General features: G+C 67.0%; 56 protein-coding genes and 2 pseudogenes (2 of these 58 running past the window's edge). 28 read left to right on the top strand and 30 right to left on the bottom strand.

Annotation, left to right across the window (positions count from 1 at the left end):
• Positions 1 to 1,121, bottom strand: the 5' portion of a protein-coding gene (locus DTA22_RS17385; RefSeq protein WP_037231190.1) for a 2-hydroxyacyl-CoA dehydratase subunit D. Its footprint begins 220 nt before the window's first position; only the first 1,121 of its 1,341 coding nucleotides appear in the window; it begins with the start codon at positions 1,119 to 1,121; its stop codon lies beyond the left edge, outside the window.
• A gap of 28 nt (positions 1,122 to 1,149) precedes the next feature.
• Positions 1,150 to 2,322 (bottom strand): 2-hydroxyacyl-CoA dehydratase subunit D, encoded by a 1,173-nt coding sequence (locus tag DTA22_RS17380; RefSeq protein WP_037231193.1) that lies wholly within the window; start codon positions 2,320 to 2,322, stop codon positions 1,150 to 1,152.
• 157 nt (positions 2,323 to 2,479) lie between these two features.
• On the opposite strand from DTA22_RS17380, the gene DTA22_RS17375 reads away from it, so the two are divergent.
• Together DTA22_RS17375 and DTA22_RS17370 are read left to right on the top strand one after the other, a co-directional pair.
• Positions 2,480 to 3,586, top strand: coding sequence for a CaiB/BaiF CoA transferase family protein (locus DTA22_RS17375; RefSeq protein WP_037231196.1), 1,107 nt, complete (start codon positions 2,480 to 2,482; stop codon positions 3,584 to 3,586).
• A 48-nt stretch (positions 3,587 to 3,634) separates the two neighbouring features.
• The gene (locus DTA22_RS17370; protein WP_112300246.1) at positions 3,635 to 4,504 is read left to right on the top strand and encodes a PaaX family transcriptional regulator; all 870 of its coding nucleotides are present in this window, start codon (positions 3,635 to 3,637) and stop codon (positions 4,502 to 4,504) included.
• Between the two features lie 65 nt (positions 4,505 to 4,569).
• Here the strand turns inward: DTA22_RS17370 and DTA22_RS17365 are convergent, their stop codons facing one another.
• From DTA22_RS17365 to DTA22_RS17350, 4 genes are read right to left on the bottom strand one after another with little or no spacing between them, the layout of a single operon-like run.
• A complete protein-coding gene (locus tag DTA22_RS17365) occupies positions 4,570 to 6,006 on the bottom strand; it encodes an aldehyde dehydrogenase (protein WP_112300245.1) in 1,437 nt (478 codons plus the stop codon).
• Positions 6,007 to 6,041: 35 nt separating this feature from the next.
• Positions 6,042 to 7,148, bottom strand: a complete 1,107-nt coding sequence (locus DTA22_RS17360) for an NAD(P)-dependent alcohol dehydrogenase (RefSeq protein ID WP_112300393.1) — start codon at positions 7,146 to 7,148, stop codon at positions 6,042 to 6,044.
• A 58-nt stretch (positions 7,149 to 7,206) separates the two neighbouring features.
• The gene (locus DTA22_RS17355; RefSeq protein WP_112300244.1) at positions 7,207 to 8,436 is read right to left on the bottom strand and encodes an NAD(P)/FAD-dependent oxidoreductase; all 1,230 of its coding nucleotides are present in this window, start codon (positions 8,434 to 8,436) and stop codon (positions 7,207 to 7,209) included.
• 2 nt (positions 8,437 to 8,438) lie between these two features.
• Positions 8,439 to 9,761 carry a cytochrome P450 gene (locus DTA22_RS17350; protein ID WP_112300243.1) on the bottom strand — a complete coding sequence of 441 codons (1,323 nt, stop codon included), beginning with the start codon at positions 9,759 to 9,761 and terminating at the stop codon, positions 8,439 to 8,441.
• Between the two features lie 325 nt (positions 9,762 to 10,086).
• On the opposite strand from DTA22_RS17350, the gene DTA22_RS17345 reads away from it, so the two are divergent.
• On the top strand, positions 10,087 to 10,407 hold the full coding sequence (locus DTA22_RS17345; RefSeq protein ID WP_112300242.1) for a 2Fe-2S iron-sulfur cluster-binding protein: 321 nt from the start codon (positions 10,087 to 10,089) through the stop codon (positions 10,405 to 10,407).
• Positions 10,408 to 10,422: 15 nt separating this feature from the next.
• Here the strand turns inward: DTA22_RS17345 and DTA22_RS17340 are convergent, their stop codons facing one another.
• Together DTA22_RS17340 and DTA22_RS17335 are read right to left on the bottom strand one after the other, a co-directional pair.
• Complete coding sequence (locus DTA22_RS17340) at positions 10,423 to 11,361, bottom strand: response regulator transcription factor (RefSeq protein WP_112300241.1); 939 nt, start codon at positions 11,359 to 11,361, stop codon at positions 10,423 to 10,425.
• On the bottom strand, positions 11,354 to 12,472 hold the full coding sequence (locus tag DTA22_RS17335) for a LuxR C-terminal-related transcriptional regulator (RefSeq protein WP_112300240.1): 1,119 nt from the start codon (positions 12,470 to 12,472) through the stop codon (positions 11,354 to 11,356). Before DTA22_RS17335 ends, DTA22_RS17340 begins: the two co-directional genes overlap by 8 nt.
• Positions 12,473 to 12,722: 250 nt before the next feature.
• On the opposite strand from DTA22_RS17335, the gene DTA22_RS17330 reads away from it, so the two are divergent.
• Both DTA22_RS17330 and DTA22_RS17325 read left to right on the top strand, forming a co-directional pair.
• Positions 12,723 to 13,502: an enoyl-CoA hydratase/isomerase family protein gene (locus tag DTA22_RS17330; RefSeq protein WP_037231213.1), complete on the top strand. Its 780-nt coding sequence runs from the start codon at positions 12,723 to 12,725 to the stop codon at positions 13,500 to 13,502.
• Positions 13,503 to 13,610: 108 nt separating this feature from the next.
• On the top strand, positions 13,611 to 15,296 hold the full coding sequence (locus tag DTA22_RS17325) for an AMP-binding protein (protein ID WP_112300239.1): 1,686 nt from the start codon (positions 13,611 to 13,613) through the stop codon (positions 15,294 to 15,296).
• Positions 15,297 to 15,360: 64 nt separating this feature from the next.
• Here the strand turns inward: DTA22_RS17325 and DTA22_RS17320 are convergent, their stop codons facing one another.
• Positions 15,361 to 15,777 (bottom strand): MaoC family dehydratase, encoded by a 417-nt coding sequence (locus tag DTA22_RS17320; RefSeq protein WP_112300238.1) that lies wholly within the window; start codon positions 15,775 to 15,777, stop codon positions 15,361 to 15,363.
• Entirely contained in the window at positions 15,774 to 16,226 is a 453-nt protein-coding gene (locus tag DTA22_RS17315) for an FAS1-like dehydratase domain-containing protein (RefSeq protein WP_112300237.1), read from the bottom strand. The genes DTA22_RS17320 and DTA22_RS17315 overlap by 4 nt, the downstream gene beginning before the upstream one ends.
• Before the next feature lie 62 nt (positions 16,227 to 16,288).
• On the opposite strand from DTA22_RS17315, the gene DTA22_RS17310 reads away from it, so the two are divergent.
• Together DTA22_RS17310 and DTA22_RS17305 are read left to right on the top strand one after the other, a co-directional pair.
• Positions 16,289 to 17,464 (top strand): acyl-CoA dehydrogenase family protein, encoded by a 1,176-nt coding sequence (locus tag DTA22_RS17310; protein ID WP_112300236.1) that lies wholly within the window; start codon positions 16,289 to 16,291, stop codon positions 17,462 to 17,464.
• Positions 17,465 to 17,466: 2 nt separating this feature from the next.
• Positions 17,467 to 19,413, top strand: coding sequence for an AMP-binding protein (locus tag DTA22_RS17305; protein WP_112300235.1), 1,947 nt, complete (start codon positions 17,467 to 17,469; stop codon positions 19,411 to 19,413).
• Between the two features lie 67 nt (positions 19,414 to 19,480).
• On the opposite strand, the gene DTA22_RS17300 is transcribed toward DTA22_RS17305, so the two are convergent.
• On the bottom strand, positions 19,481 to 20,242 hold the full coding sequence (locus DTA22_RS17300) for a FadR/GntR family transcriptional regulator (protein ID WP_012691748.1): 762 nt from the start codon (positions 20,240 to 20,242) through the stop codon (positions 19,481 to 19,483).
• 117 nt (positions 20,243 to 20,359) lie between these two features.
• Here DTA22_RS17300 and DTA22_RS17295 point away from each other — a divergent pair, with 117 nt between their 5' ends.
• From DTA22_RS17295 to DTA22_RS36065, 17 genes and pseudogenes are all read left to right on the top strand, one after another.
• Positions 20,360 to 21,439, top strand: coding sequence for an acyl-CoA dehydrogenase family protein (locus DTA22_RS17295; RefSeq protein WP_112300234.1), 1,080 nt, complete (start codon positions 20,360 to 20,362; stop codon positions 21,437 to 21,439).
• 72 nt (positions 21,440 to 21,511) lie between these two features.
• Positions 21,512 to 22,678: an acyl-CoA dehydrogenase family protein gene (locus DTA22_RS17290; RefSeq protein ID WP_016882310.1), complete on the top strand. Its 1,167-nt coding sequence runs from the start codon at positions 21,512 to 21,514 to the stop codon at positions 22,676 to 22,678.
• Positions 22,678 to 23,427: an SDR family NAD(P)-dependent oxidoreductase gene (locus DTA22_RS17285; protein ID WP_112300233.1), complete on the top strand. Its 750-nt coding sequence runs from the start codon at positions 22,678 to 22,680 to the stop codon at positions 23,425 to 23,427. The genes DTA22_RS17290 and DTA22_RS17285 overlap by 1 nt, the downstream gene beginning before the upstream one ends.
• Positions 23,427 to 24,620, top strand: a complete 1,194-nt coding sequence (locus DTA22_RS17280) for a thiolase family protein (RefSeq protein ID WP_112300232.1) — start codon at positions 23,427 to 23,429, stop codon at positions 24,618 to 24,620. Before DTA22_RS17285 ends, DTA22_RS17280 begins: the two co-directional genes overlap by 1 nt.
• The gene (locus DTA22_RS17275; protein WP_112300231.1) at positions 24,620 to 25,858 is read left to right on the top strand and encodes an acetyl-CoA hydrolase/transferase family protein; all 1,239 of its coding nucleotides are present in this window, start codon (positions 24,620 to 24,622) and stop codon (positions 25,856 to 25,858) included. The genes DTA22_RS17280 and DTA22_RS17275 overlap by 1 nt, the downstream gene beginning before the upstream one ends.
• Before the next feature lie 19 nt (positions 25,859 to 25,877).
• Entirely contained in the window at positions 25,878 to 26,801 is a 924-nt protein-coding gene (locus DTA22_RS17270) for a hydroxymethylglutaryl-CoA lyase (protein ID WP_009475544.1), read from the top strand.
• Between the two features lie 45 nt (positions 26,802 to 26,846).
• On the top strand, positions 26,847 to 27,605 hold the full coding sequence (locus DTA22_RS17265; protein WP_112300230.1) for an SDR family NAD(P)-dependent oxidoreductase: 759 nt from the start codon (positions 26,847 to 26,849) through the stop codon (positions 27,603 to 27,605).
• Between the two features lie 105 nt (positions 27,606 to 27,710).
• Entirely contained in the window at positions 27,711 to 28,568 is an 858-nt protein-coding gene (gene menB / locus DTA22_RS17260; RefSeq protein ID WP_037231243.1) for a 1,4-dihydroxy-2-naphthoyl-CoA synthase, read from the top strand.
• 116 nt (positions 28,569 to 28,684) lie between these two features.
• Positions 28,685 to 29,470, top strand: a complete 786-nt coding sequence (locus tag DTA22_RS17255; RefSeq protein ID WP_112300229.1) for an enoyl-CoA hydratase-related protein — start codon at positions 28,685 to 28,687, stop codon at positions 29,468 to 29,470.
• 5 nt (positions 29,471 to 29,475) lie between these two features.
• Positions 29,476 to 30,447, top strand: a complete 972-nt coding sequence (locus DTA22_RS17250; RefSeq protein WP_112300228.1) for an EamA family transporter — start codon at positions 29,476 to 29,478, stop codon at positions 30,445 to 30,447.
• Complete coding sequence (locus tag DTA22_RS17245) at positions 30,448 to 31,638, top strand: CaiB/BaiF CoA transferase family protein (RefSeq protein WP_112300227.1); 1,191 nt, start codon at positions 30,448 to 30,450, stop codon at positions 31,636 to 31,638.
• Between the two features lie 78 nt (positions 31,639 to 31,716).
• Positions 31,717 to 32,526, top strand: coding sequence for an enoyl-CoA hydratase/isomerase family protein (locus tag DTA22_RS17240; RefSeq protein ID WP_112300226.1), 810 nt, complete (start codon positions 31,717 to 31,719; stop codon positions 32,524 to 32,526).
• A gap of 5 nt (positions 32,527 to 32,531) precedes the next feature.
• The gene (locus DTA22_RS17235; RefSeq protein ID WP_112300392.1) at positions 32,532 to 33,383 is read left to right on the top strand and encodes an enoyl-CoA hydratase/isomerase family protein; all 852 of its coding nucleotides are present in this window, start codon (positions 32,532 to 32,534) and stop codon (positions 33,381 to 33,383) included.
• Positions 33,384 to 33,419: 36 nt separating this feature from the next.
• Positions 33,420 to 34,454, top strand: a complete 1,035-nt coding sequence (locus tag DTA22_RS17230; protein WP_112300225.1) for a phosphotransferase family protein — start codon at positions 33,420 to 33,422, stop codon at positions 34,452 to 34,454.
• 3 nt (positions 34,455 to 34,457) lie between these two features.
• Positions 34,458 to 34,595, top strand: a pseudogene (locus DTA22_RS37170) (hypothetical protein); the annotation flags it as partial.
• Positions 34,596 to 34,815: 220 nt separating this feature from the next.
• Positions 34,816 to 34,893 (top strand): annotated as a pseudogene (locus tag DTA22_RS37165) (hypothetical protein); the annotation flags it as partial.
• Between the two features lie 106 nt (positions 34,894 to 34,999).
• A complete protein-coding gene (locus DTA22_RS36065) occupies positions 35,000 to 35,530 on the top strand; it encodes an AMP-binding enzyme (RefSeq protein ID WP_160118522.1) in 531 nt (176 codons plus the stop codon).
• A 19-nt stretch (positions 35,531 to 35,549) separates the two neighbouring features.
• On the opposite strand, the gene DTA22_RS17220 is transcribed toward DTA22_RS36065, so the two are convergent.
• From DTA22_RS17220 to DTA22_RS17200, 5 genes are all read right to left on the bottom strand, one after another.
• The gene (locus DTA22_RS17220) at positions 35,550 to 36,359 is read right to left on the bottom strand and encodes a PaaI family thioesterase (RefSeq protein WP_112300224.1); all 810 of its coding nucleotides are present in this window, start codon (positions 36,357 to 36,359) and stop codon (positions 35,550 to 35,552) included.
• Between the two features lie 78 nt (positions 36,360 to 36,437).
• A complete protein-coding gene (locus DTA22_RS17215) occupies positions 36,438 to 37,334 on the bottom strand; it encodes an SDR family oxidoreductase (RefSeq protein ID WP_112300223.1) in 897 nt (298 codons plus the stop codon).
• Between the two features lie 29 nt (positions 37,335 to 37,363).
• Entirely contained in the window at positions 37,364 to 38,500 is a 1,137-nt protein-coding gene (locus tag DTA22_RS17210) for an acyl-CoA dehydrogenase family protein (RefSeq protein ID WP_009475532.1), read from the bottom strand.
• Positions 38,501 to 38,588: 88 nt separating this feature from the next.
• Complete coding sequence (locus DTA22_RS17205; RefSeq protein WP_112300222.1) at positions 38,589 to 39,383, bottom strand: enoyl-CoA hydratase-related protein; 795 nt, start codon at positions 39,381 to 39,383, stop codon at positions 38,589 to 38,591.
• Between the two features lie 376 nt (positions 39,384 to 39,759).
• The gene (locus DTA22_RS17200; RefSeq protein ID WP_037231261.1) at positions 39,760 to 40,275 is read right to left on the bottom strand and encodes a thioesterase family protein; all 516 of its coding nucleotides are present in this window, start codon (positions 40,273 to 40,275) and stop codon (positions 39,760 to 39,762) included.
• Positions 40,276 to 40,320: 45 nt separating this feature from the next.
• Between DTA22_RS17200 and DTA22_RS17195 the strand changes: the two genes are divergently transcribed.
• On the top strand, positions 40,321 to 40,872 hold the full coding sequence (locus tag DTA22_RS17195) for a TetR/AcrR family transcriptional regulator (protein ID WP_112300221.1): 552 nt from the start codon (positions 40,321 to 40,323) through the stop codon (positions 40,870 to 40,872).
• Positions 40,873 to 40,923: 51 nt separating this feature from the next.
• Here DTA22_RS17195 and DTA22_RS17190 read toward each other — a convergent pair whose 3' ends face one another.
• The 3 genes from DTA22_RS17190 to DTA22_RS17180 all read right to left on the bottom strand — a co-directional run bounded on the left by DTA22_RS17190 (position 40,924) and on the right by DTA22_RS17180 (position 44,621).
• Positions 40,924 to 41,940, bottom strand: a complete 1,017-nt coding sequence (locus tag DTA22_RS17190; RefSeq protein WP_112300220.1) for a DUF7064 domain-containing protein — start codon at positions 41,938 to 41,940, stop codon at positions 40,924 to 40,926.
• Positions 41,937 to 43,229 carry an MFS transporter gene (locus DTA22_RS17185; RefSeq protein WP_112300219.1) on the bottom strand — a complete coding sequence of 431 codons (1,293 nt, stop codon included), beginning with the start codon at positions 43,227 to 43,229 and terminating at the stop codon, positions 41,937 to 41,939. The genes DTA22_RS17190 and DTA22_RS17185 overlap by 4 nt, the downstream gene beginning before the upstream one ends.
• 129 nt (positions 43,230 to 43,358) lie before the next feature.
• On the bottom strand, positions 43,359 to 44,621 hold the full coding sequence (locus DTA22_RS17180; RefSeq protein ID WP_112300218.1) for an acyl-CoA dehydrogenase family protein: 1,263 nt from the start codon (positions 44,619 to 44,621) through the stop codon (positions 43,359 to 43,361).
• Positions 44,622 to 44,772: 151 nt separating this feature from the next.
• Here DTA22_RS17180 and DTA22_RS17175 point away from each other — a divergent pair, with 151 nt between their 5' ends.
• Together DTA22_RS17175 and DTA22_RS17170 are read left to right on the top strand one after the other, a co-directional pair.
• Positions 44,773 to 45,225: a MaoC family dehydratase gene (locus DTA22_RS17175; protein ID WP_009475514.1), complete on the top strand. Its 453-nt coding sequence runs from the start codon at positions 44,773 to 44,775 to the stop codon at positions 45,223 to 45,225.
• Positions 45,226 to 45,245: 20 nt separating this feature from the next.
• A complete protein-coding gene (locus DTA22_RS17170; RefSeq protein ID WP_112300217.1) occupies positions 45,246 to 46,238 on the top strand; it encodes an NADPH:quinone oxidoreductase family protein in 993 nt (330 codons plus the stop codon).
• 10 nt (positions 46,239 to 46,248) lie between these two features.
• Here DTA22_RS17170 and DTA22_RS17165 read toward each other — a convergent pair whose 3' ends face one another.
• Positions 46,249 to 47,289 (bottom strand): phosphotransferase family protein, encoded by a 1,041-nt coding sequence (locus DTA22_RS17165; RefSeq protein ID WP_037231276.1) that lies wholly within the window; start codon positions 47,287 to 47,289, stop codon positions 46,249 to 46,251.
• A gap of 123 nt (positions 47,290 to 47,412) precedes the next feature.
• Between DTA22_RS17165 and DTA22_RS17160 the strand changes: the two genes are divergently transcribed.
• Complete coding sequence (locus DTA22_RS17160; RefSeq protein WP_037231279.1) at positions 47,413 to 48,198, top strand: SDR family NAD(P)-dependent oxidoreductase; 786 nt, start codon at positions 47,413 to 47,415, stop codon at positions 48,196 to 48,198.
• A gap of 16 nt (positions 48,199 to 48,214) precedes the next feature.
• Here the strand turns inward: DTA22_RS17160 and DTA22_RS17155 are convergent, their stop codons facing one another.
• The 10 genes from DTA22_RS17155 to DTA22_RS17110 form a co-directional block, all read right to left on the bottom strand.
• On the bottom strand, positions 48,215 to 48,925 hold the full coding sequence (locus tag DTA22_RS17155; RefSeq protein ID WP_037231281.1) for an SDR family oxidoreductase: 711 nt from the start codon (positions 48,923 to 48,925) through the stop codon (positions 48,215 to 48,217).
• A complete protein-coding gene (locus DTA22_RS17150) occupies positions 48,922 to 50,241 on the bottom strand; it encodes a PucR family transcriptional regulator (protein WP_037231282.1) in 1,320 nt (439 codons plus the stop codon). The genes DTA22_RS17155 and DTA22_RS17150 overlap by 4 nt, the downstream gene beginning before the upstream one ends.
• 5 nt (positions 50,242 to 50,246) lie before the next feature.
• The gene (locus tag DTA22_RS17145; protein ID WP_009475507.1) at positions 50,247 to 51,167 is read right to left on the bottom strand and encodes an LLM class flavin-dependent oxidoreductase; all 921 of its coding nucleotides are present in this window, start codon (positions 51,165 to 51,167) and stop codon (positions 50,247 to 50,249) included.
• A gap of 81 nt (positions 51,168 to 51,248) precedes the next feature.
• Positions 51,249 to 52,031 (bottom strand): SDR family NAD(P)-dependent oxidoreductase, encoded by a 783-nt coding sequence (locus DTA22_RS17140; protein WP_037231285.1) that lies wholly within the window; start codon positions 52,029 to 52,031, stop codon positions 51,249 to 51,251.
• Positions 52,032 to 52,076: 45 nt separating this feature from the next.
• Positions 52,077 to 52,412: a non-heme iron oxygenase ferredoxin subunit gene (locus tag DTA22_RS17135; protein WP_037231287.1), complete on the bottom strand. Its 336-nt coding sequence runs from the start codon at positions 52,410 to 52,412 to the stop codon at positions 52,077 to 52,079.
• Positions 52,413 to 52,442: 30 nt separating this feature from the next.
• Positions 52,443 to 52,946: an aromatic-ring-hydroxylating dioxygenase subunit beta gene (locus DTA22_RS17130; protein WP_112300216.1), complete on the bottom strand. Its 504-nt coding sequence runs from the start codon at positions 52,944 to 52,946 to the stop codon at positions 52,443 to 52,445.
• Between the two features lie 60 nt (positions 52,947 to 53,006).
• Complete coding sequence (locus tag DTA22_RS17125; RefSeq protein WP_112300215.1) at positions 53,007 to 54,320, bottom strand: aromatic ring-hydroxylating oxygenase subunit alpha; 1,314 nt, start codon at positions 54,318 to 54,320, stop codon at positions 53,007 to 53,009.
• Positions 54,317 to 54,604 carry a hypothetical protein gene (locus tag DTA22_RS17120; protein WP_112300214.1) on the bottom strand — a complete coding sequence of 96 codons (288 nt, stop codon included), beginning with the start codon at positions 54,602 to 54,604 and terminating at the stop codon, positions 54,317 to 54,319. The genes DTA22_RS17125 and DTA22_RS17120 overlap by 4 nt, the downstream gene beginning before the upstream one ends.
• Positions 54,605 to 54,615: 11 nt before the next feature.
• Complete coding sequence (locus DTA22_RS17115; RefSeq protein WP_112300213.1) at positions 54,616 to 55,812, bottom strand: NAD(P)/FAD-dependent oxidoreductase; 1,197 nt, start codon at positions 55,810 to 55,812, stop codon at positions 54,616 to 54,618.
• A 72-nt stretch (positions 55,813 to 55,884) separates the two neighbouring features.
• Positions 55,885 to 55,914, bottom strand: partial view of an MFS transporter gene (locus tag DTA22_RS17110; RefSeq protein ID WP_112300212.1) — the 3' end only. 1,215 nt of this gene lie beyond the right edge of the window; the window shows 30 of its 1,245 coding nt (coding positions 1,216–1,245); its start codon lies beyond the right edge, outside the window; its stop codon occupies positions 55,885 to 55,887.

Here is a 55,914-nt window from a genome sequence, read left to right as displayed (position 1 = left end):
GAGTACTCGTCCAGCCGCCGGAGCAACAATTCCTGCAGGTTTTTCAATCCGTGGTTCAGCGGGCAGAGCAGGTAGTGCTGGGCCATGCCGCGGAGGGGATTGTCCACATCGATGAGCTGCGGCTCCTGCCAGAACGACTCGTGGGTGTAGCGACCGGCGACGACGGCCACGTCGTACTCGGCGAACTTCCGGGTGAGGAATCCGAGCTTGTTCCAGTTCATGATGCCGTCGAAGTACACACGGTAGCGTTCGTCCGCGACTGCGCTGACCCCGTCGGCGACCCGTTGTTCGAGTTCGGCCTTCACCCCGGCGAAGTAGTCGACGAGCCCCTGGTTGCCGGGCAGGAAGTTGATCGGTGCGATGCTCGCGACCCAGTCCCAGTAGGTCGCCGGAGTGGGGGCCTGCGTGCAGAGCGCCATTCCCTCCAGGCGCAACTCGGACGCGCGTTTGATGTAGGACATGCTCTCGCTGAGCGCATCCCAGTCGAACGGTCGCCCGGTCTGGTGCTCGAGGAAGGCGATCAGCTCGCGCAACTGCCCCTCGACATACTTGCCGACCTCGTCCCACTCCTCGCCCCGCATGTAGCCGGCGTCGGGCTTGTTGCCCCACAGCATGGGAATGGACACGTTGAACAGCGGGAGCTTGCGATCGAAGACCCGGTACGTCATGGCATCCCACTGCTGGCCGGTGCTGCATCCGGCGTATCCGTTGACGAAGAAGTCCGGGGCCGGCAGCTTGCTTGCCAGTTCCTGCTGGTCGACCATGCCGACCACACCGGTCTCCCGTTCGGCGGCGGATTGGTGTGTCAGCACGGCGCAGCCCAGATGTGTTCGCGCGTAGGAACAGAGCTCACCGATATAGCCGTACTCGGCACCTGCTGCCTGGGCCGGTCCTTCGAGGTGCTGTGCGGCCAGGCGGGCGGCGAACGCTTCGCCGTGACACCACTCCAGGCCTGCGGCCTGGAACAACGGGTTCAGCGCGGCACCGTTGTACCAGACGACATGCTTCCCGCGTTCTTTGGCCGTGAAGATGTTCTCCCAGTAGTCGGCCACCATCTTGCCGCCGACCTTTGTACTCGACAATCGGCGGGACTTTTCCTTGCTGGTCTGGTCGATCGGCATTGCGAACTCCTCTGAGGGTGAGTCGAATTCAGGACGGGACGGGTGCGAGCTGACGGCGAATGCGTTCCACGAACGTCTCGATCTTGGTGCGGAGCGTCTCGACGGGGTTGCCTTCGTGCTCGGTCTCGAGCAGCAGGAGCGGTATTCCGTGCGCGTCGAGCGCCTTGCGCAACTCCGGGTAGTAGAGCATGTGGGGTTCGCAGAACTTCGCCATCAAGACGACGACGCCGTTGGAGCGGCTCTTCTCGAGTGAGTCGATCAGGTAGGTGTCCCAATCGACCTCGACGGTGACTCGTGTGGGGCACGGGGCGTTGTCGTTGCGGTCCAGGTACCACTCCGACAGCGCCGCCAATGGGTCGCCGTGCTCGGGCACGTCGGTCGAGATGTACCGGAATCCGGTGTACAGGTCATCGTCGACGACGATCACTCCGGATTCCTCGATCACATCGAGAACTTCGGGGCGAGGGGCGTGGCAGAAGTGACCGGAGAGATGCAACCGCACCAGATCGTCGGGCGCGTCGGCATGGGGATCGAGGCGATCGAGGAGGCGGCTCAGCGCGGCATTGTGTTCTTCGATGTCCATCACCATGCTCGACTTCACCAAGACCTGCATGTCGCTCGCGGTGATGCGCGCACGGCCGGCGCGCCGCAGGTCGTAGAGTTCCCGGAGCAGGCGCCGATTCGTATTGAACAGCCGAATACTCTGGGCGAGAGCCTCGTCCGTGATCGTGGCACCGACGACAGCTTCGATCTCGTGCTTCAATTCGTGCACTCGGCCTGCCACCCGCGGCTTGGTCCACGGATCGTCCATCGCGCTGGTGAATTGCGCGAAGTGCACCGGTTTCTCGGGTCGAGCCCAGCGGATCACGTCGACCGCGCCGAGGAGTTGCACACAGTGGTCGGCGGCGACGAAGCCGTCGAAGACGTCGAGTTCACCGACCGCGGCTTGGTCGGCGACACTACGTGTGTAGCCGCAGTAGAACTCGGCAAGCAGGTTGCGCCCCTCCGTGATCGGGGTGCGGCTCTCCTGCACGATCACCGGCAGCGCGCCTGCTGCGTGCACGATCTCGGACGGAAAGTTCATCGGAAAAGAACCGATCACTCGCTTACCGCGCTTCGCTTTCCACTCCCGGGCGTAGGAGACCGGGTCATCGGCGGTGGTTCGCAGCGACGACATGACGGTCGGATCCAGTTCGCTCACATCTAGCCTCTCGACTTCGTGGACGGTGACACCGCGACGACTGACGAACTGCGTCGCGGCGACCTGACTTGAGATATTACGTTATTGGATAGATAGTTTCCATACTTGTCAAACATCAGTCGTCGGCATAGCCGCGGCGTCCCCATCGGAGGTTCCTGTGAAACGTGTGCTGGATGGACTGAAGATCGTCGAACTCGCCGGGATCGGCCCGTCGCCTCACGCCGCGATGCTGCTCGCGGACCTCGGTGCCGAGGTGGTGCGAGTCGAGCGTCCCGGGGGTGTGACGCAGTTGCTGCCCGTGGACAAGGACGCGGGACTGCGGAATCGCCGCTCCGTGAGTGCGGACCTCAAGGTTGCCGGCGACCTCGCGAAGGTGCTGAAGCTGGTCGACAAGGCCGACGTCCTCATCGAGGGTTACCGACCGGGTGCGGCGGAGCGTCTCGGCATCGGTCCCGACGTGTGCCGCGAGCGGAACCCTCGGCTCGTGTACGCCAGGATCACCGGGTGGGGTCAGGACGGCCCGCTCGCGCCGTACGCCGGCCACGACATCAACTACCTCGCACTCAGCGGTGCGTTGAACGCCATCGGACGGGAGGGTGAACGGCCACTCGCACCGCTCAACCTGGTCGCTGACCTGGGCGGCGGTTCGATGCAGGCCGTCATGGGCATTCTCGGTGCCCTGTACGCGCGTGCGCAGACCGGGGTCGGAGATGTCGTCGACATCGCGATGGTCGACGGGGTGAGTGCGCTCATGACGATGTTCTGGACTCTTACCGAGAACGGGCTGTGGTCCGATCGGCGGGGCTCCAACGTCATCGACGGTGGAGCGCCCTTCTACGACACCTACGAGTGCGCCGACGGGCGGTATATCGCGGTCGGCGCGGTGGAACCGGTCTTCTATGCCCAGCTACTGGAGGGGCTGGGACTCGACCCGGCGGGTCTGCCGGATCAGTACGACGAGTCGGCCTGGCCGACGCTGCGGAAGAACTTCGCCGAGGTATTCGCCGCGCGGGGCCGGGACTCGTGGGTGCAGGTGTTCGCCCGGCTCGATGCCTGCGTGACACCGGTGCTGTCCCTCGACGAAGTGCCGGATCACCCGCACATGTCGGCGCGCAACACGATCGTGAGTGCATTCGGGCAACGCCAGCCCGCCGCGGCGCCACGGTTCGCGAGCGCGCACGACGCAACCTACGACGCGCCCCGAACGCCCGGCGCCGACACCGAGGCCGTCTTCCGTGACTGGGGTGTCGATGACGATCGATGACCGGCCCAGCAGGGGTGTCGTGGCACAGGGGCGACCCGATGCGCGACGATGACACTCATGTCTGACTCGAAACCGTCCGACTCGAAACAGGTGCCCGCACCCGACAGGGAGGTGGCGTCGACCGGCAGCGCGCGGTCCGTCCTCGTCACCGTGCTCGGCGACCTGGTCGAACCCTACGGGCAGCCGGTGCGGACGGCTGCGCTTCTCTACGTCCTCAAAGGACTCGGGTACGGGGAGCATGCCGCTCGGCAGGCTGTCGCGCGGACGGGTTCCGCGGGCCTGATCGCCGCCGACCGGAACGGTCGCGAGACGCTGTGGACGTTGACGGACAAGGCGCATCGGCTCTTCACCGAAGGTGAACTCCGGGTGTTCTCCACCGACGTGGACACCACGCAGTGGGACGGTCGGTGGCTCGTCGTGAATGTGCCGATTCCGGAGTCGCACCGCTCGACCCGCAAGAAGCTGTATGCCGCGCTGCGGTGGGCGGGTTTCGGGAATCCGGCGCCCGGCGTCTGGGTCACACCCCACGTCGATCGTGCCGCAGAGGCGGCGAGAACCATCGAGGCCCTCGGGTTGGCTCCCAACACGGTCTCGTTCGTCGGGGAGCTCGCCATCCCGGGGATTCCCGAGGGCGAACTCGTCCGCCGCTCATGGGATCTCGAAGCCGCCGAGGAGGAGTACGACCGACTCCTCGACCGGTTCGACGCCCGCACGTTCGAGCCGGGCGACGAGTTGCTGTTCGCACACCTGGAACTCGCGGACGCGTTGCGGCGCATGCCCTACATGGATCCCCGACTGCCCGAGGTACTGCTGCCCGACTGGCGCGGGCTGAAGGCCGCACGGCGGCTGCGGGACCTGCGTGCGGAGTGGACCCCCACCGCGCACGCGCACTGGCGTCACATCGCCGGTCTCGACTGACGTCGCTCCGTGGGGGTCACCCCGCACTGCGGCCGTACGAGGTGTCGTACGGCCGCACCCACCGGTTAGCGCACGTCGAGGTAGATGCTCTTGAGTTGCTGGTAGCTGGCGAGGCCCTCGGGTCCGAGTTCGCGTCCGAGGCCGCTGTCCTTGATGCCGCCGAAGGGTGCGGTGGGGTCGTTGGAGTAGCCGTTGATGCCGACGGTTCCGCTGGCGACGTTGCGGGCGAACGCGGCGCCGCGGTCGGGGTCGGCGGTCCAGATGGAGCCGCCGAGTCCGTAGTCGGAGTGGTTGGCGATCGCGATGGCTTCGGCCTCGTCGGTGTAGGGGATCACCGACAGGACGGGTCCGAAGATTTCCTCCTGGGCGATGGTGTGCCCGGTCTCCACGTCGGCGAAGACGGTGGGTTCGACGAACCAGCCGTGGTCGATGTTGTCGGGTCGGCGGCCGCCGGTGGTGACGCGGCCGCCGTCGGAGCGTCCCTTGTCGATGTAGCTTTCGACGCGGTGCCGTTGCCGGGCGGAGACGAGGGGACCCATCTGGGTGGTGTCGGACAGCGGGTCGCCGACCGACAGGCCCCTGGCGAGGTCGGTGATGGTGTCGACGATCTCGGTGTACCGCGAGCGGGGTGCGAGGACGCGGGTGCCGAGCCAGCAGATCTGGCCGTTGTTGAGGAGGGTTGCGGCGTAGAAGGATTCGAGGTTCGCGGCAAGGTCGGCGTCGTCGAGGATGACGGCGGCGGATTTGCCGCCGAGTTCGAGGGTGACGGGCCGGAGCAGTTCGCCGCAGGTGCGGGCGATGGCGCGGCCGGCCCCGGTGGAGCCGGTGAAGGACACCTTGTCGATGCCGGGGTGGGCGACGAGGTAGGCGCCGAGTTCGCGGCCGCCGGGGACGATGTTCAGCACACCGGCGGGCAGTCCCGCGGCGATGGCGGCCTCGGCCATGAGAAACGCGTCGAGCACGGTCTCGGGGGAGGGCTTGAGGACGACGGTGCACCCGGCGGCGAGGGCGGGGGCGAGTTTGAGGAACGTGATGGCCTGCGGCACGTTCCACGGGACGATGGCCCCGACGACGCCGATCGGGGAGCGGGTGACGAGGGTGGATCCGCCGAGCATGCCGGGCCGGATCTCGTCTTCCTGCTTCGCGGCCATCTCGGAGTAGTAGCGGAGCAAGACAGGTGGGAAGCCGCCCTCGAACTGCCGGGCGAGGGTGATGGGCATGCCGTTCTGGCTGCTCACGCGTGTCGAGGTCTCCTCGGCGCGGGCTTCGAGTTCGTCGGCGAAGCGGCCCAGCACCTCGGCGCGCTGTGCTGCGCTCCATGCCGCCCACTCGGCGAGTGCGGCGCGTGCGGCGTCGACGGCGTCGTCGATGTCCGTCTCGGCGCCCTCGGGGACCGAGCCGATCTGCTGTTCGGTGGTGGGGGAGATGACCGGGATGGTGGAGGCGCCGGACGGCTTGGCCCATCCGCCGCGGATGTAGAGATCGGTGTAGTCGATCGTCATCGGGTGTCCTTCTGGGGAGGTTCGGTGAGGGGGTGTCAGTCCTGCACGAGCACGGGTTTGAGGACCTCGCCGCGGTGCTGGGCGTCGATCGCGTCGTTGATCTTCGCGAACGGGAACGTGGTGACGAGTTTGTCGAGCGGGAACCGGCCGGCCTTGTACAGCTCGACGAGTTCTGGGATGAACTCGTCGGGGACGCTGTCGCCCTCGATGATTCCGGTGATCGTCAGACCCATGGCGAGGGAGTTGATGATGTTCAGCGGCACGGACGATTCGGGGTCGGCCGGTACACCGATCAGGCCGACCTTGCCGTGGAAGGTCATGGAGCCGACGAGCGATTCGATCACGGCAGGGACGCCGGAGGTGTCGATCGCGTAGTCCACGCCGGCGGGGATGATGGCGCGGACCTGCTCGGCGACCGGGCCGGCGGCGGGGTCGAGGGCGTGGGTGGCGCCGAGTTCGAGGGCGAGGTCACGACGAGACTGGTGGGGTTCGACGGCGATGATGGTGGTGCAGCCCTGGACGACGGCACCCATGACGGCGGCCAGGCCGACCGATCCGGCACCGGCGACGAGGATCGCAGATCCGGGCCGGCAGTTCAGGGAGCGCATCACGGCGCCGGCGCCGGTCTGGATGCCGCAGCCCAGCGGTGCGAGGAGTTCGGCGGGGATGTCGGTGGGCACTTTCACGACGTTGCGTTCGAACGCGAGGCTGTAGGTGGCGAACGAGGATTGCCCGAAGAACAGGCCGGTCAGGGATTCGCCGTCGGGGGTGGTGATCGGGCCGGTGCCGTCGTCGCGGACGCCGTCGTAGGCGAGGTGCATGAACTGGTGGCAGTAGGACGGTGCCCCGGTGGTGCACGAGGGACAGGTGCCGCAGCTGTTGAAGGTGATGGCGACGCGGTCGCCGGGGGCGACCTTGGTGACGCCGTCGCCGATTTCGCGGACGATGCCGCAGCCTTCGTGGCCGAGGACGGCGGGCAGTGCGGTGGGGAGGGCGCCGTCGCGGGCGGCGAGGTCGGTGTGGCAGATGCCGACGGCCTCGATCTCGACGAGTACCTCGCCGGTCTTCGGTCCGTCGATGGTGATCGGCTCGAGCGTGAACTCGGTGTGCGGTTCTCTCGCGACTGCTGCGAGTGCTTCCATCGTCATGTCTCCATGTCTTGTGCGGCCGGCCCGGTGGGGACGACCGGAATCGAAATGCTCAGAGGACGGCTTCCCGCAACGAGATGGCCGGATCGGCGAGAGCGGTGGGATCGACCTTGCTGCGATTGCCGATGAACTTCTTGCCTGCCATGAATTCGCTTGCGGCATTCACGGTCTCGACGGCCACCGGGACGCCGTCGCTGTCGAGGTGGAACAGGGCGAAGGACGAATCGGACGGGTTACCGCGCAGGACGGCCCTCGTGTCGGGGCCGACCATACCTGCCATCTTCATCTTCAGGTCGAACTGATCCGACCAGAACCACGGCACCTCGTGCGGCGACAGCGGCGTCCCCGTGATGACCGACGCCGCCTGCTTCGCCTGTTCGACTGCGCTGGGGATGCTTTCGAGTCGCACCATCTTCCCGAGCGTGTCGTGCAGGCGGTAGGTCACGTCGCCGATCGCGAGGACGTGTGGATCGCTGGTGCGTGCCGAACCGTCCACGACGATCCCGGTGAGGCACTCGATGCCCGATTCCCGTGCCAGTGTGTCGTTCGGGATCGCGCCGACGCCGACCAGTACGAGATCGCAGGGGATTTCGGTTCCGTCGCCGAGTTCGACACCCGCGACGCGACCGCTCTTCTCGGTGATTCCCCGGACCTCGGCACCGGTGAGGATGCGAGTGCCGCGGTTTCGGTGGAAGTCGGTGAGAGCGGCCGACAGTTCGGGGCTCGCGACCCGCGCCAGCACCCGGTCTTCCCGTTCGATCACCGTGACCTCGCATCCGCGGGCGCGGGCCGAGGCGGCGACCTCGAGTCCGACGTACCCACCACCGATGATGGCGAGAGTCGATCCGGTGTGCACGGCCTCCCGTAACTGCGTGGCGTCGGCGAGGGTACGCAGGCTGAGCACACCCTCGAGATCGCTCCCCGGCAGCGTCAGTGTCCGCGGCGCGGCGCCCGTCGCGAGAACGAGCGTCGTGTACTCGAGAATGTCACCGGACGCCGTCGTCGCGGTTCGCGCGTCCCGGTCGATCCGGACGACCGGATCACCGAGCAGCGTGTCGATCTCGTTGTCGGCGTAGAACGATTCCGGCTTGAGCCACTGGACGAACTCGTCGTCGGCGTACTTCTTCGACAGCGGCGGGCGGTGATAGGGCGGATGGGTTTCGTCCCCGCACAGGACGATCCGACCGTCGAACTTCTGCTGCCGCAGCATGCCGGCGAGAGTGCCGCCGGCATGCCCGGCGCCGACGATCACCACGGTGGGTGTGGCTTGTGACGTGACCATGATTACCGGGCGAACTCGATCTGGACGGGCATGTTCTTGAGCCCGCCGACGAAGTTGGTCTGAATCATCTTGGTGTCGTCGACCAACTCGACCGACTCGATGTGGGGAAGCAGTTCCTCGAACATGATCCGCAGTTCCAGCTTCGCCAGGTGCTGACCGATGCACATGTGCGGGCCGTACCCGAACGCGATGTGCTTGTTGGGCCTGCGGGTGATGTCGAACGTGTCGGGGTCCGGGATGACGTCCGCGTCGCGGTTGCCCGACTGGTACAGCAGCATGAAGCGGTCGCCCTTCTTGATCTCGCGACCGCGCAGCGTGTAGTCCTGCGTCGCCTGGCGCATGAAGTGCTTTACCGGGGACGCCCAGCGCAGCGATTCGTTGACGATGTGCGGCGCGAGCGCCGGGTCCGCCTTCGCCTTCGCGAGGAGTTCGGGGTTGCGGCCGAGTTCGAGAATGCCGCCTGCGAGGGTGCTCGAGGTGGTGTCGTGACCCGCGGTCGCGATGGCGATGAAGTAGCCGTAGGCCACCTCGTTCGGGTAGTACTCGCCGCTCTCGTCGCGTGCCACCGAGATGATCGTCGCGAGGTCGTCCTTCGGGTTGGCCCGCCGGTCCTGCAGCAGCCGCTCGAAATAGGCGTAGAAGTCCTGAATCGTGGCCACCCACTGCTTCGCGGCGGCGTCCGGGGTGAGCGGCTCGACGTCTTCACGCGCAGCGTCGGGATCGGCGGTGCCGAAGAATTCCTGCGTGAGGGCCATCATCCGGGGCTCGTCCGACTCCGGTACCCCGAACAGGCTCATGATGACGTGCAGGGGGTAGTGGAGGGCGAAGTCCTTGACGAAGTCGATCCGACCGTCCGTCTCCAGGAGCCTGCCGACAGCGGCCTTTGCCAGGTCGCGGATGACCGTTTCCCACTTCGCGAGGTTGGTCGGCCGGAACCAGTCCAGTGCGATGTCCTTGATCGCGGTGTGCTCCGGCGGGTCGAGGTAGGTGAGTGTTTCGAGGATGCGAAGGCTGCCGTTGTTGATGCTCTTGGTGAACTGGTCGCCGGCCTGGTTCGCCAGGATCGGGTTGACGGAGCCTTTGTCCTCGCCGCCCGCGCTGGTGAAGATGCCGGGCTGGCGTTCGATCTCCATGATGTCGGCGTGCTTGCTCACCAACCAGATGGGGTCGTAGCCCTCGACCTCGGCGCGGCCGAGGGGGTTGTTCTCTCGTAGCCAGCGGTAGGCCTCGAACAACGCGTCGTTGTCCCGGTGTCCCTCGGGTAGCACGATCTGACGGGCGACGGTGTCCGGAATCAGTTCCGTGACCTGCTCTGTAGTGCTCATCAATTCCCCTTCGTGGTGCAGTGAGTTCCGGCGCCGTCTGTCGCGGCGCCCTCGCCGACTGGAGTGACTTCAGCCTGTCAGCCACGAGGGTGAGGGGCATCACACCATTGATCGAAAGTTGTCCACCTAACGGGGTATGTGTGCTGGGTCACGTGGGCGGCGGCGGGCTCCTGCAGCGCAACTTCACCCCACCGGAGGGGGGTAATCCGTCGAAGTGGTGATGTGCCGGATCAGTGACCCGCGACACAATTGCCGGTACAGAGCGCGGCGGGATCCCCGGAACGGTCCGCGCAGATGTTCACCGATCAATCCGAAGGAGATCGCCATGCCCACCGTCGTATACCAGCTCCCCGACGGCTCGACGTCGTCCGTCGACGTCCCCGCCGGCCAGAGCGTGATGGACGGGTCGGTACGAAACAACCTTCCCGGCATCGTCGCCGAATGCGGCGGCAGCTGCTCGTGCGCCACGTGCCATGTGTACCTGGACGAGGACTCCGCACCCGCATTCGGGGAGCCGACGTTGGAGGAACAGGACCTTCTCGAGTTCCTCGACGGCGTCCAGCCGTGCTCTCGCCTCGCGTGCCAGCTCGTGCTGGCGCCGGACGTGGACACCGTCACGGTGACCGTGCCGTCCTCGGACGCCTGAAGCCATCCGGCCGCGTCACCGCGTGGAGGACTGATACTTCGCGATCAGTTCGGCGCGGTTGGTGGCGCCGAGTTTTCGGAGGATGCGTTTCACATGCGACTTGACCGTGTCGACCGTGATGACCAGTTCGGCGGCGATCGTGGAATTCGACGCCCCGGTGAGAATCAGCCGGACCACGTCCGCCTCGCGTTCGGTCAGCGGATCGAGCAGGCGCCGCACGGCGTCGTCGTGCTCGGCACCGGCCTGCGTGAGGTCGGCAGACCCTCGTGCGGTCACTGCGTCGAACTCGGTGTCGCTGCTCCACCGCTGGGCGCTTTCCCGGAGGAGGACATCCTGGCGTTCGCGACGGGATTCGAGCCCGACCCGCTCGAAGCATCCGCCGAGCACCTCTGCGAATACTGCCAGGGCGTGGCGTCGTGACCCATCCAACGGTGTTCCGACGTGGACGAGCGCAGCAGCAGTCCCGTCGACGACGACGGGCACGATGGTGAAACCGTTCGCGCCCAGCGTCTCTCGCAGCTCGGCGGGAATCTGGGAACCGACCGTGACCGTGTTCGTCTCGAGGGCACGTGCTTCGGGTGAACCTGCCGGGGGACCGAACCCGGCGGGCAGAGCGGGCGTCGTGTCGGGGTCGGCGCTGAACGCGGCGACGGGAATGATCCGGTCGCCGTCGAGGCGTGAGAGGACCACCTTGTCCGCGGAGCAGAGTTCGGCGGCGCGCTCACACGCTCGCCGCATGAGTTCCGCACTCGAGGCGGCGTCGTCGAGTGCGTGGACGGCGCGATCGATACCTTCCGCAATTGCAGCGATGTCGGCGGTGCGCGTCGCAGCGAGTGCGTTCCTGCGATCGAGGAGATCGACCAGACGCCTTCCGAGCTCGACGGCGTGCTCCGAAGTGGCCGTGCGCATTTCGGCGAGGGTGTCCGAGATGGCCCGATCGAGCTCGTCAGCCACCGTTCACCGTCTTGGCATGGGCGCACAGCGCCGCCACTTCGGCCCGCGTGGAGACGCCGAGTTTCTTGAAGATCCGCTGGACGTGGGACTTGACGGTGCCGTCGGAAATGCACAGCCGACGGGAAATGGTGGCGTTGGTCGCCCCCGTGGCCATCAACGTGAGCACCTCGCGTTCGCGCGCGGTCAGCGCATGCGCGCGCGGGATGGCCGGAGTCTGCGGAGAGTCGGTGGACGCGTCGGTCCGGGGAAGGTCGCAGGTGGCGACCTCCGGCATCGTCAGGGGCTGCTCGAGGTGCCGCAGTGCCTTGGTGAGCCGCTGTATCTCGGCGTCGACGTGCTCGTTGCGGGTGGAGATCTGCCGCCGCAGGTCGGCGCGTTCCTTCGATGAGGCGCAGGCGCCGGCCAGTACCGCGACGAGGTGGACGTCGGTGTCGGACAGGCTGTCGCTCTGGCGGTCGACGTGGATGATCGCCACCGCGCGGGCGTCGACGACGACCGGCACGGCGAGGTATCCGGCGGGCCGCGACAGATCGATCAGCGGGCGGTACGTGTGCCGGTAGGTGTCGACGGCGTCCACGGCATACGGTCGGCGCCGGCGGACCAGTTCGGCCTCGCGCGGTGCCTCGCGCAGCGCGATCTCGCGTCCGTCGATTGCCGTGGCGAGTTCGTGGAAGTCCCCCGTCAGTTCCGGGTTGACGGCTAACGCGATGGGAGACCAGGTGGAACCGCGGACCACGGAGAACATCGCCTTGCCGTATCCGAGGCTCGTGCACAGTTCCTGGGTCACGACGTCGGCGAGGCGATCCGCACCGGCATCGAGCGCACGGACGACCCGCTGCAGTGCCTCGAACTGGGCGGTGTGCACGCTCAGTCGGCGGGCGATGTCGTCGCGACTCGCGGCGTCGAGTTCTGTCACGAGTGCTGCGAGGCGCAGGGTGCGCTCGGGGGAGTCGACGCCCTCACGCAACTTCCGGGCCGCGAACGCACGAATCACCGTGAGGTCGGGTTCGCCGTCCGCCAGGCGGATCAGATTCGGCTCGTTGCCGAGAAGGTCCTGCAACTCTGCAACCGCCTGCTCGGCAAGCTCGGACGAACTCGTCGAAATGACCACTCACCACTCCTCGCGCCGTGGCCGCCGCACGGATGACGACGACACCGTCGTCCGTTCCTGTGACACAACGCACAGTATAGAGAAGGTGTCACCTGGGACGTTGCTGCACCGCCCGCGGCCTGACTCCAATGTATATGGTCAGTCCAAATACGTCACGTACTCCGCGAAAATGATCCGAGGAGGTTCTTGTCTCGGATGCGAACCCCGTACTAGGGTCGAATGGTACGACCAAAATGGAAGGACCGGCCTAATGGCGCACCCTGTGCGATACGACGTCGACGAGCACATCGCCGTTGTCACCCTCAATCGCCCCGAAACCCGCAACGCGCTGTCTGACGACCTGCTCGACGAGCTTCTTGCCGCCCTCGAACGCGCCCGGGACGACGGGGAGGTGCGGGTCGTCGTGCTCGCGTCGTCGCACGAGAAGATCTTCTCGGCGGGCGGCGACCTCAAGGCGTTCGCGAGCGAGACGCCCACGATCGTCAAATATGCCGGGCTGGATCGCTTCCCGCGGCTGTATCAACTCATCGGTGGCCTCGGGAAACCGGTGATCTGCGCGGCGGGTGGCGACGTGCTGGCCGGCGCGTTCGGGCTCGCGCTGGCGTGCGATTTCGTGCTCGCAAAGGAGTCGGTCCGGTTCGGGTGCCCGGAGATCAACGTCGGTGTCTTTCCCTTCATGATCTCCGCGCTCATCTACCGGAACGTCGGGCGACTCAAGGCGAACGAGCTGATGATGTACGGCGAGCTCATCACGGCCGCGGACGCGCTCGAGCTGGGTTTGGTGAACCGGGTGATCCCGGACGACGACTTCGAGGCGGAGGTCCGGGCGTGGGCCCGCCGGCTCGCGGGCAAGTCGCCGCTGTTGATGCGGCTCGGAAAGGAGGCGATCAACAACACTCGCGACATGTCCCTGCCGGACGCCCTCACGGCGCTGCAGTCGCAGCTCGCTCTCGCGTTCACGACCGACGACATCGTCGAGGGGGTCACCGCGTTCCGTGAAAAGCGTTCTCCCGTATGGAGCATGCGCTGATCGCCTGGGTCCGAACTCATTGCACTTTCGGTCTAACCATTATATTGTGAGGGCCAACACAGAGTCTTTTATTCCCTCTTCATATCTGCGCTCAGAGGAAGGCATCCCATGGCGTTCGCATCGGTCACCGATCGCTATTCGGACGAACAGATCCGAGAGTTCTATGCCACCGGGCAGTGGCACCGCGACACCTTCTTCGACATGCTCGAGGTCCAGGTTGCCGAGCGGGGCGACCGTGTCTTTCTGACCGACGACACCAGCGGCGGCATCACCTTCCGGCAGTTGCGGGACAGGGCACTGAGCCTTGCCGTAGGCCTGCGGCGTCACGGGATCGCCGTCGGCGACCGAGTGTCGGTGCAGGTTCCGAACTGGATCGAATTCGCGGTCATCGCCGTGGCGTTGTCGCGACTGGGCGCCGTCCTGGTTCCGATCATGCCGATCTACCGCCGCGACGACGTCGAGTACATCCTGGGTAATGCCGGTGTACGGCTGGCGATTACGCCGCAGAGTTTCAAGAAGTTCGACTACGCGGGCATGTACACCGATATCCTGGGTGCCGTCGAGTCGCTCGAGGATGTCGTCGTCGTCCGCGGGAGTGGCGAACTGCCGAACCGCGCGATGTCGTTCGAGTCGCTGTTCGCGGAGATCGGACCCGAGGAGGCGATCGCCGAACTCGGGCCCGGCGTCGGGCCGGACGAGCCGATGGTCATCGTCTACAGCAGCGGCACCACGTCCCGACCCAAGGGCTGCATCCACACGTTCAACACGATCGCCTGTGGATCCCGTCTGCTGGCCAAGGGATTCGCCTACACACCCGACGACGTGCAGTTCGGCCCCTCGCCGATCACGCACACCACCGGCCTGGTCACCAGCATCGTCCTTCCGCTCATGCACGGAGCGGCGTCGCATCTCATCGAGGTGTGGGAGCCGGTCCGCGGGATGGCGCAGATCAAGGAGCGCGGGTGCACGGTCGCGGTGAGTGCCACGACGTTCCTGCAGATGCTCATGGACGCCTACGACCCCGCCGTGCACGACATCAGCAGCATGCGGCTGTGGGTGGCGGCCGGTGCCCCGATTCCCGCCAGCTTCGTTACCAAGGCGGCCGAACTGTTCCCGAGCCTGCAGGTACTCAGCCTGTACGGCCGCTCGGAAAACGTCACCACCACCATGTGCACGGTGAATGACGAGCCCGAGCGGTCGCTCACCTCGGACGGGCGTCCGCTGCCGATGCAGTCGGTGAAGGTCGTCGACGAACTCGGTGACGAGGTTCCGCGCGGCGAGGAAGGCGACATCGCCTACAAGGGCGCCATGCACATGCTCGGGTATCTCCACAACGCGGAGGAGACGGCCAAGCTGTTCACGCCGGACGGGTATTCCCGCTCCGGGGATCTCGGCCGGATGGACGAGGACGGCTACGTGCGCGTCACCGGCCGGACCAAGGACATCGTGATCCGCGGCGGCATGAACATCAGTGTCCGTCAGGTCGAGGATCTCTTGGCGGCGCATCCCGCCGTGCGTGGTGTCGCCGCGGTCGCGATGCCGGACGAGCGTCTCGGGGAGGCGGTGTGTCTGTACCTCGTCGCCGCGCCCGGCTACGGCGACATCACCCTCGAGAAGATCAAGACCTACCTGCTCGAGCAGGGGGTGGCGATTCAGAAGGTTCCGGAGCGGTTGGAGATCGTCGAGGCGCTGCCGACGACGGCCACGGGCAAGATCCAGAAGAACGTGCTCCGTGCGCAGATCGCGGCGAAGATCGAGGCAGACCGGCAGCAGCGGGCACAGGCCGTCAGCTGATCGGAAAGGAAAGGAGGCGAAGCCGATCGGCTTCGCCCCCTTTCTCGTAGTTCGAGGTGAATGATCAGGTCGCGGCCACCACGACCGTCGCCGATCCGGTGACGACCGGGCCCTTGGTGCCGGAGGCGACGAGATCGAGGGTCGCCAGCGACTCACCATTCGCCTCGGTGATCGTCACGACCGTCCCGCCCACGGTCAGGGTGTCGCCGAGGAAGACCGGGGCGACGAACCGGACACCGAAGGAGCGCACATGCTCGACGCCGAACGTGTCGGACAGCCACCCGGCCAGGATCCCGGCCTGCATCTGCCCCATCGCGATCACCCCCGGGAAACCCGAGGTGGCGACGAAGTCGGGGTCGTGGTGCAGGGGATTGAAATCGCCACCCGCGCCGGCGAACCGGACGATGTCGGTCTGGCTGATCGGGCCCACCACCCGAGGGTCGGGGGCATCGCCGACGCGGACCTTGGCCGGTGTTCTCATCGCTGCTCTCCTCGTTCGATCAGGACTTCCTCGAGCCGCACCACGGGTTCACCGTCGGCGTCGACGTACTCGGTCTCCAGGGTCACGACGCGCATCGTCCCGCCCCGCTTGCCTTCTCGCTGTACGTCGTCGACGACGCGGCGGGTGCCGACCACGTGGTCGCCTGCGGTGAGCGGTCGCAGGTACGTCCACGTGACCGAACCGACCACCACCCGCGCGAGGGCCAGGCCCAGCGAGTCGACGAACGCGCGCTGGTCGCGCTGGTGTCCGGCGACGACGGTATGCGTGAGAGTCGCGGGCGCATCGCGGAAGCCGGCGTCGCGCGCGGCGGCCGGATCGGTGTGCACGGGGTCGGTCGTGGACGTCGCGCGCGTGAATTCGCGGATTTTGCCGCGTTCGACGTCGTATTCGACGCGGTCGACGACGCCGGCGGGGAGTGGGTCTGACATCCGGGCCTCCTTTTTGGACTGACCTATAGTATCATTGAGCCTAAATTCGTGAGGAGGGTGCAATGGAGCTCGCTGATTCCCCAGACGAGGCCACATTCCGTGCAGAGGTCCGGGAGTGGGCCGAAAATGTGGTCCCGACGCTGCCGTGGCCGGAACCGGTCGATCTGGTCGACAAGGTGCCGTTCTGGCAGCAATGGCAGCGACTGCTCTTCGACTCCGGCTACGGCGGGATGTCGTGGCCGCAGGAGTACGGCGGTCAGGCCGCCGACCCGATCCGCAAGGCCATCTTCACCGAGGAAATGGACCGCGTGGGTGCGCCGGAGCGGCTCAACACCATCGGCGAGGACTTCGCTGGCCCGACCATCATCGATTTCGGGACACCCGCGCAGAAGGAACGGTTCCTCCGGCCCATTCTGACCGGTGAGGAAATCTGGTGCCAGCTGTTCTCCGAGCCGGAGGCAGGATCGGACCTCGCCTCGCTGCGCACCAAGGCCACGAAGGTGGACGGGGGCTGGAAGGTCAACGGGCAGAAGATCTGGACCAGTCGCGCGCACATCGCGGCCCACGCGATCCTGCTTGCCCGCACCGGCGGCGGCCCGCGGCACAAGGGCATCACCTACTTCCTGGTGCCCATGGACAGTGAGGGCATCACGGTGCGCCCGCTCGCCCACATGCTCGGCGAAGCGGAATTCAACGAGGTGTTCCTCGACGACGTGTTCATTCCCGACGACCTCGTCGTCGGGGAGGTCGACGGCGGATGGAAGGTCGCGATGGGCACGCTCGCCTACGAGCGGGTGGCGATCGCGACGGGTCGCGTCAACACCAAGCGCGCCGTGGGCGACATCGTGTCGGACATCGCGGGGATGACCGACGACGCGGGCCGCCCGCTCGGCGAAGACCCGGTGATCCGGCAGAAGGTCGCCGACCTGTACGGCCGCGCCCTCGTGCACTACCTCATCGGCCAGCGCGTCATCACGCTCGCGGCCAACGACGGCCCGCCGGGGCCGGTCACGTCGATCGGCAAGCTGTTCTTCTGCCCGCTCGTCGAGGAACTCGCCGACTTCCGGCTGTCCCTCGAACCTGTCGGCGGGCAGTTCGCCCTCGACGACGACCAGCAGAAGACAGCGCGGTGGCAACGGCTCGCATATCAGGCCCGCGGCACCGCCATCGCCGGCGGATCCACCTTCATCCAGCGCAACATCGTCGCCGAGCGCATGCTCGACATGCCGAGGAGCTGACCGTGTCCGACTACACCTGGCATCCCACCGACGAGTACGTCGAGAACGCCAACGTCACCCGGCTCGCCCGCGCCCACGGGCTCTCGGGCCTGGGCGAACTCCGTGCCCGTTCCGTCGCCGACGTGCGGTGGTACTGGGACGCGGTGGTTCGCGATCTCGGCCTGCCGTTCCAGACCCCGTACCGCGAGGTGCTCGACACCTCCCGCGGAATCGAGCACCCGGACTGGTTCGTCGGGGGCAAGACGAACGTCGTCGACGCGTGTCTGGGGCGGTGGCTCACCGACCCGGCGGCCGCCGACCGGACCGCGGTCGCGCACGAGGCGGAGGACGGCACCGTCCGGAGCCTGTCGTATCGCGAGCTCGCGGCGGACGTCGAGCGGGCGGCCGCGGGACTTCGGGAGCTCGGCGTCGGCAGGGGGGACGCCGTAGCCCTGTTCCTGCCGATGATCCCCGAGGCGGTCGTGTCGGTGTACGCGGTCGCGCGGCTCGGCGCGGTGCTGGTTCCGCTGTTCTCCGGCTTCGCTCCCAGCGCGATCGCGTCCCGCATCCAGGACGCGGACGCGAAGGTGGTGATCGTCGCGGACGGAACGGTGCGGCGCCACAAGTCCGTCACGATGAAGCCGGCCCTCGACGAGGCTCTCGTCTCGTGCCCGACCGTGCAGTCGGTCGTCGTGGTCGAAAACATCGGCGTCGACGTAGAATCGACCGGCCGCGACATCTCCTGGGCGAAGCTGCTCGGCAACGGCGGCGACCCGGGCCCGGTGGAGGCGATGAACGCGAGTGAGCCGTTCGCGCTGGCGTACACGTCCGGGACGACCGGCAAGCCGAAGGGAGCCGTGCACACGCACGCCGGGTTCCTCGTGAAGACAGCCAGCGAGGTGGCGTACTCGTTCGACCTCACGCCCGGCGGGGTGTTCTGCTGGATCACCGACATGGGCTGGATCATGGGGCCGCTGTCGATCGTCGGCACCCACGCCAACGGCGGCACCCTCGTGCTGTACGAGGGTTCGCCGGACGTGCCGGACACCGACCGGCTGTGGCAGCTCGCGCAGCGGCACGGGGTGACCATGCTCGGCGTCTCGCCGACATTGATCCGTACCCTGCGCGGACGGGATTCGGATGTCGCGGCGCGGTACGACCTGTCGTCCGTGCACACGATCGGGTCGACCGGCGAGCCCTGGGATCCGGACTCGTACGACTGGCTGGCACAAGATGTGTTCGGGGGCCGCGTTCCGGTCATCAATTTCTCCGGCGGCACCGAGGTGGGCGGCTCGTTCCTGGCGCCGTACCCGGTGGAGCCGATCCACAGCTGCTCGCTGGGCGGTCCGTCGCTCGGGATGGACGTCGACGTCGTCGACGACGCGGGACGGTCGTTGCGCGGCGAACAGGGCGAACTCGTCTGCAGGCAGCCGTGGCCGTCGATGACGCGCGGGGTGTGGAAGGACGAGGAACGCTACCTGGAGGCGTACTGGTCGACGTTCCCCGGCATGTGGCGGCACGGCGACTACGCCCTCGTCGACGACGACGGCCAGTGGTACATCCGGGGCCGCTCGGACGACGTGATGAACGTGGCCGGCAAGCGCCTCGCCCCGGCGGAGGTCGAGGCGGTGCTCACCGCGCATCCGGCGGTCTCGGAGGCGGCGGCGGTCGGTGTCCCGGACCCGAAGAAGGGCGAGGCGGTGTGGGCGTTCTGGGTTCCCCGCGCGGACGCCCACACGGCGGACATCTCGGCCGAACTGGTCGCCGCCGTTGCCGCGGAACTCGGAAAACCGTTCGCGCCGAGCGTGGTTCACCGGGTGTCGCGGCTGCCGAAGACCCGGTCGGCGAAGATCCTGCGCCGGGCGGTGCGCGCCGCCGCCCTGGGGACCGACCCGGGTGACCTGTCCGGTGCCGAGAACCCGGAGGCGATCGACGAGATCCGCGCCGTGGTGGCGGGCGGCGACATGTGAGTAACGAAGAAGGGGCCCACACCGCACGGTGTGGGCCCCTTCTTCGGCGAAACGGAAAATGTGAAAGCTACTCGTCGAGTGGGATGTCGGTGCGCTTCTCGAAGTCCTTGATCGACTCGGCATACGAGTGGACGTGCCGGCTCATGCGACGCACGGCGGCGTCGGCGTCCTTGTCGCGGATGGCCTTGGTGACGGAGCGGTGCGCCTTGACGGTGATCTCGCGGACCTTGTCGTCGATGAAGCCTTCGTTTTCGGTGGCGGCGTAGATGGCCCGCGACAGCGAGATCATCAGACCCGACAGCAACTCGTTGTGGCTGGCGCTCGCGACGGCGACGTGCCAGTCGATGTTGGCCTGAAGGAAGTCGTCGAGGCTGTCGCCTGCACCGGCGATATCGTCGTTGGCGGCGTCGAGTCGCGCGAGATCCTCGTCGGTGCGATGGCGGGCGGCGAGTTGCGCGCAGAACGGCTCGATCGCCTCGCGGGTCTCGAGCAGAGCGGCGAGACGGATCTGGCGACCGCGGATGAGCAGGGCCACCGTGTCGGCCATGGATTGCTCACCCGGGCGCTGCACGAAGGCGCCCCCGGCCCGGCCCGCCTTGATACGCACCAGTCCCTGCACCTCGAGGATGCGCAGGGCCTCGCGGACCGTGGTGCGGCTCATCTTCGTCTGGACGACGAGTTCGCGTTCCGGTGGCAGCGGTGTGCCTTCGACGTAGTCCCCGCTGAGGATGCGCTCGCGCAGTTCGTTCGCGAGGACGTCCGACGCCTTCGGTACCTCCATCGGGGTCAACTGGATGGAGGAACGCCCGTTCCGGGTGGTGTTCGGCACGGCTGGTGGCATGGCTCCCCGCCCTCTCTGGTCTAACGGTCAGACCTAATATACCATTGGGTTCTCGCTGCATTCGTCTTGCAGCCTATTCTTCGTCTCATCGAGAGGACCAGTTCTATGCGCTGGGAACTGTCAGAAGAGCAGGAAATGTTCACCGAAGCCCTGGACGGCTGGCTCGGGCGGTTCGCCGCTCCGGCGAATGTCCGCAAGTGGGGTGAATCGGGAGATCCTGCCGAATTCGAGCAGAAATTCGTCGAGGAAGGCTGGTTCTCCGCCGGCCTCGGCGAAGACATCGGTGGTCAGGGCGGTGGTCTGCTCGAACTGGCGCTGACCGCAGAGGCATTGGCCCGGTACGCCGCACCGTCGAGCGCCTGGACCGCGTCCGTCCTCGCGGCGCCCCTGCTGCCCGCCGACGTCGCCGCCGACGTGCTGGCAGGGGGTGGTTTCGCGGCCGTGGCCGTCGACGCGACGCGTCCGTTCGGCCTCGCCGATTCGGTCCGCGCCGACGAGGGCGGCGCACTGACCGGCCGCGTCGCCACGGTGCTCGGCGCTGAACGGGCGAAACTGCTGGTTGTCCCGGCGACCGGCCCGGACGGCACCGCGGCCCTGTACCTTGCGCGCGTCGACGACCCGGGTGTCACGGTCGAACAGCACCGCTTCCTCGACCCGTCCCGCGCGGCCGCGGATGTCCGGTTCGAGGGCGTCACCGGGCGGCGTCTCGACATCGAGGCCGAGACCGCTCTCGAGGACGCCGGACTGCGGGCGGCCGTGCTCGTGGCCGCGGACTCGCTCGGGGCGATGGGCCGCATGCTGCATCTCGCCGTGGACTACAGCAAGCAGCGGCAGCAGTTCGGTGTCGCGATCGGGTCGTTCCAGGCCGTGAAGCACGCTGCGGCAGGCATTCTCGTGTCCGTCGAGGCGGGACGGTCCATTGCGTACTACGCCGCGGCGTCGGTCGATCTCGGTCTGGACGACCGTGCGATTCATGCTGCCGTCGCCAAGGCTCAGGTGCCCCGCAATGCGGTGCAGGCGGCCGACAGTGCTCTCGTGATGCACGGCGCGATCGGCTACACGTGGGAACACGATCTGCACCTCTACTACAAGCGCGCCAAGTTGAACGAGAAGTTGTTCGGCGGCCCGGGCGTGTGGAACGAGCGCGTCGCACGGGATTTGCCCCTGTTGCCGGCCGCTGGATGATCGGCCGTTGACTTTTTGGTCTGTCCTTTAGTAATTTAAGTCCAAACGGAACCAACGACGACGGGACGTGCTGTGGACTTTGATCTGACCGAGGATCAGGCGACGATCCGAGATGCGGTGCGAGAGCTCGCCGGCAAGTTCGACGAGCAGTACTGGGTGGAGAAGGACAGCGAACACGAGTTCCCCACCGAGTTCTACGACGCGTTCGCCAAGGGCGGCTGGCTCGGCATCACCACGCCGGAGGCGTACGGCGGGCACGGGATGGGCATCACCGAGGCCTCGATCCTGCTCGAGGAAGTGGCCGCCTCCGGCGCGGGCATGAACGGCGCGAGCTCGATGCACCTGTCGATCTTCGGGATGCACCCGGTGATCGTGCACGGCTCCGAGGAGCTCAAGCAGCGCACGCTCCCGCGGATCGTCGACGGCGACCTGCACGTCTGCTTCGGTGTCACCGAGCCCGGCGCCGGTTTGGACACCACCAAGATCACCACCTTCGCGCGGCGCGAGGGCGACAAGTACATCGTCAACGGCCGCAAGGTCTGGATCTCGAAGGCGATGGAGTCGGAGAAGATCCTTCTCCTCACCCGCACAACGAAGTTCGAGGACGCGAAGAAGAAGACGGACGGTCTGACGCTCTTCCTCACCGACCTGGACCGCTCGAAGGTCGACATCCGCCCGATCAAGAAGATGGGGCGCAACGCGGTCACGTCGAACGAGTTGTTCATCGACAACCTCGAGATTCCGGTCGAGGACCGGGTGGGTGAGGAAGGCAAGGGCTTCAAGTACATTCTCGACGGCCTCAACCCGGAGCGCATGCTCGTCGCGTCGGAGGCCCTCGGCATCGGCCGGGCCGCGTTGCGCCGGGGCGTCCAGTACGCCAACGAGCGTGAGGTGTTCGGCCGGCCCATCGGCATGAATCAGGGCCTGCAGTTCCCGCTCGCGGATTCGCTCGCCCGACTCGACGCCGCGGAACTCGTCCTGCGCAAGGCGACGTGGCTCTACGACAACGGAAAGCCCTGCGCCCGCGAGGCCAATATGGCCAAGTACCTCTGCGCCGACGCCGGTTTCCAGGCCGCCGACCGTGCCCTGCAGACCCACGGCGGCATGGGCTACTCGGAGGAGTACCACGTGGCCCGGTACTTCCGCGAAGCCCGCCTGACCAAGATCGCCCCGCTCAGCCAGGAGATGGTCCTCAACTACCTCGGCGAGCACGTCCTCGGCCTCCCCAGGAGCTACTGATGTTCGAACTCACCGGAAAGTCCGCACTCGTCACCGGTGCCGGCAGCGGCATCGGCGCCTCGGTGGCGCATGCCTACGCCCGCGCGGGTGCGGCCGTGCTCGTCACCGACGTCGACGGCGACGCCGCAGCCGCGGTGGCCGCGGAGATCACCGCGGCCGGCGGTTCGGCGAAGTCCGCGGCCCTCGACGTCCGCGACGGCGAGGCGGCCGCAGCGGCGGCGGAACAGGCCGCGTCGCTGAATGACGGCACGCTCAACATCCTGGTCAACAACGCCGGCGCCATCGCTCCCGCGATGTTCCCGAACCTCGAAGAGGACGACTTCCGCCGCATCGTCGACATCCACCTCGTCGGCAGCTTCGTGTGCAGCAAGGCCGTTCTTCCGTACCTGCCCACCGACGGCAGTGGGCGCATCATCAACGTGACGTCCGCGGCCGGCCTGGTGGGCACCATCGGGCAGGCCAACTACGGTGCCGCGAAGGCTGGCATCATCGGTCTCACGAAGTCGCTGGCGCGTGAGCTCGCCAAGAAGCAGGTGACGGTCAACGCGCTCGCCCCGCTCGCCGCCACCAAGATGACGGAGAACATCCGCAGCAACGAGAAGCTCGCCGCCAAGACACTCGCGCGGATCCCGTTGGGCCGCTGGGCGGAACCGGACGAAATTTCCGCGAGCTTCGTGTTCTTCGCATCCGACGGCGCTGCGTACATCACGGGCCAGGTACTGCCCGTCGACGGAGGAACGGTGATCTGATGGCCGACAAGCGCAACCCCTTCCAGCGTTCCGCGCGCGAGGTCGTCATCGCCGAAGCCGCCCGCACCCCGATGGGCAAGTCGCACCCCGACCGCGGCTGGTTCCGCGACACCCACCCCAACGACATGCTCGGCGCGGTGTACACCGACCTGATCCGCCGCAGCGGCCTCGACCCGGCCGTCGTCGAAGACCTCGTGATCGGCTGCACCGCACCGTTCGGCGAACAGTCCCGCAACATCGGCCGCAACGCCTGGCTGCAGGCGGGCTACCCGCCGGAGGTCCCGGCCGTCGTCCTGGACCGGCGCTGCGGATCCGCACAGACCGCGGTCGAGATGGGCGCCGCCCTCGTCGGTTCCGGCACCCACGACATCGTCCTCGCCGGCGGTGTCGAACACATGGGCCACGTGCCGATGAACTCACCGGCCAAGATCTCCGAACTGTACGGGGACCCGTGGCCGGAAGCACTGCGCGACCGGTACGACTTCGTGAACCAGGGCGAGAGCGCCGAACTCATCGCCGACCGGTGGGAGATCTCCCGGCAGGAGATGGACGAGTTCGCCGTCCGCTCTCACCGTCTGGCGAGCGAAGCCATCGAGGCGGGTCGTTTCGACGCGGAGATGATCCCCCTCGATCTCGCCGGCGAGACCCGCTCCAGCGACCAGACCGTCCGCCCCGGCACAAGCCTCGACAGCCTGGCCGGGCTGAAGACGGTGTTCCGGGAGAACGGCCGCATCACGGCGGGCAGTTCGTCGCCGATCTCGGACGGGGCGGCCGGTGTACTGCTCGCCTCCCGCGAGGCGGCCGATACCCACGGACTGCGGGCCCGGGCCCGGATCCTCGACCAGACCACGGTCGGAGTGGACCCGATCATCATGCTGACCGGGCCGATCCCGGCCACCCGGAAGTTGCTCGACCGCAACGGGATGAGCATGAACGACATCGATCTCTTCGAGGTCAACGAGGCGTTCAGCTCGGTCGTCCTGGCCTGGGAGCGGGAACTGAAGCCCGACATGGACCGGGTCAACGTCAACGGCGGTGCGATCGCGCTCGGTCACCCGGTCGGCGCGACCGGGGCCCGGCTCATCGCGACGATCGTCGCCGAGCTCGAGCGGCGCGACGCCGAAATCGGCCTGGTGACCATGTGCTGCGGCGGCGGCCTGGGAACGGCGACCCTGATCCAGCGGATCGACTGATGATCGACCTGACACCGCACATCCGGCCCGGCGACGGGATCTGGTGGAGCCAGACGAGCGCGGAACCCACCCCGCTCGTCCACGCGCTGCTCGACCAGGTCTCGTCGATCGGCCCGGTCCGCGCGTTCGTGGGACTCACCTGGGATCGGCGGTTGACGAGCGAACTGCCCGACGAGCTCTCCGTCGTCTCCTACGGCGGCCTCGGCGAGCTTCGGCGCCTCGCGCGGCTCGAGGTCGTGCCCTGCCATTACGGGGCGCTGCCGCGGCTCTTCGCCGAACGACGGCTGCCGTGCGACGTCGGTTTCGTGCAGGTGTCGCCGCCGGACTCCGCCGGGAACTGCTCGCTCGGCGTCGGTGTCGACTACATCGCCGACGCCCTCGACCACACACCGGTCCTCATCGCCGAGATCAACCGGCGGATGCCAGTCACGCTCGGCGCACCGCGAATTCCGCTGTCGCGGTTCGCGGCGGCGGTCGAGACGGACCGGCCGTTGCTCGAGGCGCCGGACCGCGCACCCGCGGCGGCGGAGTCCGCTATCGCGCGGAATGTCGCCGATCTCGTCGCGGACGGCGACACGATCCAGATCGGCGTCGGGACACTGCCGTCGGCCGTTCTCACCGCTCTCGAGGGGCACAAGGACCTCGGGCTGCATTCCGGCATGATCTCCGACGCGGCGCTCCGGCTGATCGACCGGGGCGTGCTGACCGGGGCGCGGAAGGAGATCGATCCGGGCCTGCACATCACGGGCGCCGCGCTCGGGACCGCGGCGCTGTACGACCGGCTGCCCGGCCTTCCGGTGGCGTTCCGCCCGGCGAGCTACACCCATGCACCGCAAGTGCTCTCGCAGCTTCGCTCCTTCGTGTCGATCAACTCGGCCATCGAGGTCGATTTGACCGGTCAGGTCGGTGCGGAAATGCGCAACACCACCTACGCGGGTGCCGTGGGGGGTCAGGTGGACTTCTCGCGGGCCGCGGCGATGACCGGCGGCCGCTCGATCATCGCGATGCGCGCGGATTCTCGCGGGGAGTCGACGATCAAGACCGCCCTGCAGTACGGCGCGGTCACCACCGCCCGCGCCGACGTCGACTTCGTGGTCACCGAGCACGGTGTCGCGGCACTGCGCGGATGTTCTCTCGGTGAACGCGCCCGCCGCATGATCGCGGTTGCGGCACCCGAACACCGCGCCACCTTGGAATTCGATCTCGAGGAATACGACCTTGCATCCGCAGCGGAGTGAGGGGAAAGGAGTCGACGCCATGACGCGTCCCCAGCGGGTCCAGATCCGGGAGGTCGGTCCCCGTGACGGCTTCCAGAACGAGCCGGAGCACATTCCGACCGACGACAAGGTGCGGTTGATCAATGCCCTGGGGCGGGCGGGGTTCACCCGGATCGAGGTGGCCAGTTTCGTGCGGCCCGACGTGATCCCGCAGCTCGCGGACGGGGTCGAGGTGCTGTCGCGCATCGACGTTCCGGACGAGACGAAGCTGATGGTGCTCGTCCCCAACAGCAAGGGGCTCGACAACGCACTGAAGGTGCGCGACAAGTTCCACGAGGTCGCGATCTTCGTCAGCGCGTCGGAGACCCACAACAAGAAGAACGTCAATCGCACCGTCGACGAGACGATGGCCGACAACGACGTCATGGCCAAGCGGATCGTCGCCGAGGGGCTCGACTGCGCCGCGGTGATCGCGACGTCGTTCGGATGCCCGTTCGAGGGCAAGGTCGACCTGACCCGCGTGCTGGATCTGGCGGAGCGCTTCGCCGAGGCCGGTGCCACCGAGATCGGTTTCGGCGACACCACGGGCATGTGCAACCCTGCGTATGCGTCGGAGTTCTTCGCCGCGGCACTCGACCGGCTGCCGGGTGTCGAGGTGACCGCCCACTTCCACAACACCCGCGGCCAGGGCCTCGCCAACGCCTACGCGGCGCTCGAAGCGGGCTGCGCGAGTTTCGAATCGAGCTTCGGTGAGCTGGGCGGCTGCCCGGTTCCGGCGGGCTCGACGGGCAACATCGCCACCGAGGACCTGGTGAGCATGTTCCACGAGATGGGCGTCGAGACGGGTCTCGACCTTCCCCGGGTCATCGAGGCGGCGCGCGAAGCCCAGACGGTGCTGGGCCGCAAGCTCACCAGTCACTCGATCGTCGCGGGTCCCATCGAATGGGCATCGAGCCTGCGCTGAAGTCGGCTTACCATCAATCCACGAAAGACACAGACGGAGAAGAACATGAGTAATCGAGTTGCATTCGTGACCGGCGGTGCGCAGGGCATCGGCAAGGGCATCTCCGACGCCCTCGGGGCCGCGGGCTTCCGCGTCGCGGTCGCCGACCTCAACCTGGAGGTCGCAGAGGAGACCGCCGCCGGCATCCGCGACGCCTGCGGCCAGGCGATCGCCGTCCCCGTCGACGTGACCGACACCGCGTCGGTGCAGGCCGCGGTGAAGCAGGTCGCCGAGCAGTTCGGCCCGGTCGAGATCGTCGTGAACAACGCAGGCTGGGACGACTTCATGCCGTTCCTGAAAACCGACGAGGCGTTCTGGGACCGGATCCTCGACATCAACTTCAAGGGCCAGCTGCGCGTGATCCAGGCGACCGTCCCGGGCATGGTCGAGCGCGGCTGGGGCCGTGTCATCAACATCGGTTCCGACGCCGGCCGCGTCGGCTCGTCCCTCGAGGCCGTCTACTCGGGCGCCAAGGGTGGCATCATCGCCTTCACCAAGACCCTCGCCCGTGAGGTCGCGACCAAGGGCGTCACCGCGAACACGGTGTGCCCCGGCCCGACCGACACGCCTGCGCTCCGCAAGTTCGCGGACAGCTCGGGCCAGGAGGCGGACAAGGTGATCGGCGGCATGACCCGCGCCGTGCCGATGAAGCGCCTCGGCAAGGCGGAGGACATCGGTGCCGCGGTGGCCTTCTTCGCGTCCGACGCGGCCGAATTCGTCACCGGTCAGACCTTGTCGGTCAGCGGCGGTCTGACGATGTCCTGACTCCAGGCTTTCCCGAACGCGCGGCTGGAGTCATCCGGCCGCGCGTTCGGTATTCGCAGGGGTCGGACGGTAACGATCGTTTACAGATGTGCCTATGATCGGGGCATGACGAACAACGGTGATACAACGGATTTCGTGTCCTGGGCCCCGGTGGGTGAGTTCGAGGACATCCGATACGAGCACAGCGGCGACGGGATCGCGAAGATCACGATCTGCCGGCCCGAGGTGCGCAACGCGTTCCGCCCGCAGACGCTGATGGAAATCTCCGAGGCGCTGGTCGACGCCCGTGAGGACTCCTCGGTCGGCGTCATCGTGCTGACGGGGGAGGGGCCCGACGCGTTCTGTTCGGGCGGCGATCAGCGGGTGCGCGGCGATACCGGCTACCTCACCGAGCCGGGGAAGGCGGGAAGTGTCGGCCGGTTCCACGTCACCGACCTGCAGATCCAGATCCGTCGCCTGCCGAAGCCGGTCGTGGCGATGGTCGCCGGCTACGCGATCGGCGGCGGACATATCCTGCACCTGGTCTGCGACCTGTCCATCGCCGCGGACAATGCCCGGTTCGGTCAGGTCGGCCCGAAGGTCGGATCGTTCGACGGCGGCTACGGCGCGGGTCTGCTCGCCGAACTGGTCGGGGTGAAGAAGGCCAAGGAGATCTGGTTCCTGTGCCGGCAGTACGACGCGCAGCAGGCGCGCGAGATGGGCTTGGTCAATACCGTTGTCCCCCTTGCCGACCTCGAACGGGAAACGGTGCAGTGGTGCCGCGAGATGCTCGAGCTCTCACCGTTCGCGCTCCGGCTTATGAAGGCGAGTTTCAATGCGGCCGAGGACGGGATGGCCGGCATTCAGCAGCTCGCCCACGATGCGAACCTGCTCTTCTACTCGACGGACGAGGCGAAGGAAGGCCGGGAGGCGTACAAGGCCAAGCGGCGCCCGGAGTTCGAGAAGTTTCCTCGTCGGCCCTGACCTTCCTTTTCGGTCCGACAATTAGTATGGTTGGTTCAATACCCCACGTGAGTGGCAATGCGTCCCCGGGCGCACATTGCCACTCACCTGGGACTGGACCGAGAAGGATGGTGTGCATGTCGGAAACCGCAACGCCCGCAGTCGCGTGGAGCGACGTCGACGCCGGCGTCATGACGATCACGTTGAAGCGACGGCCGGCGAACGCCCTCGGGCTGCCGATCATCGACGGCCTGAACGCCGCACTCGACGCAGCCGATGCCGACGGCTCGGTGAAGGTGATCGTCGTCCGCTCGGACATTCCGGGCTTCTTCGCGGCAGGCGCCGACATCAAGCACATGTCGTCCGTGGACGCCGAGTCCTTCACCGCATACGGTGATCGACTCCGTGGGGCACTCGACCGGCTCGCCTCGGCCGACCGCATCTCGATCGCCGCGGTGGACGGCCTCGCGCTGGGCGGTGGCCTCGAACTCGCCATGGCCTGCACCCTGCGGGTCGGCGGCGCGGACGCGAAGTTCGGGCTGCCCGAGGTGAAACTGGGTCTGATTCCCGGAGCCGGTGGAACGCAGCGACTTCCGCGTCTCGTGGGGCGCGGCCGCGCCCTGGACATCATGCTGACTGCCCGTCAGGTCCTCGCCCCCGAGGCGCACGCGATCGGTCTGATCGACCGACTCGTCGACGCGGGCACCGCCACGGACGCCGCGCTGGCCCTCGCGGCCGAGTTGTGCACGATGTCGTTGCCCGCGCAGCGCGCCGTCATCCGCACGGTCGACGCGTCGTTCGATACACCGCTCGAGGAGGGCTTCGCGTTCGAGGTCGCCCAGGAGCAGGATCTGTTCGAGAACGGAGAGGCGAAGGAGGGCATCACCGCCTTCCTCGAGAAGCGCGCTCCGCGCTTCTCCTGAGCGTCGTGTCGTCCGGGCGTGCCGGAAGGGGTGCGATCGCGCTCGCCCTCTTCCTCGTCTACGTGATCTGGGGGTCGATCTACCTCGCGATCCGCCTGGTGATCGAAGAGGTTCCGCCGCTCGGCTCGATGGGCGCACGGTTCGTGCTCGCCGCCGCGTTGATGGCCGCCTTCCTGGCCTGTCGCGGCGGCTGGCGGCGGCTGCGCCTCACCGGGCGGGAAACGGCGGGTGCCGCGTTCCTGGGTGTGCTGTTGCTTGCCTGCGGCAACGGCCTGACCTCGGTGGGCCAGCTGCACGGAGTGCCCTCCGGGGTGACGGCACTTCTCGTCGCGATGGTGCCGCTGTGGATCTGCATCTATCGCGCCCTGTCCGGCGACCGACCGCAGGTTCTGGAGCTGGCCGGCGTCGGTGTGGGGCTGATCGGTCTGGCAATCCTGGTGCTGCCGCACGGTGGTGACCGGTCCGGACTCCCGCTCGTGGGTGTGGCCGTCATCGTGCTGTCCAGTCTCTCGTGGTCGTTCGGGTCGTGGATCAAGCCGCGGATCTGGCTGCCCCACGACGTGTATGTCAGTGCGATGTATCAGCTTCTGGCGGCGGGCGCGGCGATGGCGTTCGCCTCGGTCGCGACGGGAGAACGCCTGGACGGTGCCATCGGACCCCGGGCATGGGGTGCGTTCGGCTACCTCGTGGTGTTCGGCTCGATCGTCGGGTTCACCGCATACGCGTGGCTACTGCACCACGCGCCACTGCCGCTGGTTGCCACCCATACGTATGTGAATCCGCTGGTGGCTGTGGCGCTCGGATCGGTCGTGCTGTCCGAGCCCGTCACTCCCGCGCTGGTGGTCGGGGGAGCGGTGGTTCTGCTGTCGGTCGTGCTGGTCGTCAGTGCATACGCTCGAAAGCGACCGTCCGGGGATTCCACCATGAACGGTTCCAAGGTATTATTATCGGACCAAAGAGCGACGGGAGGCGGGTAGATGGCGCAGGGCAGCGTGAAACGCTCGTTCACCGGACCGCTGTCGGGACTGAAGGTGGTGGAGATCGGTTCGATCGGCCCCGGGCCGTTCTGCGCCATGCTCCTTGCAGATCTCGGCGCCGACGTGATTCGCGTGGACCGTGCCGTCGGTGCCGGGTTGGTCGGCCCGAACGCCGACTTCCGCGCCGAACTGCTGCACCGGGGCCGTCGCTCACTCGCCGTCGACCTCAAACACCCGGAGGGTGCAGAGGTGGTGTTGTCGCTCGTCGAGGACGCCGACGTCCTGATCGAGGGCTTCCGTCCCGGAGTTGCCGAGCGACTGGGCATCGGACCGGACGACTGCGCCGCACGGAACCCCGGGCTGATCTACGGTCGTATGACCGGTTTCGGGCAGGACGGACCGCTCGCCCAGCATGTCGGACACGACATCAACTACGTAGCGCTCAGTGGCTCCCTGTCCATGATCGGACGCCAAGGCCAGCCGCCGACCCCGCCGCTCAGTCTGATCGGTGACTTCGGTGGCGGGGGAATGGTTCTCGCTCTGGGCGTCCTGTCGGCGCTGTTCGAGAGGCAGCGCTCGGGGCTCGGACAGGTGATTGACGCCGCGATGGTCGAGGGTGCCGCACTCCTCGCGACGCCGTTCTTCGGGTTCGCGCAGACCGGGGTGTGGAACGGTGAGCGCGGCACCAACCTCGTCGACGGCGGCGCGCCCTATTACGACGCCTACGAGACGGCGGACGGCAAGTGGCTGGCCGTCGGCGCGATGGAACCGCACTTCTACGCCGACCTCGTCGCGCTGCTGGACCTGCCCGACGACCTCCCGGACCAGAACGACCGATCGCAGTGGCCGCAGATGAAGAAGATCTTCGCCGACGCCGTGCGAGGTCGCACTCTCGCCGACTGGCTCGACGCCGCCGAGGGACTCACGCCCTGCATCGCGCCCGTCCTCGACGTCGCTGAGGCGCCGGCGCACCCGCACAACGTCGCGCGCGGCACGTTCGTCGAGGTCGACGGGCTCGTTCAGCCCGCGCCCGCGCCGCGATTCAGTCGCACGGCTGCCGCGGTGGACCGCCGTCCGCCGGCGCCGGGCGAACACACCACCGAAATCCTGACCGACTGGGGGATCGCCTCGGGCCGCGTCGCCGACTGGCTGCGCTCGGGTGCGGTGCGCGAGGCCGCCGCAGCGACCTGACCTGCCGGGCGCGAGACGCCCGGACCACACACTGACGGCGATCACCTGGGATCGCCGAACTTGAGAAGGAGTGAACTCGTGACCGAGCCCACCACATGGGAGACGTTCACGCTCGAGCGGCCGGAACCCGGCATCGCCGTCGTGACGTTGAATCGCCCCGAACGGATGAACTCGATGACGAACACCATGTTCGTCGAACTGGAGAAGGTTGCGCTGCAGCTGGATCACGAGCACGACCTGCGGGTCGTGATCCTCACCGGCGCCGGTAAGGCGTTCTGCGGGGGATTCGACCTCGACGACGCCGAGGGGCTGTCGTCACTGACGCCGATGGGCATGCTCGACCAGCAAGAACTGGCGGCGCGGGCACTCGCGGCGATCCGCAGTATCCGCGTCCCGGTGATCGCGGCGGTCAACGGTGCGGCCGCCGGCGGTGGGCTGTCCCTGTCCCTCGCCGCCGACATCCGGATCGGTTCGCCGGCGGCGCGCTTCAACGCGGCGTTCGTGCGGATCGGTCTCTCGGCCGGCGACCTGGGCGCATCCTGGCACCTGCCCCGGCTCATCGGTCCCGCGCGGGCAGCGGAGTTCGCCTACACCGGCCGCTTCATCGAGGCCGTCGAGGCCGAGTCCCTCGGGCTGCTGAACGCGGTCGTTCCGGCCGAGTCGCTGCTCGACGAGGCGCTCGCCATGGCCCGGCTGATCAGCGCGAATTCCCCTGCCGGAGTGCAGCTGTCGAAGCGAGCGCTGCACGCGAACATGGAGGTGTCGTCGTACGCGGCGGCGCTCGAACTGGAGAACCGCGGTCAGGCACTGCTCACCCGCGGCGAGGACATGCCCGAAGCCCTGGCCGCGTTCAAGGAAAAGCGCAACCCGAAGTTCACGGGGCGGTGACCGGCATGACGCAGACGGAAACGCGGGAGAATACAGCGGTGCTGAGCAACTACACGCCGCCCCAGCTGGAGACCCTCACCCTCGAGGTGATCGAGGGCAAGATCGCCGTCCTCACGATCGACCGGCCGGACCGGATGAACTCGATGACCGTGAAGATGTTCGAGGAGTTCAACACCGCCGCGTACGCGTTGCGTGACACGGACGCCCGGGCGTTGATCATCCGTGGCGCGGGCGACCGGGTGTTCTGTGCGGGGTTCGATCTGGACGAGATCCACGTCATCACCGAAATGGGTGTGCGCGAGTTCCTGCGGTTCCAGGAGACCGCGACCGGCGGATTGGCGGCGCTGTACCACCTGCCGTTCCCCGTGATCGCGGCGATTCACGGTGCCGCGGCGGGAGGCGGGATGGCTCTCGCGCTCGCCGCCGACATCCGCCTCGTAGCGCCGACGGCGAAGTTCAACGCGGCGTTCGTCAAAGTCGGCCTGTCCGTCGGCGAACTGGGCACGTCGTGGAAGCTCACCCGGCTCGTCGGGCCGGGCCGGGCGGCGGAAATTGCGTACACGGCACGCTTCGTCGGCGCCGAGGAAGCTGCCCGAATCGGGTTGGCGAACCGAGTTGTGCCGAGCGAGGACCTGTTCGACGAGGCCGTCGCGGTGGCCGAGGCCATTGCCTCGAACTCCCCGGGCGGCGTCCGGATGTCGAAGCGGGCTCTGCAGCGGAACCAGGAAGTCACGTCCTACTCCGCGGCCCTGGAGTTGGAGAACCGAGGACAGGCGCTGCTCACCCGCTGCGCAGATATGCCGGAGGCGCTCGCGGCGTTCAAAGAGAAGCGGGAACCGCGCTTCACAGGCCAATAGGTATCAACGAATGAGAACACGGATGGAGGCGAGCGCATGACCTGGGACTGGACGCCCGACACGCTCGGTGCGCTGGAGTCGTTCCTGCGCGATCGGGGCATCACCGATGGCACGCTCACGACTTCCCGGATCGGCGACGGGCATTCGAACTTGACGTTCCTGGTGTCCGACGGGGTCCGTCAGGTGATCGTCCGCCGTCCCCCGCCTCCGCCGGTTCCGCCGGGCGCCCACGACATGCTGCGGGAGGCGCGCCTCGTCGGGGGCCTTGCGGGCAGTGGTGTGCCGGTGGCGGACGTCCTCGCCGTCGGTCAGACCGGTGACGTACTCGATGTCCCGTTCTACGTGATGGACTACGTCGCGGGTCCGGTGGTCACCACCGAGACACCGCCGGCGTTGAGCGCGCCCGCGGACCGCCGTCGCATCGGTGAGGCGTTGATCGACACCCTCGCGGCACTGCATGCGGTGGACTGGCAGGCTGCCGGGCTGGGTGATCTGGGTCGTCCGGAGGGATTCAACGAGCGTCACCTGCGACGCATGGGCAAATTGGTGGCGGCCGAGGACGGGACGCCGCCGCCGGAGTTCGCGGACATCGACGCGTGGCTCGGCGCCAATGTGCCCGCCGAATCCGGTGCGTCGATCATCCACAACGACTACCGCATCGGCAACGTTATTCTCGCCCCTGACTCACCGGGACGTATTGCCGCAGTGCTGGACTGGGAGCTCGCGACGATCGGTGACCCGCTCTTCGATCTGGGGTACTTCCTCGCGTCGTATCCCGTCGAGGGGGAGCAGCGCACACCCACCGAGGACCTCGGCGTCGCGGTGCTCGAGGACGGCTACCCGACCCGCGACGAACTCGCCCAGCGATACGCGGCCGCCACCGGCGCCGACCTGTCGAACCTGAACTGGTACACCGCACTGGCCCTGTGGAAGCTGGCGGTGCTGTACGAGTACGGGCGCCGCCGCGCCGTCGCCGGAGTCGGCGATCAGTATTACCGCGACGGGGCACTCGTGCGTGCCTTCCTCGACGCCGCCCACCGCGCGGCAGGGCTGACACAGTCCGTGGTCTGACCTCTGCGGCAAGGCTGTCTCAGGCAGGGACGGCTGGGAAGGAATCGACGACCTGCCGGCGCAGCGGCCCTGCCATGTGGGCGAAGTCGCCTCGACGCAGATTCGCCCGCCCCGATCCTGTACACCTCAGGAACCACGGGAAGGCCGAAGGGCGCGATACTGACACACCGAAACCTGTGGGCCAGCAACGTCAACTGGATGCTGGCGGTGAACTACAACGCCGAACATGCGGCGCTCACGTCGGCGCCACTCGACGCGGGGACACTGCTCGACGACATCGAGCGATATCGGGTGACGTCGCTGTTCATGGTGCCGGCCATGATGTTCACGAGCAAAACGCGAGCGTTTCGACACCGCCGACTTGTCCAGCGTCCGTATCATCGTCGCGGGTGCAGCGCCTGTCCCGGAACCGATGTTGCGGCTGTATGGGGCACGGGGCATTCCCGTCAGCCAGTGCTGGGGTCTCACCGAGGCGGCGACCGGAGCGACGTTCCGGGGCACCGATCGCGCGCTCGACAAGCTGGGGTCCCTGCGGCACCGCCGGCATGCTGAACGAGGCCCGTCTGATCGACGCCGACGGCGACGTGGTGACGACGCCCGGTGCGCGCGGAGAACTCTGCGTGCGCGGCGACACCGTGACCCCGGGATACTGGAACATGGCCGAGGAAACTGCCGCCGCACTTGGCCCGGATGGCTGGTTGCGCACCGGTGACGTCGCCTACCAGGACGAGGACGGCTACTACAAAATGGCGGGCCGGCTCGAGGACATGATCATCAGTGGTGGCGAGAACTTCTACCCCGCAGAGGTCGAGAGCGTGCTGTACGGCCATCCGGCCATTGCCGAGGTCGCGGTGATCGGCGCCCCCAACGATCGCTGGGGAGAACGGGTGGTGGTGGTTGTCGTCCCCGTGCCGGGCGCGCGACTGGAGTTGGAGGAGCTGCGAGAGTTCGCCGGTGCCGCACTGGCCCGGTACAAGTTGCCGCTCGAACTGCGCATCGTCGACCTACTCCCGCGGAACACGACCGGGAAGGTCCTCGAGCACGAATCGCGTGCGATGAGTGGCACCGGCGCCTGATCGCCGGCGCAGCGGCCGGTCACATGCGATGACACGTGACCGTCGCTGTGGTGCAGGTCTTTCCGGATGGATTGCGTCCGACTACCTGAACTACGGCGAAGGTACGGCCGCGGTAGATCATTCTGGGGGCGAAGGTGATCGGCTCGGTGCCCGGGCAGGGCCGTACGAACGCCATGGCGATGGACGTCGTCTGGAATTCGGCATGTGGTGTCACCGCGGAGTGGCCGGCGAGCTCGGAGGCGCACAGCAGGACCCCGCCGTGGACGTTGCCCAGCGGATTGCGGAGCGACTCCGACGGTTCGAGTTCGAGGCCGGCAGCGGCGTTGTCCCTTCGGTGGTGCGCACCGAGCAGTTCGATGATCGAGGTCGCGTTCATTCGGACTGGAGCGACGTGGTCGGGCACCGAACCCGTTGGCATGTCGGCGGCGACGAATCGGAGGCGGGCGCTTGCGAGCGCAACGACCCGTCCGGACTCGTCGACGACCCGGCTGGTTGCCAGCCCCCCGTCGGGATCTTCGGTGACGACGTGGCTTTCCGCCTGCAGGACCGAACCGTCGAGTGCAGGGCTGCGGGAGAAGTCCAGGTGAAGTTCCGTCGTGACGGACCAGTGCCCGGCCGGGGCGCGGGCGGTGATCGGATATCCCGTCACGTCGTCCATCAGCACACCGAGTGCGCCGCGGCACGGCAGTCCGCGCTCATCGGCCATCCACGGTCCGGTCGTCATCGTGGACTTGCCGTGGGTGGCGTCGCCGGTCACGGGTGTTACTCGGAACAGTGCTTCGACACCGGTCGCGACGAACGGGAGTGCGGTGACGTCCTCGATGGTCATGTCCCTCCTGGACAGACAGGAGAAGGCCCGCCGACGGACGCGAGTCTCGTCGGCAGGCCTTCCTCGTACGGGTGTGGGTCAGACCCCGCGCTGGGCCTTCGCGGCTTCGCTGGCGGCCTTGCTCTTTTCCCGGGCGGCGGCCCAGTCTTCGCTGCTCATCGACGTCAGTCCGGCGAAAGTGCCGGGGCCGGCGAGCATCTGGCCGCCGTCCATCGCGATGGTTTGGCCGGTGAGGTAGTCGCAGGCGTCCGACAGCAGGAAGATGGTGAGGTTGGCGAGTTCCTCCATGGTGCCCATCCGGCCCATCGGCACCTGGTCGGCCTGGGTGGCGCCGACGGCACTCTTCTCGGTCGGGTTGAGCATCTCCCACGCGTAGTCCGTCGGGATCGGTCCGGGGGCGAGTGCGTTGAGGCGGATGCCGTAGCGGGCCCATTCGACGGCGAGCGACATCGTCATCGAGTGCACGGCGGCCTTCGCCATCGCGGACGGGACGACGAACGCAGAACCGCTCCACACCCAGGTGGTGAGGGTGGACAGGACGACGCCCTTGGTTCCGCCCTCGATCCAGCGGCGGCCCGCGGCGTGGGTGGTGTTGAACGATCCGTTCATCACGGTCGACGTGACAGCCTCGAATGCACGCGGACTGAGTGATTCGGTGGGGGCGATGAAGTTCGCGGCGGCGTTGTTGATCACGCCCGTCAGCGGGCCGTGCAGCGCCCAGATCTCGTCCATCGCGGACGACACGAGGTCGGCGTTGCGGACGTCGACGGTCTGCCAGTGCACCGAGCCCGGCCGGGAGACGGACGCCTCCGCGGCGGCCTCTTCGAGGACGGCGGGCCGGCGGCCCCACAGGTGTACTTCGGCGCCGTGGTCGACGAGGTGGCGGGCGACACCGCGACCGAGTCCGGTGCCGCCGCCGGTGATGAGCACGCGCTTGCCCCCGAGGGCGTCGGACGCGAAGGGAGAAGTGGTCATGCGCTGGTCCTAATGGTCGGGAACGAGGGCTACAGGCCCAGGCTCTTGCTGATGATCTCGCGCTGAATCTCGTTGGTACCGCCGTAGATCGGCGGCGCCAGGGAGCGGCGGACCTGTTCCTCCATGCCGTATTCGCGGGTGTAGCCGTAGCCGCCCATCATCTGCATCGCCTCGAGCGCGGTCTTCTTCGCGATCTCGGTGCATTTCAGCTTGGCCATCGAGCCCTCGCGGTTGAGGTTGTCTTCCTCGCCGGCGTCGATCCGCTCGGCCACCTCGTACACGAAGGACTTCGCGAAGGCGATCTCCGTGGCGAGGTCCGCGATCCGATGCCGGATGGCCTGGAAGCTGCTGATCTTGTGGCCGAACTGCTCGCGCTCGGTGACGAAGGCGATCAGGTCGTCGAGCGAACGCTGGGCGCCGCCGAGCGCCATCGTCGCGATGATGAGCCGTTCGACGCTCAGTCCGCGCATCAGATGGCGCCACGCCTGGTTCGGTGTGCCGACGACAGCGCTCACCGGGACCGCGACGTCGGTGAAGTACAGGTCGTTGCAGGTCCGGGCTTCCATTGTCTTGATCTCGTGAATCTGGAGGCCGGGCGCGTCGGTCGGCACCATGAACAGGGTCAGGCCCTGATGCTTGTTGCCGAACGTGTCGGTCCGGGCGAGGAGCAGGATGTGCTCGGCGATGTGGGCCGCGGAGATCCACGTCTTCTGCCCGTTGATGACGTAATGGTCGTCGACCAGTTCCGCCTTGATCCGGACGCCACCGAGATCGGAGCCGGCGCCGGGCTCGCTGAGGGCGATCGCCTCGAGCTTGCCTGCGGCCATGTTGCCGACGATGGTGCGTTTCTGTTCCTCGGTGCCGTAGCGCAGATACGTCTGCGCGGCGGTGAGTCCGGTGGAGTAGGCGATGATGGGTGCGAGGCCGCGGGCGGATTCCTCGAGGAAGATGCATTCCTCGACCATTCCGGCGCCGCCCCCGCCGTATTCCTCCGGCAGCGAGACGGCGAGCCAGCCGAGGCCGGCAAACTTGTCGAGGATGACTTGGCTGTTCGCCAGGGTGCCGCCCTCGGTCAGCAGGTCACGTTGCTGGAGGGTCTTGCATTCGGCGTCGCAGAACTCGCGAACGGCGACCGCGAACTCTCGTTGCTCTCGGGTGAAACGCATGTGGCCTACTGCTCTCTGTGACGGGTCCTGGGAAGTGAGTTGCCGGACGGCGAGGCGAAAGACAGCCCCGCCGTCCGGAAGTCATCGGTCAGGCGCCGCGGAACTTGGAGAAGTCGGGCTTACGCTTCTCGTTGAACGCGCTGATGCCCTCGATGGCCTCGGCGGACTCACCGAACAGCTTCAGCGTGGAGTAGGCCATGTTGCCCTGCGCGATGAAGTGCTCGGTGTCGGCGTTGAGCGACTGCTTGAGCACCTTCAGCGCCGTCGGCGACAGCTGCAGGATCTCGTCGGCCCACGCCCGGACCTCGGCGCGCAACTGGTCACCGGGCACCACCTTGTTGACCAGGCCCCAGTCGAGGGCCTGCTCCGCGCTGTAGCGGCGGCACAGGAACCAGATCTCACGCGCCCGCTTCTCGCCGATCGCCCGGGCGAGGTACCCGGTGCCGAGTCCGGCGTCGAACGACCCGACGCGCGGTCCGTTCTGCCCGAAGATGGCGTGCTCTGCGGCGATCGACAGGTCGCACAGCAGGTGCAGCACGTGTCCGCCGCCGACCGCGACACCGTTCACCGCGGCGATCACGGGCTTGGGCACGTCCCGGATCACCCGGTGCAGTGCCTCGACCTCGAACAAGCCGCTGTCGGATGGACCGTAGTCGCCCGTCTCCATGCGCTGCTTCTGGTCGCCACCCGAGCAGAACGCCTTCTCGCCGGCACCGGTGAGCGCGATCGCCCCGACCTCGGAGCTGCCCCACGCCTTCTTGAACGACTTCACCAACTCGTCGACCGTCTTCGCGCGGAACGCGTTGTACCGGTCGGGCCGGTTGATCGTGATCCAGGCGAGTCCGTTCTCGACCTCGTACGTCACATCCGTGAAGTCACTCATCGACCTACTGGTCCTTTCCTGTTGCACGCGGAGCGAGAGCCGGTCCGCGAAATTCTTTTGGTCTTACCTTATGACGAAGGTAGCGCTGATAACGAGCGTTTTCAAGGGGGCGACTGAAAAACGCCTTTACCTGCGGCGATGGATTTCGCACTTCTCTGCAAAATGGATTCGGCTCGGAACCGGCTCGTCTTGAGCCCGTGCGACGAGGCGCAGGTGGCCTCGAGTCGTCAGGAGGTGCTCGAGCGCTGAATTCGACTATCTACGAACGTGATCGAGGTAGACGCACTACATTTGCGCTCACGCACCCCTGTCGGCCCCTGCAGCGAGTGCGGGAACCGAGAAGGTGCGCGTCTGCCCGGGGCGGACGGAATGCCGCTCAGGCGCGGGCGCGGACGCCCATCGCACCGCACACGGGCGCGGGCCAGTCGACGTCGGTGCGGGCGAGTTCCCGGTCGACCGCGTCGGCGACGTCGTCGGCGAAGGGCACGACCCGGCGGCTGGTGAGGTCGACGTGGGTGGCGGTGACCTCGAGGGTGCTGGCGAGGCGCTCGGTGGTGTCGTCCACGAGGAAGGCCATCGCGTGCACCACCTTGTCGGAGCGTGCGACGATCCGCGCGTGCACCGACACCCGGTCGCCGACGTGGACCTCCGCGTAGTAGCGGATGTGGTGCTCCGCGGTGAAGAACCCCTGGCCGCGGGTGGCGCGGTAGTCGTCGGTGATGCCCATCCGGTCGAACACCTCCGCGATCGCCTGCGCCTCGAGGTCGAAGTAGTGGCGGATGTTCATGTGGCCGTTCTCGTCCTCGTAGGCGGACGGAACGAGCACCGGCCCGCACTCGCGGGGCAGTGCGACCACCTGGAGGTAGGAGGGGATTCCGCCTGGTATCGTCATCGATCCACTATAACGATCGTTCACAACCGGTGCTAGAATGGCGCGGTGGACCGGAACCGGAAGATCCTCGACACTGCCGCAGAGCTGTTCTACGAAAAAGGCTTTCACGGTACGAGTGTCGACGAACTGGGGTCCCGTGCCGGACTGAGCGGTCCCGCCATCTACCGCCATTTCTCCGGCAAGGACGAGATCCTGGCCACCCTGTTCGACGAGGCGATGGACGAGTTGATCGGCGCCACCGAACCCGTCCACGACGACGCGGATCTCGATCTCCAGCGGATGATCCGGCACCACGCCCTGTTCGCAGCCCGGCACCGGCATCTCGTGAATGTCAGCCAGCGTGAAGACCGGTCGCTGGTCGATCCGTGGCGGAAGGCGATCAATCGCCGGCGCAAGCAGTACGTCCAGAGCTGGGAGGCTGCGGTGGCGCGGTCGATCCCCGCCGCGTCACCGGCGGAAGTGTCCGTGGCCACCCAGTCCTGCCTGGGCATGATCTTCTCCATCGCATACTGGCCGGCCAAGGTGACTCGCACGGCCGGGCTGGCCGACCACATGGTGCGGATGGCGATCGAGGGCCTGGACGCCTTCCGCGAATAGTGCACTGCCCCTGCACTGTCGGCGGGTGCAGGGGCAGTGATACGCATCGGACTACGTCGCGATGCTGGCGCGGTACGCGTAGGACGACGACCGCGACAGCGCGAACTCGAAGATCCCGTACCCGGTCTGCCCGTCCCAGTCGAACGTGCAGCACCGGTCGGTCAGGGCCGAGTCGAGAGTCGTCGGCCCCACCGTCCCGTCCAACGGGTAGACGTCGAACTCCTCGTGGTCGCGGCCGCGGACCTTGCCGTGGTGCCCGCCGTAGCCGCCGCCTGCCATGAAGCCCCCGCCGGCCGAGGCGTCCGCGTCGACGCGGTAGGTGGCTCCGGAGGCTGTCACGATCTCCACCGTGCCGGAAGCGAGGTCGTTGCCCGAGGTGAACACCAGGTCGTGCCGGACGTCGGCGATGTCGTCGAGTCGGCCGTCGTCGTGCATGACGGCGCCCTCCAACAGGATCCGTCCGCCCTCCCGGTCCTCGACGAGCAGGAATCCGAACGTGCGGTCCGGGAACTGGGCCTGGTACCAGATGTGCAGGCCCTGGCCCCCGGACATCGTGCGCACACCGCGCGAGCGGTCCCGCAGTCCGTACCACCCCCCGACGTCCGCAGTGGTTCCGTCGAGGGTGAGAGTGCCTTCGTAGCGACCGGGCTGGAAGAGGTGATCGAACGCGGTGACGTTGCCGTCCGTGTTCTTCACGTCCACCGATCCGAGCCAGTACGGCGCCCGTGCGCGCCAGAGCAGATCCAGTTCGAGCCCGGTCTTGTTCTCACCCAGCTGAATTCGCCAGGTTTTGTTGTCCTCCAAGGTTTCCCACGTCAACGGTCCGACGGAGGCGCCGTCGGTCTCGGAGTGTTCGGTCGAGAAGCGGAGGTTGCGCTGTTCGGACCCCGTTGTCAGAACGACGAAACCGTCCACGACGTTCCGCTGCGGATAGACGCCCGCCCCGAGGATCGCCGACGGTGCGGTACCTCCGTCCGGGTGGAGATTGAACATGAACCGGTCGAAGAACTTCTCCGGCATGTCGTCGGTGGCGCGAGTCACCAAGGCGTCGTGAAATCCGTCGGTCATACGTGCTCCTTTTGTTCGACGGTGACATTGTCGGCGCCGATCTCGCGATGGTCCAGGGTGAAGCGGTAGGAACCCATCATCAGCAGGCAGGCGATGGCGATTCCGACCAGCACGATGATCGGTAGCGCGCCGGCACTGTAGGAACCGGTGGCGCTGTAGACCTGTCCGAGCAGGAAGATGCCGAACGCCGACCCCTGCGCGTACAGGAAGTAGATGAATCCGAGAACCCGGCCGTAGGAGTGCTTGGGGAAGTATCGGCTCACCATGTAGGCGGCGAGATCACCCTCGGATCCCAGGCCGAGGCCGATCAGGGCGGCGCCGACGAACAGCAGGCCGGTCTGCGACGAGGTGATCATGAAGAAGACGCCGACCGCGCACAGGGCGAAGATGATCGACCCGATGGCAGGGGCGTAGAACCGGTCCAGCAGATAGCCGACCAGCAGTCGCGCGGCAATCGACGCCAGGCTCAGGACGGACAGGATGGAGACGGCGGTGCCCTGGCTGATGCCCTTGTCCGTGGTCATGGGCACAACCTGGGACATCAGGCCGAACGTCGCCGAGGACACGAGGAAGATGGCGATGGACAGCAGCCAGAATTGCCGGTACTTCCTCGCCACGGTGAGCAGCGATTCCCCGGCCATGCGGCCCTCGAGACGCGCGGCCTTGCGCTCGGCTTCGTGTTCGGCGGGCATTCGCGTGACGAACGCGTAGACCGAGGCCGGGATGACCGTGCACAGGGCGCCGATGACCAGGAACGCCATCCGCCATCCGCCGATGCCGAGCATCCAGTTGGCCAGATACGGCATCAGTACTCCGCACGAGCCGAGGCCGGCCATGAGGATGCCCAGCGCCATGCCGCGACGGTCCTGGAACCACGCACTCACCACGGTCGAGTGCGCCACCGGGTTCACGGCGCCCGCTCCGGCGCCGATCACGACGCAGAGCAGGTAGAAGACGAGTTGATTGTTCGGTAGGGCGGACATCAGCATCAGGCCGATTCCGAATGCCAGTGACATCGGAACCGACGGGATCTTGGGGCCGTACCGGTCGATGAGGAAACCCAGAATGACGATGCTGATGCCCACCAGCACCGTTTCGATGGACAGGCCGTTGCTGATGACGCTTCGTTCCCAGCCGAATTCTGCGGTCATGGGCTTACCCAGAATGTTGAACAACACGTTGACGGCGGTCGTGCCGAACAGCAGTGTCACAAAGCCTGTGACGACGTACCACCAGCGGTTCAGATGCCCTGTGGAGGCCTGCGGCTGAGTCGTGCCGACTGCGCTCATGGAAGCTCCTGTCGATCGATGTCGAAGGTCGGAGAGTGGACTAGGGGTGCGGCGGGCCACGGTGAGTGGCGCTCGTCACAGCATGAGATCATATGGACAGTCCAAATGTAAAGGACAGACCAAACGCCCTCAAGCGGTTCCCACAGTCGCTCCCCGCCGAGACCCGAAGTCGCACATCCTGCTCGCGATGCGACGAAGTTGGAGCTCGTCCGTACCTTCCGTGATGCGGTAGCGGCGGTGGTGGCGGTAGATGTGTTCGAACTGCTTGTGGCGGGTGTATCCGACACCGCCGTAAATCTGGATCGCGCGGTCGGCGGCCCGGCACGCGAGCTGGTTGCTGCGCAGATTGACCATCGCGACCTTGTCGGTGACGGCCGTCTTCCCGAGCTCGTCCATCATCGCGGCGGTCTTGTAGATCGTGTTGCGGATCAGTTCCGCGTCGGTCTGTAATTCCACCAGCTGCCATTGGATGCCCTGGTGCTCGTGCAGCGGCTTCCCGAAGACGACGCGCTCCTGTGCGTATCGCACGCTTTCGTCGATGCAGTACTGCGCCGCGCCGAGCGAGGACGCAGCCTGCCGGATCCGGTTCTCGTGGACAAACAGCTGCGCGCAGTCGAGGCCCCGGCCGACCTCGCCGACCACGGCACCCGCCGGCACCCGCACGTCGTCGAGATGGACCTCCGAGTGGTCGCTGGGCATGTTGAACGTCCAGTGGTTGAACGGCACCGAGAAGCCGGGGGCGTCCGTCGGCACGAGGAACGCGGTGATCCCGTCCGCCTTGCCCGCCTGCCCCGACGTGCGTGCGAACACGAGGTCGACCTCGGAACAGTCGACCAGGCTGTTGAAGCGCTTCGCCCCGGTGATCACCCAGTCTTCGCCGTCGCGCCGGGCCGTCGTCTCCAGATACGTCGCGTCGCTGCCGTGCCCCGGCTCGGTGAGTCCGAACGCGATCTCGATGTCGCCGCGGATCAGCGGTTCGAGGTACTGCTCCCGCTGTTCCGCGGTGCCGTATTCGTGGAGTACGAGGGCGAGCGGCAGGTTCGCGACCACCGACGCCTCGTCGGAATGGGGGAAGTGCAGGCCCGAACCCCGGGTGAGAAGGTGTTCGCGGACGACGGCCATCGCGAGGTTGCTGCCGTCGTTCCCGCCGAGCGCCCGCGGCAGTGGAAACCGGAAGAAGCCGGCGGCATCGGATCGACGCCGTGCCTCGAGCAGCAACTCACGCCACTCCTGCTTGGGGAACCCGTCCCGCTCCCAGTCGGTGCGCGCGTACTCGCGGCGGTGATCGAAGAACTGCGGGTGCTTGGCCTCGAGCGGTGCGATCTCGCGATCGATGAACGCGTCGAGGTCGGTGACGAATTGTTGCACGTCGTCGGGAATGGTCCAGTCCATGGGGCGTCCTCCGATTCGGGATCCGATGTCTCGGACGCTAGGGAGCGACGGGATCCGCGGCCAGGAGGTCGTCGCGCCGCACTGTTGATTTCTCCAGTGCGGGTGAGGACGACTCCATTGATCGTGGGGAATTCTGTGGTTGCATGCGGGAATGCTGAAGCTGAACGGTATCGACGAGTTGACAGCGAGGGTCGGCACCGACCTCGGCACGACGGACTGGCACGACGTGACCCAGGACCGCATCACGGCGTTCGCGCACGACACCGAGGACTTCGAGCGAATCCACCTCGATCCCGAGCGGGGCCGGGAGGCCGGATTCGGCGGCACGATCGCCCACGGGATGTTCACCCTGTCGCTCGGGCCGAAGTTCCTCTACGAGATCTTCGAGATGAACGGGCACTCGCTTGGCCTCAACTACGGCTTCGATTCGGTGCGGTTCCTGAATCCTGTCCGGGTCGGCTCCCGGATCCGCATGACGGCGCGACTGCAGGATGCGCGGCCGATCGACGGCGGATACAGGTTCACGATCCGTCAGACCTTCCAAATCGAGGGCTCCGACAAGCCCGCCTGCGTCGCGGACGCGGTCGTGGCCTACTTCCACTGAACACGAGGAGAGTGACGTCCATGCGCGCAGTCGTCGTCGAGGACTTAACCGGCCCCGAGGCCGCCACCTTGGCAGAAGTGCCGGAACCTGTCGGCGCCCACCCACGCGCGGACGGACAGCGGCTGCTCGTCGACGTGCACGCCGCCGGTCTGTCGTTCATCGACCCGTTGCAGACCTGGGGCAAGTACCAGAACGGCGTGCCGACACCATACGTATGTGGCAGCGAATTCGCCGGTGTCGTGGTCGAGGCACCGGCCGGGACCGATTTCCGGCCGGGCGACAGGGTCGGGGGAATCGTCTGGCACGGTGCGCTCGCCGACCGCGCGCTGGCTCTGCCCGACTACACGGTGAAGCTCCCGGCGGCGATGTCATTCGTCGAAGGCGCTGCCCTGTACATGAATTACTCGACGGCCTGGTACGCACTTCATCGAGCGCAGATTCAGCCAGGGGAGTACGTCCTCGTCCACGGCGCAGCGGGCGGGGTGGGCACCGCCGCACTCGACCTCGCCGAGACCTTCGGCGCGAAGGCGATCGCTGTGGTCTCGAATGCCGAGAAGGCCGCGGTGGCCCGGCGATGCGGTGCACACGCGGTGGTCCGGTCGGACGGACCCTGGCTCGACGACGTCCGCGATCTGACGGACGGGCGCGGCGTCCACGTCGTGATCGACCCGGTGGGCGGTGACCGGTTCACCGACTCGCTCCGCTCGTTGCGGCAGGGCGGGCGGCTCGTCGTCGTCGGATTCACGGGAGGTTCGATCCCGACCGTGAAGGTCAACCGGCTCCTCCACCGCAACCTCACCGTCACGGGAATCACCATGGACAACATGGAAACCGAATATCCAGGGACGCTGCGGATGGTCCGGGACGCCGTCGAGGGACTCGCCGCCGAGGGCGCGATCCGGCCGTTCGTCGGGGCGACGTTCCCGCTCGAGCAGGCGGCGACCGCCCTGCGCGCGCTTGACGACCGCGCCGCGACGGGGAAGGTTGTCGTCGAGGTGGTGCCGTCGACCTGACGGCACAGACTCAGGGAACCGCCGGGGCGCCGAGGACGGCCAGCCCACGTTCGACGACCTCGGCGAGGCTTTCCGCGGCGACGACCAGGCCGGGCTCCGGGTCGGACCGCCTCCGGTTGCGCTTGACGAAGACCGACATCGTCGACGCCGTCTTGTAGTGGCCATAGGCCAGGAACCAGTCGAGGTCGGCAATCGGAACGTCACGCTCGGCGCGGTAGGCGGCCAGTAGTTCTCCGCGGGACGGCATGCCGGTGCCGGCCGCGACATCGGCGGCCGGGCGGGACCGCCGGAACCGGTGCGCCGGGTCGGTGTGCATCAGCAACCACGCCAGATCGGTGCGGGGATCGCCGACGGACCAGATCTCCCAGTCGATGATCGCCGCGAGGTCTTTGCCGGAGAACAGCATGTTCGCGAGTCGGTAGTCGCCGTGCAGCAGGGTGGGTGCGACCGGTGCCGGGACCCGTTCGGCGAGGGCGGCATGGAGTTCGGCGTGCCGGGGTGCGATGTCGTCGTCGACGGTGTCGAGGAGTCGCTGCCACCGCCCGAGTTCCTCCTGCACCGTGACGACGGGTTCGTCGCCGACTCCGAGCGCGACGGGATCGAGGTTCTGCATGCGGCCGAGCATGCGGGCGGCCGCACGGGCGCGGGCGGTGACTGCGCCGGGCGAGGGCGGGGAGTCGGCGACATCGAGCAGCGGCTCGTAGGACTGTCCGTCGACGAGAGTCATGGCGAAGAGCGGCGGTCGTTCGGCCGTTCCGTCCTCGTCGAAGAGGATCGACGGAACGCGGACGCCGGGTGCGCCGTCGAGGAGACGGATGATGCGTGCCTGGCGGAGCACGTCCCGGTTGCGGACCGGTTCCAGCCCGGGCGGAGCCATCTTGAGGACTATCTCGCTGTCGGGCAGGCCCGGTCGCGTCAGCGTGGCCCGGTACGTCAGGCTCGACACCCCACCCGGTAGCGCCGAGGGTGCGGACACCACGGCTCCCGGCCACCGGCGATCGGCCGCCTCGGTGGCCCGTGTGGTCAGAGTGTTCACGTCGAGTTCCGTCACGAGTCCACGATCGGGCCGGTATGCCGACACCGCAAACACGGAAGCGATTGCCGCTGAAGAAACCCACAGTGGCGTTCCATTCGATGCTTCGGCTGCCGCCCGACTGCGTGATAGAGGTTGCCTATGTCGAATACCGCCGATGACCGAAACATGCTGGAGCGATTCTCCTTGCGCGGGAAGGTGGCGATCGTGACGGGAGCATCCTCCGGACTCGGCGTGGCCTACGCATTCGCGCTGGCGCAGGCGGGCGCGGACGTCGTCCTAGGCGCCCGGCGCGGCGACAAACTGGCCGCGACCGCGGAGTTGGTGCGGCAATACAACCCCCGCGCGGTGGCGGTGGAGACCGATGTGACGCAGGTGGATCAGTGCAATCGGCTCGTCGATGCCGCCATCGACGCATTCGGGAAGGTGGACGTCCTCGTCAACAATGCGGGCACCGGCGGCGAGTACCACCACGTGACGCAGGATTCGCCCGACCACTTCCGGTCCGTCGTCGATGTAAACCTGCACGGCTCCTACTGGATGATCCAGGCGTGCGCGCGGGTGATGGGGGCGGGCAGTTCGATCGTGAACGTCTCCAGCGTCATGGCTCTCACGACCGCGAAGATGCCCGCCGCCGCATACAGCGCGAGCAAGGCGGCCGTCCTCGGCCTGACCCGCGACCTCGCTGCGCAACTCGGGCCGAGTGGAATACGCGTCAATGCCATTCTGCCGGGGGTCTTTCCGTCGGAGGCGACCGCGCACTACAGCGAGAACTACAAACGTAAGATCATCGATGCCAAGATTCCCCTCGGACGCATCGGCGATCCCGAAGACATCGCCGCGGTCGTGGTGTTCCTGGCGGGCGACGCGTCCGCGTACCTGACCGGGGTAAGTCTCCCCGTCGACGGGGGCGTGCTGGTGAACTGAGTGCGCGCGGGCGCCGTCAGCGCTGTGCCACCGAGGACGTGACCGTGCGGGTGTTCAGTCCGTCGCCGGCGTCGACGGTGAGGAACTGGCCGGTGACACTGCGAGCCGTAGGGGAGGCGAAGAACGCGACGGCGTCCGCGATGTCGGCCGGGTCGACGAAGCCGTTGGGCATCGATGCGAGCCACGCGTCCTGGATGTCCTGCGGCATGGACAGAATGCCGGAACTGGCGGTCATTCCGGGTAGGACCGCGTTGGCGGTGATGCCCAGGGCGACATTCTCGGCCGCAACGGTCTTGACCAGACCGAGCAGGCCGGCCTTCGTGGTGCTGTAGGAGACCTGGGCCGGCATGCCCTGCGTGCCTGCGGTACTGGAGATGACGACGACGCGCCCGTACCGCCGTTCCCGCATTCCCGACAGGCACTGCTGGAGCACTCGAAAGGTCCCGGTGAGATTGACGTCGAGATCCTTCCGCCACTTGTCGATCGACAAGCTGTGCGCGGCACCGAACATCGTCGTCAGCCCCGCGTTCGCGACGTAGACGTCGATGTCGTCGAGTGCCGGCAGTTCGTCGGCGGACATGTCGGCCTGATACGTGCAGCCAGGTGAACGGTCGAGAGTGACGACCTCCATCCCGTCGGCCTCGAGGCGGGCGACGATGGCCTTGCCGATCCCGCCCTCGCGTGCGGCACCGGTCACCAGGGCCTTGCGGCGGCGCGGGTCGGTCATGCGGTTCTCCGTTCGTCGGTGAGCGACGCGGTGTCGTCCTTCGCATCGGCGCAACGACTTTCGGCGTGGAGTGCCGGATGGTCGCGTAGCCGAAGGACGAGTAGTGCGGTGTGGATGCTCAGTTGATGGGTCGCGTCGCCGGTGACGTCGAGACCGGTAAGGGTGTGCACCCGCGACAACCGGAGACGGACCGTGTTCTCGTGCACGCCCAGCCTGGTGGCGGTGCGGCGCATGCCGCGATTCTCCTCGAACCAGACAGCCAGTGTGCGAATCAGTTCGGCCGACGCGACATTGTCGTCGAGGAGGGGGCCGAGCATGTCGTCGATGAAGTGCCGAATCGCCGACACCTCGCCGTTCGCCAGGAACAGCCGGGCGGGTCCCAGATCGTCGACGGCGAGAACGCGGTGTCCGGTTCCGTCGGTGAAACGGTCGATGCAGCGCACGACCTCCCGGGCCTCCCGATATGCGCGGACGAACGAATCGGGTTCATACACGGACGACACCCCGGCAATCAACCCGCCCGTCGGGCTCAGTTCGGTGACCGCGGCCTCGAGGGTCGCGGTGATGCGCCGGACGACGGTCGGCGATGCGGCATGCGCGGGCGCCTCGATGAGCAGGAGGATTCCCTCCGACCCGCGCGTCGACAGCACCTCCAGGCCGAGCGCCCGCTCGGTGTACTCGGCGAGGGTGCGGTCCAGATCGTCGGGCGCTCCCTCGGGTTCGCGGACATACACCAGGGCGCGGTGGGCGTGGACGTTCACACCGAGGTATTCGGCACCGGCCGCGAGATCGGCCCAGGCGCCGGAGCCGCGAACGAGTTGGCGGGCGAGATTCGACCGGGCGTTCCAGGCGACCCGCGTGATGCGACGCTGAGTGAGGAACTGCGCCCCGATGCGACGGGCGCAGCGGAGGGTCACGTACTCGTCCGTGGGAACGAACGGCGTGGGTTGTTCGTCGACGACGAGCCATCCGAGGTGTTCACCGCGTTCGACGATCGCGCTGAGGATCTTGCGCCGCGACAACCCGGTGCCCAGTTCGGCAGCGATGAGGACGGGGTCCGCGCCGGTCGGGGCCGGCTGCCCGCCCACGATGTCGCCGAGTGGTGGGAACGCGGTCTGCCTGGCCGCCTCGGGTCGGGTGGACGCAACGATGTGGCCCTTGCGATCGAACAGGGTCACCGCCTTTCCGGTGGCCTCGGAGCAGACCCGGACGATAGCGGACAGGCAGTCGACCGCGACGGCGGCGTCGTCGAGAAGTTCGTCGAACATGCTGAGCGGCAGATGCTTACGGCCGCTGTGCTCGTCGGAGGTGGGCATCGACGTCAGCGGTGATGGTCGAGGAGCAGCGCGCGGACCGAGGCCGTGTGCTCGATGGCCGATTCCATCGACGTGGTTGCCGGGACCAGGGTGATGTTGTCGGCGCCTGCCTCGACGAACGAGTTCAGCCACTCGGCCACCTGCTCGGGGGTGCCGGCGGGTGCGAGATGTCGGAACTTCTCGCGCGGTAACTGGTACAGCGCCTGCATTTTCTCGCCGACCAGACGATCTGCGACCGCGGCATCGGTGTCGAGGCCACACCACACGTTGACACCGAACGAATCCGGAGCGCGGTTCTCCTTCGCTGCGGCGTCGAGGATCGCGGTTCGCGTCTCGGCGAAGCGCCGCGGAGTGCAGAAGATACCGAGCCAGCCGTCGCCGTACCGGGCGGTGCGTCGGATGGCGGATTCGCCGCGGCCACCGATCAGGATCGGCACCTGCGGTTGAGGCATCGGCAGGATGCGCGCGCGGTCGAGGGTGAAGAACTCGCCGTGATGCGTTACCTCCTCGCCGGTGAGGACGGCGCGCAATACGTCGAGGGTCTCGTCGAGGCGACGGCCGCGGGTGCTGGGGTCGACCCCGCTGTTCGAGATCTCGGAGCGGTCCTCGCCGCCCACACCGGCGCCGAGGACCAACCGGCCGGGAGCGATCTGCGACAGCGTCGCTATCTGGCGCGCAGCGAGCATCGGATGCCGCAGACCGAGCAGGTAGACACCGATGATCACCGACAGCGTGTCGTGGGCCGACAGCACGGACGTCGCCGACACCATGCCGTCGAACCCGGTACCGCCGTGGAAGCTGATGTGGTCACCGACGGTGATGTGGTCGATCCCCGCCTCTGCCGCGGAATCGAGGAGAAGCCGCCGATCTGCGGGTTTCGGCACAAGGAGTGCGTCGGTGACCGACAATCCCACTCTGATCGACACGCTGATCTCCTCTCATGCGAATGGACTGACCATAAACTTTCCAACCAGCGGATGGCAAGGACGGGGTGTGCAACGCCGTGGTCACAGCATCGAGCTGCCACCGTTCACGCTGATCACTTGACCGGTGACGTAGGACGCTTCTTCGGACGCGACGAAGGCGACTGTGGCCGCTACTTCTTCGACCGTTCCAGGGCGATCCATCGGGATGAGGGTGCGCATCTGGGCGCCGAATATCGCCATGTCGTCTTTCACTTCGGGCGGTGCGGAGGCCAACTTGGCGGCGGCCTCCGGCGTCTCGATCCATGCCGGAGCGACCGTGTTCACGGTGATTCCGGAATCCGCGAACTCCCGCGCGAGCCCGGTTCCGAATGCATGAACTCCACCCTTCGCGGCGTTGTAGATCGCGTGCCGGTACAAACCATTGCGTACGGATTCGGCTCCGATGTGGACGATCCGGCCGTATCCGGCGTCCACCATGTGGGGTAGTGCTTCGAGCGTGGTGTACAGGGTGGTCCAGAGATTGCGGTCGATGGTGGCCCGCAATGTTTCCTCGGTGTGGTCGAACGTCGGAAGGATGACGCCGCCGCCCGCGCAGTTCACCAGCACGTCTATCGCACCGCGTTCGGTGACCGTCCTCCGGATGAGGTCGGCGGCATCCTCTCGTTGCGAGAGGTCTCCGACGACCGTGGTCACCGACGCCGCGTTGCCGGGCCGAAGGTGTTCGGCGACCGCCTCCACGGCGTCCGCACTGAGGTCTCCGAGAACGAGATCGGCACCCTCATCCGCCAGCCGCACGGCGATGGCGCGGCCGATGCCGCTGCCGGCCCCGGTGACAACCACGGTCCGGCCTTTGAACCTGTTCATGTTGTGGTATTACCTTCCGCTGGAATGCGCTGCACGCGAGAGCGTTCAGTCTTCGTTCGGTGCTATGTACACCCGGCCGTCGGTCACGACAGTTCGGTACTTCTTCAGTGCGAGAACCGCGGGAAAGCACAGGGGCGCCCCGGTGCGGACGTCGAACCGGGCCATGTGGAGCGTGCAGAGCACCTCGTGCCCCTCGAGCTCGCCCTCCTCGCCCAGCGACCACTTCTCGTGACTGCAGGAGTCGGACGTGGCGAAGAACTCGCCGTCGACGCGAAAGACGGCGATCCCGCCATCGGCGTCCAACCGGAGGTTTTCACCGTCGGTCAGATCGTCCTCGTTGCACGCGAAGATCAGTGCTTCGGTGGACACTTCTGGTGCCATGGTCGGCCCTCTCGTAAAGCGCGGATGCGTTCAGATGATGAAGCTGATCTTGCCCTGGGGATCGAGCATGTCGTGAGCCAGAACGGCACGCTTTCGACGGATCAGGAACGACGAGTTCCGGGGGACGAGCTCGTACTCGTATCGGCCGACGTACGTGTCGAACTTGCCGGCCTTTGCCCGGTTGATGATGAAATTTGCGGTGAGGGAGATCGATTCGTCGGTTTCGTCGAGAATCTGCACGTTGCCGACGATCCGGCTCGTCTGAGAGTGCGGAAACTCGGCGTGCGCTTCGGGCTTCTTGAGGCGGATCACGCGTTGTTCGAGCATGGTGCGACCGTCGTTGATGAGCGACCAGGTGAGACCGGGGTCTGCGTCCGGACGGTCCGTGGCGGGCACCTCGTACGTGCAATCGAGTGTGAACAGATCGAGCCACTCCTCGAGCCGCCATCGATCGATCAGGCCGGCTTCGTGGAAGAGGAACTCCTCGACTGCGCTACGAGTGGTGATGGACGGTGTCTCCGATACGGAAGTCATAGGGATGTCCTTCTGCGATGACGAGCTGCGTTGTGGATGATGCGGTGTGATCCAGCGAGGTCAGGCATCGACACCCTGTTTGTCGAAGGGGACGAAGGACGTTCCCTCGGTGGGGAGCTGTTCTCCGGTGATGCGCCTGTTCCATTCTCGCCACCACGACCGCATCTGCAGTTCGTCGTTGGCCGCCGGGACGGGCTTGCCCATTCCCTTCGACACGTCGGACCAGCCGACTTCGCCGCGTGCGCCGAACCCCTTCTGGGCCTGCTCGAGCGCCTCGACGTCGTCCGGGGTTGCGAGCCCCGCCGGTCCCCAGAACGTGAGCGCGTTGTTGATGCGATATTTGACGAACTCCTCGTCGACGCCCTTGGGGATGATCTGCCAGCCGGTGACGAGGGTTTCCGATGCGCTGACCGGGTAGAACGTGCGCAGCGTCAGTCCGAAGCTGAGGTCGATCAGGATGAGGCTGGGAAAGAACACCGAGTTTCGTGCGAGACCGAACATCGCGTTGGCGTAGTTCTCACCGAACGCCTGCTCGGCCTGTGATCGAAGGCCGGCGAGGGTCTGCTTGACGCTGTCGGTCGCCAGCGGGAGTCCGTTGGCCGGATACATCAGTGTGGCATGCCCGTTCGGGAACTCGGTGCCCATACCGGCCGGCGCGACACCGTTGACGGTGTCCTTGCCGAGCATCGGGGGTGTGGCGCCGAGCTCCATCATCATCTCGAAGTAGGTGTGGTGGACGGACTTGGCGTGGTATCCGTCGATGCTGTTCTCGACGAGGAGCTTCCAGTTGGCCTTCAGCGAATACTTGTGCGTTCCCTCCAGGATGGCGACGCCTTCGGGGGACTGATCGGCTGCCAGATCGATGAAGTAGCGGGCTTCACCGAGGAACGTCAGCAGATCCGGTGCGTCGGGATCGAAGTTCACGAAGTAGAGCCCGCGGTAGGAGTCCACCTGTGCAGGGGACTGCAGACCCTTGTACACGGCCGCCGGCTCGCTCTTGTAGTCCTCGTTGCCGGGCACGTTGACCAACTCGCCCGAATTCCGGTACGCCCAGCCGTGGTAGAAGCAGGTGAAGATCTTGGCGTTGCCGGAGCTGTGCCGGCAGACGGAGGACCCGCGGTGCAGGCAGGTGTTGAGCAGCACCCGGACGTCACCGTGGCGGTCGCGGTTGAAGATCACCGGCCGGCCGCCGACGTCCCGGGTCTGGAAGTCGTTCTTGCCGGGAATTTCGGACTCGTGTCCGACGTAGAGCCACGTCTTGCCGAAGATCTCTTTTCGCTCGCGCTGCAACACGTCTTCAGAGGTGAAGGCTTCACGGTTGACCCGGAAGAGGTTGTTCTCGCGGTCGTCGATGATGAATTGCTCTGCGGTCATGAGGATGATCCGTTCTGATGAGGTGTCGGGTTGGCTGCGGCGAGGTCTCGGAAGAGCCAACTGTCGGGATCGGAGCCGGTGGCCGGAACGACCAGAACGGCGGTGGGGCCGATTGTCATCCAGTTCCTTCCGTCGTCGTCGGGTTCGGCGGGCAGGATCTCGACGGTCGTGAAGACCTCTTTGCTCAGGTCGTGGGTCCCGATGATCACGTTGACCTTGCAGCCCTCGGTCTCGATGTGCAGGATCTTGTCCGGGCCGCCTCTGAAATGCTGGATCTGACGCATGGGTGCCTTCCTTATCGGGCGGGGGTTTGTTGGCCAACGAGGTCCTCGAGATTCCCGCCGCGACGGTGGTTCTTGCGAAATGCGGCGACGACTCGGGCGTCGTTGACGCTGACCTGGGCGATCGGCTTGTGGTCGGCGTCGGTGTAGACGGCGCGGAACCGGCCCTCCGACATCGACCCCTCACGATGGGCGAGTACGCCGAGCGAGGGCATCCCGACGATCTGGATCCGGGCGCCGTACTGGTCGGACCACACGTACGGAAGCTGCGGTGCAGGGGGCTCGGCACCGGTGACGATCGCCGCGACGGCGTCGGCTTGCTCACCGGCACTGGTCCAGTGCTCGATCCGAGCAGTCACACCCAACAGCGGATGCCGACGCAGAGCGAGGTCGCCTATGGCGAAGATCGACGGGAAGCCTTCGACCTCGAAGCGGTCGGTGCACTGCACCCCGCCGTCGATGGGAAGCCCACTTCCCCCGAGCCACTGCGTATTCGGTACTGCGCCGACGCCGACGACGACGAGGTCGGCGGGTACTTCAGTTCCGTCGGCGAGGGCGACCCCTTCGACCCGCTCGCTGCCGAGGAAACGCTCGACCCGCGCTCCGGTGACGAGCTTTGCCCCGCCCCGGGTGTGGATCGAGGAGATCTCATGACCGACCTCGTCGCCGAAGATGTGACTCATCGGGACATCGAGTGCCTCGATCAGGGTGACGTCGAGTCCCCGGCCTCGCGCCGCGGAGGCGAATTCGGCGCCGATGAATCCGGCCCCCACCACGGCGACGCGTGGCCCGGCGGCGAGTGCTTCTCGGAGGGCCGTCGCGTCGTCGAGCGTGCGCAGCGTGTGAACCCCGGCCGGAGCGTCGGGAATCGGCAGCGTGCGCGCGTAGGCGCCGGTCGCGATCACCAATTGCACGTAGGAGAACTGCTCGCCGGTGTGGGTGAGCACCACCCGCCGTGCCGGGTCCAGGCGGGTGGCGCGCACGCCCAACCGGACGTCGAGGTCGAACTCTGCTGCGAGGTCGGGGGTGAGGAGGCGCGGCACGTCCGGAACATCTCCCTCGGCCAGAAGATCCTTGGACAGCGGGGGCTTGTCGTACGGCCAGTGCTCCTCGCTCTCGAGGAGCACGATGCGCCCGGCGAAACCGCGCTGCCGCAGAGCGATTGCTGTTCTGGTGCCTGCAACCGAGGCGCCGACGATCAGGAAGGACATAGTCGAAACGTAGCGACGTCGCGCGCCCGCGTGGTGCGTAGTTCCGGCCGCTGGAACACCTCAGAGTGCAGATCAGCCCGGATGCACTCGTCGCACGATGCG

Source organism: Rhodococcus wratislaviensis (assembly GCF_900455735.1).
Lineage (GTDB): Bacteria > Actinomycetota > Actinomycetes > Mycobacteriales > Mycobacteriaceae > Rhodococcus_F > Rhodococcus_F wratislaviensis.
Note: the sequence above shows the minus strand (reverse complement) of the source record. Positions and strands in the feature narration are given on the sequence as shown.

Bases quoted from the DNA above. Each gene is read 5' to 3' on its own strand.
- DTA22_RS17115 (WP_112300213.1), bottom strand. From the start codon at position 55,812: ATGTCCTTCCTGATCGTCGGCGCCTCGGTTGCAGGCACCAGAACAGCA.
- DTA22_RS17280 (WP_112300232.1), top strand. From the start codon at position 23,427: ATGGCCGACAAGCGCAACCCCTTCCAGCGTTCCGCGCGCGAGGTCGTC.
- DTA22_RS17130 (WP_112300216.1), bottom strand. From the start codon at position 52,946: ATGACTTCCGTATCGGAGACACCGTCCATCACCACTCGTAGCGCAGTC.
- DTA22_RS17235 (WP_112300392.1), top strand. From the start codon at position 32,532: ATGACGCAGACGGAAACGCGGGAGAATACAGCGGTGCTGAGCAACTAC.
- DTA22_RS17265 (WP_112300230.1), top strand. From the start codon at position 26,847: ATGAGTAATCGAGTTGCATTCGTGACCGGCGGTGCGCAGGGCATCGGC.
- DTA22_RS17315 (WP_112300237.1), bottom strand. From the start codon at position 16,226: ATGTCAGACCCACTCCCCGCCGGCGTCGTCGACCGCGTCGAATACGAC.
- DTA22_RS17320 (WP_112300238.1), bottom strand. From the start codon at position 15,777: ATGAGAACACCGGCCAAGGTCCGCGTCGGCGATGCCCCCGACCCTCGG.
- DTA22_RS17150 (WP_037231282.1), bottom strand. From the start codon at position 50,241: ATGCCCACCTCCGACGAGCACAGCGGCCGTAAGCATCTGCCGCTCAGC.
- DTA22_RS17140 (WP_037231285.1), bottom strand. From the start codon at position 52,031: ATGAACAGGTTCAAAGGCCGGACCGTGGTTGTCACCGGGGCCGGCAGC.
- DTA22_RS17310 (WP_112300236.1), top strand. From the start codon at position 16,289: ATGGAGCTCGCTGATTCCCCAGACGAGGCCACATTCCGTGCAGAGGTC.
- DTA22_RS17285 (WP_112300233.1), top strand. From the start codon at position 22,678: ATGTTCGAACTCACCGGAAAGTCCGCACTCGTCACCGGTGCCGGCAGC.
- DTA22_RS17190 (WP_112300220.1), bottom strand. From the start codon at position 41,940: ATGACCGACGGATTTCACGACGCCTTGGTGACTCGCGCCACCGACGAC.
- menB (WP_037231243.1), top strand. From the start codon at position 27,711: ATGACGAACAACGGTGATACAACGGATTTCGTGTCCTGGGCCCCGGTG.
- DTA22_RS17230 (WP_112300225.1), top strand. From the start codon at position 33,420: ATGACCTGGGACTGGACGCCCGACACGCTCGGTGCGCTGGAGTCGTTC.
- DTA22_RS17325 (WP_112300239.1), top strand. From the start codon at position 13,611: ATGGCGTTCGCATCGGTCACCGATCGCTATTCGGACGAACAGATCCGA.
- DTA22_RS17200 (WP_037231261.1), bottom strand. From the start codon at position 40,275: ATGACGATACCAGGCGGAATCCCCTCCTACCTCCAGGTGGTCGCACTG.
- DTA22_RS17185 (WP_112300219.1), bottom strand. From the start codon at position 43,229: ATGAGCGCAGTCGGCACGACTCAGCCGCAGGCCTCCACAGGGCATCTG.
- DTA22_RS17370 (WP_112300246.1), top strand. From the start codon at position 3,635: ATGACACTCATGTCTGACTCGAAACCGTCCGACTCGAAACAGGTGCCC.
- DTA22_RS17275 (WP_112300231.1), top strand. From the start codon at position 24,620: ATGATCGACCTGACACCGCACATCCGGCCCGGCGACGGGATCTGGTGG.
- DTA22_RS17330 (WP_037231213.1), top strand. From the start codon at position 12,723: ATGGCGCACCCTGTGCGATACGACGTCGACGAGCACATCGCCGTTGTC.
- DTA22_RS17345 (WP_112300242.1), top strand. From the start codon at position 10,087: ATGCCCACCGTCGTATACCAGCTCCCCGACGGCTCGACGTCGTCCGTC.
- DTA22_RS17220 (WP_112300224.1), bottom strand. From the start codon at position 36,359: ATGACCATCGAGGACGTCACCGCACTCCCGTTCGTCGCGACCGGTGTC.
- DTA22_RS17245 (WP_112300227.1), top strand. From the start codon at position 30,448: ATGGCGCAGGGCAGCGTGAAACGCTCGTTCACCGGACCGCTGTCGGGA.
- DTA22_RS36065 (WP_160118522.1), top strand. From the start codon at position 35,000: ATGCTGAACGAGGCCCGTCTGATCGACGCCGACGGCGACGTGGTGACG.
- DTA22_RS17205 (WP_112300222.1), bottom strand. From the start codon at position 39,383: ATGAGTGACTTCACGGATGTGACGTACGAGGTCGAGAACGGACTCGCC.
- DTA22_RS17175 (WP_009475514.1), top strand. From the start codon at position 44,773: ATGCTGAAGCTGAACGGTATCGACGAGTTGACAGCGAGGGTCGGCACC.
- DTA22_RS17155 (WP_037231281.1), bottom strand. From the start codon at position 48,925: ATGACCGACCCGCGCCGCCGCAAGGCCCTGGTGACCGGTGCCGCACGC.
- DTA22_RS17135 (WP_037231287.1), bottom strand. From the start codon at position 52,412: ATGGCACCAGAAGTGTCCACCGAAGCACTGATCTTCGCGTGCAACGAG.
- DTA22_RS17180 (WP_112300218.1), bottom strand. From the start codon at position 44,621: ATGGACTGGACCATTCCCGACGACGTGCAACAATTCGTCACCGACCTC.
- DTA22_RS17125 (WP_112300215.1), bottom strand. From the start codon at position 54,320: ATGACCGCAGAGCAATTCATCATCGACGACCGCGAGAACAACCTCTTC.
- DTA22_RS17120 (WP_112300214.1), bottom strand. From the start codon at position 54,604: ATGCGTCAGATCCAGCATTTCAGAGGCGGCCCGGACAAGATCCTGCAC.
- DTA22_RS17360 (WP_112300393.1), bottom strand. From the start codon at position 7,148: ATGGAAGCACTCGCAGCAGTCGCGAGAGAACCGCACACCGAGTTCACG.
- DTA22_RS17160 (WP_037231279.1), top strand. From the start codon at position 47,413: ATGTCGAATACCGCCGATGACCGAAACATGCTGGAGCGATTCTCCTTG.
- DTA22_RS17270 (WP_009475544.1), top strand. From the start codon at position 25,878: ATGACGCGTCCCCAGCGGGTCCAGATCCGGGAGGTCGGTCCCCGTGAC.
- DTA22_RS17210 (WP_009475532.1), bottom strand. From the start codon at position 38,500: ATGCGTTTCACCCGAGAGCAACGAGAGTTCGCGGTCGCCGTTCGCGAG.
- DTA22_RS17215 (WP_112300223.1), bottom strand. From the start codon at position 37,334: ATGACCACTTCTCCCTTCGCGTCCGACGCCCTCGGGGGCAAGCGCGTG.
- DTA22_RS17170 (WP_112300217.1), top strand. From the start codon at position 45,246: ATGCGCGCAGTCGTCGTCGAGGACTTAACCGGCCCCGAGGCCGCCACC.
- DTA22_RS17255 (WP_112300229.1), top strand. From the start codon at position 28,685: ATGTCGGAAACCGCAACGCCCGCAGTCGCGTGGAGCGACGTCGACGCC.
- DTA22_RS17365 (WP_112300245.1), bottom strand. From the start codon at position 6,006: ATGACGATCGACTACACCGATCTCTACATCCGCGGCGGATGGGCCAAG.
- DTA22_RS17350 (WP_112300243.1), bottom strand. From the start codon at position 9,761: ATGAGCACTACAGAGCAGGTCACGGAACTGATTCCGGACACCGTCGCC.
- DTA22_RS17295 (WP_112300234.1), top strand. From the start codon at position 20,360: ATGCGCTGGGAACTGTCAGAAGAGCAGGAAATGTTCACCGAAGCCCTG.
- DTA22_RS17355 (WP_112300244.1), bottom strand. From the start codon at position 8,436: ATGGTCACGTCACAAGCCACACCCACCGTGGTGATCGTCGGCGCCGGG.